The sequence below is a fragment of the Streptomyces sp. ISL-43 genome (assembly GCF_018614195.1).
In the GTDB taxonomy this organism is placed as follows: Bacteria; Actinomycetota; Actinomycetes; order Streptomycetales; family Streptomycetaceae; genus Streptomyces.
On record NZ_JAGGOT010000013.1, the window covers coordinates 57,025 to 113,832 of the forward strand.

Consider the following 56,808-nt stretch of genomic DNA (forward strand, 5'->3'; position numbering starts at 1 on the left):
GCGTCTACTAGATCCACGCGCCCCCGCCGCACCCCTGGACGTCCTCCCGCCTTCTGGGAGGATGTCCAGGGCGTACGTGCCTACGGGGGAGGCAGGTTTCCACATGAAGCGAATCGGCGTGACGGGACACCGCTCGATTCCGGACGAGGTGCTCGACCACGTCGAGGAGGGCCTGCGGGCCGTGCTGAGGGGCCACGAGGGGCCCCTGGAGGCACTCTCCAGCCTCGCCGACGGAGCCGACCAGCTGTTCGCCTCCATCGCGCTGGAATGCGGCGCGGACCTCACCGTGGTCATCCCCAGCGGGGACTACGAGGAGGGCTTCGAGGGCGCCGAGGCCCTGGACCGCTACCGCGGGCTCAAGCGCCGGGCCACCCAGGAGGTCCGGATGGACTTCGCCCGCTCCACCGACGAGGCCTACTACGCGGCCGGCACCTACATCGCCGACTCCTGCGACCGCCTCGTGGCCGTCTGGGACGGCCTGCCGGCGCGCGGACACGGCGGCACCGCCGAGATCGTCGCCTACGCCCGCGCTCTCGGGAAGCCGGTCACCGTGATCTGGCGCGAGGGTGTGGCCCGGGACTGAGCACGACCCGGGACCGGGCGCACGACCCGGGACCGGGCGCACGACCCGGGACCGGGCGCGCGGCCCGGCACCCGGGCCGCGCCCCGCGCGGCCCGGCAAGAGCTCAACTGCTGTGCCGGGCCAGCCAGTCCGTGTGCTGCGGGGAGACGTAGCGCTCGGTCTCGTAGACCGAGGACGGCCACTGGGACTCGGTGATGGTGGTCTGCATCACGACCATCATCGCGGACAGGTCCTGCTCGATCAGGGTGTGCGCCTCGATCAGCGGGTGGTGGCGCCGCACCTCGTTCCAGGCGATCCCGGCCGCCGCCGCGGCGCTCAGCAGCCCGGTCAGCTTCGGCCCCGGACCCGATCCGAACGCCCCGATCAGCGCGAACAGCAGCGCCAGACACGTCAGCAGCACGATCGACCACGACCACAGGGCCGTCGCCCGCCGGGACACCTCCGTCTTGCGCTGGTACCAGTTGCGCTGCTCGATCAGCCGGTCGCGGACGTAGGTCTCCCTGCGGACCTGGTAGCCCAGCCCGCGCAGCCGGTGCATCGCGCCGGTGATCTCCCCGCCCTCCGGCACCAGCCCGGCCGTCCGAGGATCCTCCCAGCCCATCTTCCGCAGCTCGTCGAGACCCGCCTCGAGCCGGGTGCGGTACGTGGCCTCGGGCCCGGCGACGTCGCTGCCGAAGGGCGCTCCGTGGACGGCGTACCGCCAGGCCAGCGACTTGATGAACTCGGCGGCGCTGCGGTTGAGCTGCCACTGCGGGCGGGCCCGGCGCCGGGTCGCCCGTACGCCCACGGCCAGCACCCCCGCGTAGGACAAGGCGCTCAGCAGCCCGAAGAGGTACAGCGACCCGAGCCGCGGCCCGTCGGACAGGGCGGCCGCCACGGCCGCCGCGACGAGCAGCACCAGCTGGGCGCGGGTGGCCTGGGTCGACTCCCGCTGACGGGATATCGCCGCCTGGTCGGTGTGGTGGAAGAGGGCCGGCAGATCCTCGTTGCGAAAGGTCATGCTGTCACTCACAGCGAACCCCCCAGTCTGATATCGGTTCGGGGACGGCCCCCGCCGGGAGCCGCCCCCTCGGAATCACACCGCCAGCGGCTCCAGGTCTCGGTGGACCCGCCGCTCGTCACGCGCGTACCGGGTCAGGCCGTGGTCCTCCCCGAGCAGCCGGGTCAGCTCGGCCACCGCCTCGGCCCGCACCCGGTTCGCCTCTTCCTTGCGGCCCATCATGTCCAGGCTGACCGCCATGTTGGAGGAGCTCGCCAGGGTCTCCGGGTGGTGGACGCCCAGCGCCTCGCGCAGCCGCATCACCGAGATCCGCTCCAGCTCCAGGGCGCCCTCCGGATCGCCCAGGTCGGCCCGGGCGTTGGCCAGGTTGAGGTTGGCGAAGATGGTGTGCGGGTGGTTGTCCCCCAGCACCACGCGCATGTGCTGGATGGCCTGGCGGAGCATCGGCTCCGCCGTGTCCGCCGCCCCCGTGCCCCAGTGGAACACCGCGAGGTTGTTGACCGCGGCCAGGGTGTACGGGTGCCGCTCGCCCGGCACCTTCATGAACTCCTCCACCACGTCCTGGGCCAGGCTCCGCGCCGCGCCCGGGTCCCCGGTGGCGAACAGATCCGAGGCCAGGTTGAGTTCGCAGGCGAGCAGGTCGGGGTTGACCGAGGTGTACTTGGCCCGGTAGCGGTTGCGGGTCGCGGTCGTCAGCCGCAGCGCGTCGTCCACGTCACCCGCCCTGCGCAGCGACACCGCCAGGTTCTTCGCCGCCGACAGGGTGCCCGGGAAGGCCCGGCCCAGCGTCCGCTTGTAGATGTCGTACGTCCGGCTCAGCAGCTGCACCGAGTCGTCGTAGCGGCCGACCTCGCGCAGGTCGCGGGCCAGGTTCTGGGCCGAGGACAGGGTGTACGGGTGGTCCGCGCCCAGCACCTCGGTGCGGCGGTCGAAGACCTCCTGGTCGATCTCCCTGGCGCGCGCGTACTGGCCGACCATGCGCAGGTTCAGCGCCAGGTTGTTCGCGGCGGCCAGGGTGCGGGGGTGCGCCTCGTGGAATATCTGGCTGAAGCCCTCGTGCGCGGCCGTCGCCAGTTCCATCGCCTCGCCGTACTGGCCGAGCGCGCCCAGGTCCATCGCCAGACCGCTGGTGGTCATGTACGTGTGCGGGTGCGAGGGGCCGAGCACGCTCCGCTGCCGTTCCAGCGTGTCCTCGCCCAGCTCCTTCGCCTCCACGAACCGGCCCTGCGAGCGCAGGATGTTGGAGAGGTGGAAGCGCAGGTACAGGTACTGGAGGTCGTCGCCGCCCAGGGTCTCGCGCCAGGTCTCGCGCAGCTCCTCGCCCAGCGCGTAGGCCGCCTTGAAGTCGCCGCGCTTCCAGAGGTAGCGCACGCGGTCGATCAGCAGCCGGCGGGTCTCCGGCTCCTTGCAGAAGCGGGCCTCCGAGGGGGTCAGGTGCGGCCAGATGGTGTTGAACCGAGGCCAGGTCTCGGGGTTGTCTATCGGCTCGTCGTCGTCGGGCCGGGCACCCGCCAGGATCTGGTGCACCGCGTGCCGGGCCTCGCGCTGCTCCTCCTCGGTCAGCTGCGCCCGGATCACGGCCTGGACCAGGCGGTGGACCTGGATGCTGTTGCCGACCTGGTCGACCTTGGCCATGGCGAACCGGCCGATCTCCCGGATCACCCGGCCCAGCATCAGCTTCTCCTGGAGCGAGGAGTCGTACGGCTTCAGCGCGTTGATCATCGCCTTGCTGTACAGCAGGTTCGCCGATATCGGCTCCGGCGCGAAGAAGGCGCACAACTGCAGCAGCCGGACGGCGGCGGGAGAGCGCGACTGGAGCCGTTCGATGGACACGTTCCAGGTGGCGGCCACCGGCTCCGGATAGCCGGGGGGCTGGTTCAGCCCCAGCACGCGGGCGGCCTGCTCCGCCAGCTGCTCCAGGTACGCGGACACCGGCGTCGCGGTCTCCGCGATCCACGCGCCCGCCTGCTCGACGGCCAGCGGCAGGTCGCCGACCGCGACGGCCACCTGCTCGGCGTCGTCCTTGCTGAGCCCCGGGGCCCGGCGCTGGAGGTGCTCGATGGACTCCTCGCGCAGGAACACGTCCACCGGGAGGGCGTCCCCGTACTGGGACCAGGACTGGTTGCGGGAGGTGACCAGCACGTGCCCCGGACCGCCCGGCGGGAAGAACCGCTTGAGCGTCTCGGGGTCGTCGGCGTTGTCGAAGACCAGCAGCCAGCGCGAGGTGGGCACGCCGCGCCGCAGCAGGTCGATGGCCTCCTGGGAGGCGGCCGACATGTCCTCGCCGGTCTGCGCGCCCAGGCGTACGGCCAGTTCCGCGAGGGCCGCGACCACGTCGTCGGTCTGCTCCGCGGAGATCCACCACACCAGGTCGTAGTCGGCCATGAAGCGGTGCACGTACTCGAGCGCCACCTGGGTCTTGCCCACGCCGCCGAGCCCGAAGAGGGTCTGCGGCTGGGGCAGCACCACGGCCATGCCGCCGCCGAGCTGGTCGCGCATCCGCTCCAGCACGATGGAGCGGCCGGTGAAACCGGGGTTGCGGGGCGGCGCGTTCCAGATCTTCGGAACGGTCCCGGGGAAGCGGGGACCGGGCGCGGAGGCGCTGGCCACGCTGTCGGGCAGGGCCATCGGCCGCTCCACTGCCCGCAGCAGCGCGTTGGTCGCGTGGACCTCGTCGAGCCGGAAGAGGTCGACGGGGTTGCGGTCGATGTAGGGCGTGGCGAGCCGTACGTCGCCCACCCGCAGCGGCACCAGCTGGCGCCGGCCCCCGGTCGGGTCCTCGGAGGCGGCCCGGTTCCACACGTCCACGGCGCGCGCGGACTTGAGGTAGGCGCTGGAGAGCAGCACCACGGTCCGGGCCGCCGTGTCGACGCTGATGCCCGCCCCGCCGATGGTGTCCCCGGACGAGGAGGAGGCTCCCGGGACCCGTTCCGCGGAGACGTCCTTGGGCACGACCCGGAAGCCGGCCCGGGTGAGCACCGACTCGATCCAGTCGGCCCACATCCGGTTCTCGGCGACGTAGGAGAGGAAGAGGTCGGCGGGCAGGGCCGGGCGGCGGCGGGTGAAGGCGTCCCGGATCCGCATCCGGACCTCTTCGGCGATGGCCGGCATGGAGACGATCTCGCCCTCGGTGACCACGGCGGTGAGCCGTTCGAAGGCGGAGAGCAGGGAGTTGGTGAGCCCGGCCTCGTCCCCGAAGGTCGCCAGCGTCTCCTCGTAGGCGTAGTAGGGGCGGTACGGGATCTCCACCGCGCCCCAGTAGGAGGTGAGTTCGTCCCCGATCAGGCCGTTGGGGAAGCGGTCGAACTTGATCCGGGCCAGCGCGCGGCCGGCGTCGGCCTTCTCCTTCTCGCCCTCGTCGATGCGCATCGGGACCGGGTAGATCTTGATGCCGCGGTCGTTGAACCGCTCGTCGATCTGCCGGGCCACGGAGGCGGCGCCGTCGATGGACTGGTCGGAGAGGGTGAAGCAGTCGACCAGGACGTCGGGGAGGTGCACGGTGCAGATGTCGGCTATGTCGGAGAGGCCGGTGCGGCTGTCGATCAGGACGTAGTCGTAGTTGCGTTTCATGTCGGCCCGTAAGGCGTCGAAGAAGAGGCCGCCGCCGAGCCGGTCGTAGAAGTTGTCCCAGTCGAAGGTGGAGACGGTCGCCGAGTACTCGCGGTTCTGCCGGCCCGCCGAGACGAAGTCGAGCGTGCCGCCGTCGGGGAACTCCCAGCCGAGGGTCTCCGGGGTGAGCGAGACGGCGTGCGGCTGGATCCGCGCGTAGTCCTTGTGCCAGTCGTCGGGGCGCTGCACCGGGCTGGTGGCCGCCCACGCGTACTCGCTGATCAGGTCGATCACCCCGGTGGTGGCACCGAGGGTGGAGGGGTCCAGGAAGGGGTGGAAGAAGCGGTGCAGGCCGGGAGCCTCCAGGTCCCAGTCCACGGCGAGGACCCGCTTGCCGTTGGCGGCGAGGATCCAGGCGGTGTTGGCCAGCGCCATCGTGCGGCCCGTGCCGCCCTTGTACGAGTAGAAGGTGACGATGCGCCCCTCGCGCTGTCCGTCACGGCTGTTCCGGCTGTCACGACTCGCTGTCATCCGCGTCCCCCCGGTCGTTGTCGTCGTTGTCGTCGGGCCCCGAGGCCGCTCCGCTCACACCGGCGGTGCCTGCCGTGTCGGCCGCGCCTGCCGTGGCGCCCCCGCCGCCCGCGTTCGGCGGGAAGGGGGCGCGCGGGGTGGGCGGCGGCCCGTTCATCCCCATCGGCCCGAGCAGCCGGGGCCGTTCGGCGCCCCCGGTGGGACTGCCGGCGGGCGGATAGACCTGTGCGTGCCTGAGGAACTGCTGGGCCGCCGCCTCCACCACCTGCGGCAGGATCTGGCCGAGCGTCTCCATGTTGGCGACGCCGTTGGCGGCGGCCCGGCAGGCGGCCCGGCCCTGGCTCATCTTGACGGGCATCGTCTCTTCGAGCCGGTGGGCCAACTCGGTCTCCTTCGCGCGGCTCTGGTGGTCGTAGCGGTTCCACGGCACGACCACGTTGATCCACGGACGGGACTCCTGGTCGAAGGCGGCGAGGCGCTGCCGGCGCTGCTCGTCCTCCACCGCCCACCGGTCGACGATCAGGATCTCGGGCCGGGTCGGCGGCTGCTTGGAGTCGAAGTGTCCGGCCTCGTCGTCGAACGACCCCACGCTCGTCTGGTAGTTGAGGTTCCTGACCAGGTCCTCGGCCACGTAGGCGATGGGCCGCTGGGACACCGGGTGGTACGGGTTCCACTCCAGTGCTCTGTCCCCGTAGTACTCGGGGCTGCGGCCCTCCGGCAGATCGTGCCGGGAGGCGGCGGCCACGGTGATGTGCAGGGTGCGTGCGGTGCTGCTCGGGGAGCCGAAGGCGCTCGGCACCAGCCGGTAGTCCAGCGGGCGGATCGGATCGAGCCGGACGGTCTCGGCGACGCGGACGATCCGCTTGGCGAGCTCGTACACGGCGCTCTCGTACTGCTCGGCGTAACCGCGCAGTTTGATCAGGCCGTACAGCCCGTCGGTGACGTACCGCTCCCCGAAGGTGTTGTGGTTGAACTGCAACCGCTCGGCTGGGAGCGGTAGTTGGGTAGGAGGAACCGGCACCCATAAGGCGGGCACGATGGCCTCGGCCGGCTGGTTGCTGAGCGCCTCGTGCTGGATGGCGCGCTGCGCGAAGGCGAACCACTCCTTTCCGCACATCTCGCTGGCGAAGTAGCGCGGTGAGAACAGGGGGACGAAGACCCGGCAGGTGGCGAGTGCCGTCCCGAGCCGTTCCGACCAGCCCTCACCGCTGCGTATCTCCCGGTCCATGAAGCCGGCTTCGGCTCCCGCGGGCAGATTCGTCAGCGCCATGACGTGGCTGCAGAGGTCGCGGAAGAGCCGCTCCACCCACATGTCCGGATCGGGTCCTCCGGCCCCGAACCTCGGTGTATGCGCATAACTGAGAAAAAAATAGGGCTGCACTGATGCGGGCACACGACCCCCGTCCCGAAGATGCGAGCGAAGAAACATCATTCCGGAGCTGCTTCGCCACATCCCCTCATCGTTCAGTCAATCAGCGTCTGTTTTCGGTCATCCATTCAAGCGCGTGATCGACGGCATCCGGAAGGGAGAAGAGCATGGCCGGCGCTCTTCCCACATCCCCCCTGTGTACCCGGTCTTCCGGGAACGACCTGCCGATCTCGGCGAAATCGCTGTCATCCAGCGCGATGTCCTCGTACGCGGTCCACCCTTCCCCCTCGGGCTCCCCCTCGTGTCGACCGGGACGCCCCCCGGCAAGCCCCGGAAGGTTCACCTTCACCACACACTCGTACATGCGCAAGGGGGGCTTCGGAATTCGATACTCCGCGAGATGGAAGGCAGTGCAGACGGAAAATCCCACATTGATCATGAGTACCTTCCATCCCTCCCCGCACATCTTTCCCAGGGGTGATTCCTCGCCCAAATGGCTGGTCAGAGGGTGCCCCGCGCACAGTTCCCGGGAACCCTCGCCGACCGCGGCGAAAGAGGTCTGCGGATGCCCGCTGCGGACCGCTCCCGGCGCGGTGCGCACGGCCTCGGCGAGGACGCCCATGCCGTGGCTCGCAGTCCGCTCCGGGTCGAAGGCGGGCATCCGCTCGCGGAAAGCCCGCACCTCCTCCTCGGAGAGGCCCGCGATCCGCTCCAGGTGCGCACTGGAGGTCTTCGAGTTCTCCGGGGTGAAGGCGGGCACCGCCAGGGTGCCGCGCGGGCCGAGGAGGCCGAGCAGGGCGTCGCGCAGGGCCTCGGCGCGCAGCCCGGTGCCGCCGAGGGCGGCATGCGTCATGAGGCGCATGCCGGGGCGGACGCCGAGCCGGTGCAGCTGGGCGCCGGGCCCTGGGAGCGGGCTCACGCGTCGACCGCCTTGAGTTCCCAGCGCAGTTGCTCCACGAGCCGGATGCCGGTGCTCGTCAGCTCGGCCGCCCCCGACAGCCGGTCCAGCGCCCGGTTGATCCGGTCGGTCCCGTCGGGCTCGGCGCTCGCCGTCGCCCGGCGGTACGCCTCCACGGCCACCCGCTCGTGTACGTCGGCCAGCAGCCGGGACACCGGCACCGGACGCTCCCGCCACGGCGAGGGGTGCTGCCACTCCCCGTCCAGCGCGTACAGGTCGGCCACCTCGGTCAGCGCCTGCAGGCGGGCCCGCCGCCAGCCGGTCAGCAGTGCGAGCGCGGTCTCCGCGACCCCCGCCGCGTACGGCACGCCGAGTGCGCCGGGCCCGTGCCGCCCGGCCTCGCCCCAGCCGCCGGCCCGGGGGCCGCCCGCGAGCGGGGTCAGCGTGGTCAGTCCGGCGGCGGCCTCACGCGCGGAGTCCGGCACCGAGGCGTGCAGCAGGGCCCAGGCTCCATCGAGGCGCTCCCGCCACTCCTCGGCCTCCCCTGCGCCCAGCCGCAGCCGGGGCGGGCGGGCGAAGCAGTTGCGGTGGGGGTCGAGGTCCTCCAGGGCCACCGGGGCCGCGTCCTGCCCGGGCGACCAGGTCCGTACGGGCTGCCAGCGGGCGTCCCCCGCGGCGGGCCCGAAGCGGTGCTCGGGCCGGCCCCCCTCCCGTACGGCGTACCCCTCCTCGGTGGCGTACAGCGCGGCCCGTCCGTCGGTGCCCGGCTCGCCCAGGCGCAGCAGCCCGAGCGTCGGCAGGTACACCTCGCCGTCCCGGTAGGCGACCTCGGCGGGCAGGTCGAGCCCGCCGCGCAGGACGGCGGCGGCGGCCAGGGCGCTCAGCCGGCGAGCCGCCTCCGGCCCGTCGCCGCGGCCCTCGCGCCCGGCGTCGAGGCAGGCCATCACCCAGGTCCGGGTGAAGGGGTGGGCCAGTACGGCGTCCAGCGCGTCCGTGCCCGGGCCCCCGGACCGCTCCACCGAGCCCAGAACCCCCCACGATCGGTCCCAGTCGGGATCACCCGTCCGGCCGTCGTTCAACAGGGCGAGCAGGTCCCGGGTCAGCTGCTCCTGGGAGGCGGCGAGCGCGGCCGGGTCGGACAGCTCGGGCGCGCTCGCGCGGACGCTCGTACGGCCCGCCACGCCGTCGACGAGTTCGCGCAGGTCGGTGCAGTAGACCGAGGGGTGGTCGAAGTTCCCGCCGCCGGCCGGATCGCCCGGGTCGGCCTTGTAGCGGTGCGTGTAGAGCCCGCCGCCGCACGAACGTACGACGGGGCACCGGCGGCACGTATCGCTGACACCCGCGAGACCCAGCTGCCGGGCGCGGACGCCGGGGTGGGCCGTGACCAGGTCGAAGGCGTGGTCGCGGACGTTGAACCCGGTGGCCGCGGCGCCCTCGAAGGCGCTCTTCAGGGAGTCGACTTGCTCCAGGGTCCCGTCGGTCTCCACCACGACGAGGTCGGTGGGCGCGAGTCCCAGGGACTCGGTGAGGCTGGGCCCGCCGCCCAGGGTCGAGAACAGCGAGTCGAAGAGCCGTACGGGGACCGGCCGCTCGCGGCGCTCCCAGTGGTCGAATACCCGCAGCAGCCAGCGCGCGTAGGTGTCGGGGGCGTCGTCGGGCCGGACCGGGGGCGTCTGCCAGGTGGCGTGGGGGAGGAGGAAGTCCACGCGCGGCGGGGCCAGTTCCACGAGGGCGTCGAGCACGGCGACCGGGTCGTTGGCGATGTCGACGGTGCAGAGCAGGCCCTGGTAGAGGTGGCGGTAGGGCTCGGTGCGCAGGAGGTCCACGGCGGCAAGGACCAGGGGGTGGCTGGTGCGTCCGTCGGCGAAGCGGCGGTGGCGGTCGTTGGCCGCGCGGTCTCCGTCGAGGGAAACGCTGACCTTGACGCCGTATTCGGCGAAGAGGTCGAGATAACGGGTACTGAGCTGGAGCCCGTTGGTGTGAATGCGCAGGTCGAGGGCGGCGACGCCGTCGAGCGCGCGGGTGAATTCCTCGCAGACCAGCCTGAGTCGGCTGGTCCCCGCCAGCAGCGGTTCCCCTCCATGCAGGATCACTGTGACGGAGGGGAGTGCGTGTGCGCGCGCATGTTCGGCGAGCCGCGACGCGGTGTGGGAAATGACCTCGGGGGAGATCACTTTCGGCCGGGCTCGCCAGCTCTGATCTGCGTGTTCATAGACATAGCAATGATCACAAGCAAGATCGCATCTGCTGTGAACTTTCAGGACGATCTCGCGAAAAGCGATCAGGCCGGTCATTCCACCAGTCTAGAGCGCGTACTTCCGTGTCAGAGTGCAGAGTTGAAGATCGGCGCTTGCACCTGCCGACCGGATTCCGTGGGAAGGACGCGGCCCAGGGTCGCGGCCGCGCGCGAACCGCGGACGTCGATCCGGTCGAGCGGGACGCGACGGACCTTGACGGAGCCGGTCGGGGGGGTTGCGGAGGTGTTCATGACGCCGTCCTCGGGGAGGTCATGGGGAATGGGCAGGGTTGACATCGACGAGAAGTCGGTGCCTGGCGCGGACTTTACCTGCCTGCGGGCCCTTCGGCGTGCTAAACGCCCGCGGGTGAGCGATAACCTGAGCCGGCTTCCACCCGTGTGTGACGCCTGGTCAAGCGCCTCTGGAAAGTCTGACCGAATGGGACGCGTTCCGGTATTCGGCCGTTTGCCTGACGTCAAGATCCTTTTCTTTTTTCGGCGGCGCGCCCGCACCCGGGTGCGGGTCGCCTCCTACGCCGGCTGCTGTTCGCTGACGGGCGGCACGGGCAGGTCCCTGAGCAGCCACGTCAGTACGTCGGGCAGCGCGCGCAGCGCCGCGAAGTGCGCGGCGGCCGGGTCGATGGTGGTGGTGGCGCCGGGGATCCGGCGGGCCAGCCAGCGGGAGTGGCCCACGGGCGAGAACACGTCGAGCTCCCCGTGCCAGATCAGCACCGGGCAGCGGATGTCGGCCGGGTCGAACCCCCAGGGGGTCGAGAAGGCGATGATGTCGTCGATCCAGCCGTAGGCGGAGGTGCGGACCCCCTCGCGGTAGTTGCGCAGCAGCATCCCCCGCAGGCCCGCGTCCGCGACGATCATGCGGTCGCTGGCGGTGAGCTCGCGGCGCAGTTCGTCCAGGAGCCGTCCGGGGTCCGCGGCGATGCCGGCGGCGCGCGGGATCAGGCGGGCCGCGAGCTCCTCGGGGTCCCGGCCGGCCGTCGAGTACTCCAGCACGTTCGACTCGGCCATGCCCTCGAACCAGTCGAGGTCGGCCGCGTCCCGGGGGGCGAGGGGGACCAGGGCCGCCGTCCGGGTGACCCGGTCGGGGAGCAGGGCCGCGCAGGCCAGCGCGCCGGGGCCGCCGCCGGAGCGGCCGGCCACGGCGAAGGTGTCCAGGCCCAGGGCGTCGGCGATGGCGGCCACGTCCCCGGCCACGTCGGCGACGGTGCGGCCCGGGTGGCGGTCGGAGCCGCCGTAGCCGGGCCGGTCGTAGGCGATGAGCTGCATCCGGCGCTGGTAGAGGACCATCCCGCGGGGCGCCGGGCCCAGCCGGCTGCCGGGCATGCCATGGAGCAGGAACACGGGTTTGCCGTACGGATCGCCCCAGCGCTCCACCGTCAGACTCCGTCCGTCCGCGACGCGCACCTGACTGCGCACGCGCACCCCCCTTATGGTCGCCGCGACTCGTCACGGTGATTGTGCTCGCTGGGGGAGGAGTGCGGTAGGGCGCACTTCGCGCGAAATTCTTGTGAAAGTTTTCACAAGTGCGCAGAGGTCTTAGGTCCTGGAGTGTTTATGCAGGTCAGATATGCGATCGGGAAGGTGTGAGCGGGTGTGAACGGTCCTTCGGCCTGCCGGAAAAGGGCTTTCTCGGCGCGGCGGCTTCCGCTTTCGGGTGTCGAATTGAGTCGTCAGGAAAGCGGTTCGGGTTGAGTCGAAATGAAGGAGTTCCCGCCATGCAGGCCAACGAGATGGTGGATGGACTGGTCCGGGGGGGCGCTCACGGCGCTCGACCGGTTCTCGTCGTTCAGCCAGGAGCAGGTCGACCACATCGTCAAGAAGGCCTCGCTGGCGGCGCTGGGTCGGCACGGCGAGCTCGCCCGGCTGGCCGTCGAGGAGACCGGCCGCGGCCTCTTCGAGGACAAGGCCGTCAAGAACCTCTTCGCCTGCGAGCACGTCGTGAACTCGATGCGCGGCCTCAAGACCGCCGGCGTCATCCGCCGCGACGAGCTGAACGGCATCACGGAGATCGCCGAGCCGGTCGGTGTGGTCTGCGCGATGACCCCGGTCACCAACCCGACGTCCACCACCATCTTCAAGGCGCTGATCGCCCTGAAGACCCGCAATCCGATCATCTTCGCCTTCCACCCCTCCGCGCAGAACTGCTCCGCCGAGGCCGCCCGCATCGTCCGCGACGCCGCCGTCGCCGCCGGCGCGCCCGAGAACTGCGTCCAGTGGGTGACCGCCCCCTCCATGGAGGCCACCGGCGCCCTCATGAACCACCCGGGCGTCTCCACCATCCTCGCGACCGGCGGGAACGCCATGGTCAAGGCCGCCTACTCGTGCGGCAAGCCGGCCCTGGGCGTCGGCGCGGGCAATGTCCCGGCGTACGTCCACAAGAGCGCCAAGCTCGGCCGCGCGATCCACGACATCGTGCTCTCCAAGGCCTTCGACAACGGCATGATCTGTACCTCCGAGCAGGCCGTCATCCTCGACGCGGAGATCTACGAGAAGGGCCTCGCCGAGTTCGAGCGGCTCGGCGCCCACGTGGTCTCCGCCGCCGAGAAGGCCAAGCTGGAGCAGTTCGTCTTCGGCACCACCGCCTACGCGGCCGACGCCTCCGGCGCCAAGCTGAACCCGGCGGTCGTCGGCAAGTCCCCGCAGTGGATAGCCGAGCAGGCCGGCTTCACCGTCCCCGCCGACGCCTCGATCCTCCTCGCGGAGTGCCACGAGGTCGGCGAGAACGAGCCGCTGACCCGCGAGAAGCTCTCCCCGGTACTGGCCGCCCTGAAGGCCTCGGACACCGAGCACGGCCTCGAACTGTCCGCCGCGATGGTGGAGTTCCACGGCCTGGGCCACAGCGCCGCCATCCACGCCGAGGACGAGGAGCTCGTCGAGGAATTCGGCAAGAGGGTCAAGGCGATCCGCGTCATCGCCAACTCGCCCTCCACCTTCGGCGGCATCGGCGACGTCTACAACGCCTTCCTCCCCTCGCTCACCCTCGGCTGCGGCTCGTACGGCCACAACTCGGTGTCGAACAACGTCACCGCGGTCAACCTGGTCAACGTCAAGCGGATCGGACGGCGCAACACCAACATGCAGTGGTTCAAGGTCCCGCCGAAGATCTACTTCGAGCGCAACTCCATCCGCTACCTCGGGGAGATGGACGGCATCAGCCGCGTCTCGATCGTCACCGACAAGACGATGGTCGCCATCGGCTTCGTGCAGAAGGTCACCGACATCCTGCAGGCCCGCGAGGGCGCCGTGGCGATCCAGGTCATCGACAACGTCGAGCCCAACCCGGAGCTCGCCACGGTCCAGGCCGGCGCCGCGATGATGCGGGACTTCAAGCCCGACACGATCATCGGCCTCGGCGGCGGCTCCCCGATGGACGCCGCGAAGATCATGTGGCTGATGTACGAGCGCCCCGAGGTGGAGTTCGGGGACACCAAGGAGAAGTTCTTCGACGTCCGCAAGCGCGCCTACAAGTTCCCCTCGCTCGGCGAGAAGGCCAAGATGGTCGCCATCCCGACCACCTCGGGCACCGGCTCCGAGGTCACCCCCTTCGCCGTCATCTCCGACCCGGCCGCGGCCCAGAAGTACCCGCTCGCCGACTACGCGCTGACCCCGGACGTCGCCATCGTCGACCCCGTGCTGCCGATGGGCCTCCCGCCCAAGGTGACCGCCGACTCCGGCTTCGACGCCCTGACGCACGCCACCGAGGCCTACGTCTCCGCGTACGCGAACGACTACACCGACGGTCTGTGCCTCCAGGCCGTCAAGCTCATCTTCGAGAACCTGCAGCGCTGCGTGGTCGACGGCCCGAACGACCCCGAGGCCCGCGAGAAGATGCACAACGCCTCGACGGTGGCGGGCATGGCCTTCGCCAACGCCTTCCTGGGCATGGTGCACGCCATGGCGCACACCCTCGGCAACACCTTCCACGTCGCCCACGGCCGCACCAACGCGCTGCTCCTGCCGCATGTGATCCGCCACAACGGCACGGTCACGCACAAGGCCACCCCGTGGCCGAAGGCCGAGGTCTACCGGGCGCCGGAGCGCTTCCAGGAGATCGCGAAGATGCTGGGCCTGCCGGCCGCCACCCCGGCCGAGGGCGTCGAGTCCTACGCCGCGGCCGTCGAGGACCTCCGCGCCAAGTGCGGGATCACCGCCTCCTTCGCCGAGGAGGGCGTGGACGAGCGCGCCTTCATCGAGGCCCTGCCGACCCAGGCCATGAACGCCTACGCCGACCAGTGCGCGCCCGCCAACCCGCGGATGCCGATGATCGACGACCTGAAGCAGCTGATGCTCCAGGCGTACTACGGGAACGCCGAGGGAGCCCCGGCAAAGAAGGCCGCGAAGAGGAAGTAGCACCCGGAGGCCGCCCGCGACGCCGCGATCGTCCGAGACCGTCCGCGATCTTCCGGGATCGTCCGCGATCGTCCGACACCGTCCGCCAAGGACAGGAAAGGCCCGCCCGGGGCGCCAAGGCCCGGGCGGTCCCTTCGTGTGTCCGGGAAGTGGGCGGCTCAGGTGTGCGGGACCAGCAGGGCCGCCGCCGAGCGGGCGCGCTCCATCGACGCGGCCCGGTCGGCGCCGCGCTGGCCCAGCACCACGCGGGTGCTCAGCCCGTCCAGCAGGGCGAGCAGCTCCGAGGCGCGGGCCGGGACGTCCAGGCCGGCGGCGAAGCGGCCCTGCTCCACGCCCTTGGCGAGCAGCGCCTCCAGGTCCCGCTGCCAGCCGTCGTCGATCTCCTGCTGGGCGGCGCGCAGCGGCTCGTTCGAGGCGGTACGGGCCCACAGCTCGATCCAGAGCGTCCAGCGCGGGTCGCGGGGTCCGCGCGGCAGGTACAGGTCCAGGAAGAGCGCGAGCTTGCGGTGGGCGGTGACCCGGCGGGCCAGCAGCGCGGCCCGCTCCTCGGTCAGCTGCCGCTCGCTCCAGCGCAGGGCCGCCAGCAGCAGCCGGTCCTTGCTGCCGAAGTAGTACAGGATGTGGCCGCCGCTGGTGCCGAGCCGTTCGGCGAGCGCGGACATGGTGAGCGTCGCCAGCCCGTCCTCGGCGATCGCCGTCATGGCTTCTTCCAGCATCCGCTCCTGGGCGATCCGCCCGTCGCGCCGGCGTGCCGCTCCCGCTGCTCCCGCCACCCGTACCGCCTTCCCGATCTTCGTGGGCCGACCTTATCCCGGACCGGGTCTTGACGGGCCTCGATTCGCGACGCATCTTGAATGCCATTCAAGAACTTAGAACGCCATTCAATCTCGGCGTCGCGGTTCACCGGGTCGAAGGTCAGGGGCAGACGCATGACGCAGCAGGAGACGACGGCCGACGTCGACGAGGTCTTCAGGGTCGAGACGCACGGCATCGACCCCATCCCCGACGCCGAGCGGCACGGCGGCGCCAAGGACCTCTTCTGGCTCTGGTTCGGCTCCAACCTCACCTTCACCTACGTGATCAACGGCGCCCTCGCCGTCGCCTTCGGGCTCTCCTTCTGGCAGGCCACCGCCGTGGTCGTGATCAGCGGGCTGTCCTTCTTCGCGGTCAGCGCCGCCGGCCTCAGCGGCATCCGCACCGGCACCGCCACCCTGGTCATCTCCCGGGCGGCCTTCGGCGTACGCGGCAACTGGCCGGCGGGCGTCCTCAACTGGGTGGTGAGCATCGGCTACACCATCGTCAACACCGTCGTCGGCACCCTGGCGTTGGAGGTCTTCTTCGCCGAAGTCGGCCTGGGCGAAGGCGCTTCGATGCGAGCCCTCGCACTGGGCGTCACCCTCGCGCTCACCTTCGCCGTCGCCATGTGGGGCCACGCCACCGTGCAGTTCGCGGAGCGCTGGATGGCCTACGTGCTCGCCGTCGGCTTCGGCGCACTCCTGGTCTTCGTCCTGCCCGGCGCCGAGACCACCGCCCCGGCCGACGCCGTGGTCCCGGGGCTGTCCGGCTGGAGCCTGGCCTTCGTCGTGATGCTCGCGGGGCCGTTCTCGTACCTGCCGATGCCCTCGGACTACACCCGCTACCTGCCCCGCACCACCTCGCTGAAGTCGATCACCTGGACGGGCGCGCTGGGCGGCTTCGTCTCCTCCGTCGCCCTCGGGATCGCGGGCGTCGCCGCCGCCACCCAGACCGACATGACCGATGCCGTCGCCGGGGCCGAGAGCCTGCTGCCGGGCTGGTTCAAGCCGCTGTTCCTCGCCCTCGTCCTGGGCGGATCCGTCACGAACTCGATCATCACCCTCTACTCCTCCAGCCTGAACCTCCAGGTCCTCGGCATCCCGTGGAGCCGGGCCCGGGCCATCGTGATCAGCGCCGCCGTGACCGGCGCCGGCTCGCTCGCCGCACTCTTCCTCACCGACTTCACCACCTCGCTGCTCTCCTTCCTCTCCCTCCTGATCATCGTGTTCGCCCCCTGGGGCGGCGTGTTCCTCGCCGACATGCTGATGCGCCGCTGCCGCTACGACTCCGACGCGCTGCACGCCGGGAGCGCGGGCGCCTACTGGTACCGCGCCGGCTACCACCCGGCCGGCATGGCCGCGCTGCTCGCCGGCATGGCCTTCGCCGCCCTGACCTGCGATTCCGAGCTGTGGACCGGGCCGCTGGTGGCCCCGCTCGGCGGCGCGGACCTCACCCTGGCCGGCTCGGTCGTCTCCGGGCTCACGTACTGGGCGCTGGCCCGGCGGGTGCCCGCGTTCGTCCCGGCCGCCTGAGGCCGCCCGCACGGCTCCCGGCCGTCGGCCCCCGCACGGGGCTCCCGGCCGCCCGAGCCCTCCCACCCCGCACGGCTCGCCCGTACCCCTCTGCACAGGAGCACCACCGCATGTCACACCCCACCCCCGCCGACCTGCTGCTCACCGGAGCCCGCGTCCACACCGTCGACCCGGACCTGCCCGAGGCCGAAGCCCTCGCCGTGTGCGACGGGCGGATCGTCTGGGTCGGCCCGGACGCGGAGGCCGAGGCCTGGGCGGGGCCCCGTACCGAGCGGATCGACGCGGGCGGCCGGCTGGTGCTGCCCGGCTTCATCGACGCCCACAACCACGTCCGGCTCGGCTCCGACGACGCGTGCGTCCAGCTCGCCGGGGTGCGGACGCTGGAGGCGATCCTCGACCGGATCGGCGAGTGGCGCGAGGCCAACCCCGACGCCGAATGGATCGAGGCCGAGGCCTTCGACTACTCCGCGATCCCCGGCGGGCGCATGCCCACCGCCGCGGACCTGGACCCGGTCACCGGGGACACCCCGGCGATCGTGCTCTCGTACGACGTGCACACGGCCTGGCTGAACACGGCGGCGATGCGCCGGCTCAAAGTCGCCAAGGACCGTACCGACCTGCCCTTCGGCACGGCGGCCGTCGACCCGGAGACCGGCGAACCCACCGGATTCGTCAAGGACTTCGCGATCAAGGGCCTCTCCCGCGACGGCCACCGCGCCCTGCGCGACCTGGGCGTGCCGTGGGCCTCGCCGGAGCGGCAGTACGGCCGTCTCGCCAAGAGCCTCGACGACGCGATCGGCTTCGGCATCACCACGGTCGTGGAACCCCAGAACTCCCTGGACGACCTGGAACTGTACGAGCGGGCGCGCGCCGAGGGCCGGCTGCGCTCGCGGATCGTGGCCGCCCTGTTCCACCCGCGCGGCACCACCGACGAGGACCTCGACCTCTTCGAGGCGGCGGCCCGCATGTACCCGGGGGACCGGCTGCGGGTGGGCCCGCTCAAGCTGTACATCGACGACGTGGTGGAGCCGCGCACGGCCGCGCTGCTGGAGCCGTACACCGGCTGCGGCTCGCACCGCGGCGAGACCTTCTACCCGGCGGAGGAGTTCGCGGAGCTCCTCACCGCGCTGGACGCGCGCGGCTTCCAGTGCTTCGTGCACGCCACGGGCGACCGGGGCATCCGCACCGTCCTCGACGCCGTCGAGCACGCGCGGACGGTCAACGGACCGCGCGACGCCCGCCACCAGGTCGTGCACGTGGAATGCCTGGACCCCGAGGACGTACCGCGCTTCGCGCAGCTCGGGGTGGTGGCCTGCATGCAGCCCCGGCACTGCGCGCCGGAGATCGCCGGCCCGGGCCAGGACTGGGCGGAGAACGTGGGCGAGGAGCGCTGGCACAAGGCGTGGCCGATGCGGAGCCTCTCCGAGGCCGGGGCGGTGCTGGCGTTCTCCAGCGACTGGAACGTCGCCGAGATGGACCCGATGATCGGCATCTACACGGCGCTGACCCGGCGCCCCCTCGGCGGCGGCGAGCCGTGGCAGCCCGCGGAGACCGTGGACGCGGCGACGGCGGTGTACGGCTACACGATGGGCTCGGCGTACGCCAACTTCCTGGACGCGGACCGGGGTTCCCTGACGGTGGGCAAGGCGGCGGACTTCGTGGTCCTGTCCCGGGACATCCTCGCCGTGGCCCCGGAGCGGATCCCGGGCACGGTCGCCGAAACCGTGGTGGTGGCGGGCGAAGTGGTCCACCGGGCGGGCTGAGCCGGGGCTGTGCCTAGCGCTGCGGCCAGTACCAGAGGGGCTCGTCGAGCGGGCCCTCGCGGCCCGCGACCTCGCTCTGGCCGAAGTCCTTGACCAGGGTGATCGTCCGCAGGTCCACCCGGTGCCGGCGGGTGCCCTCCGCCAGGGCGTCGGCCAGCGGGGTGGCATGCGTGACCACCACCGTCTGGGTGTCCCGGCCCACGGTCAGGATCAGGTCGGAGAGGGGGCCCAGCAGATCCGGGTGGAGGCTGGTCTCCGGCTCGTTGAGCACCATCAGGGCGGGCGGTCGCGGAGTCAGCAGGGCCGCCACCCACAGCAGGTAGCGCAGTGTCCCGTCGGAGAGTTCCGCGGCACCCAGCGGGCGCAGCAGCCCGTGCTGGTGGAGCTCCGGCTCGAAGCGGCCGTCCCGCTCGGCGATCGCGACGCGGCTGCCCGGGAAGGCCGCTTCGACGGCCTCGTCCAGCGCCGCGTGGTCGCCGATCTCCCGGATCGTCTGGAGCACGGCGGGCAGGTCCGAGCCGTCGGCGGCGAGCACGGGCGTACGGGTGCCGATGCGCGGGCTGCGGGCCGGCGCGTCGGCGTCGGTACGGACGTGGTCGTAGAACCGCCAGGAGCGGATCAGCTCGCGCAGGTGCAGGAGGTCGGGGGCCAGCTGCGGGTCCGCGAGCTCGCTGAGCATGGAGTCGTACGGGCGCAGGGCCCCCTGCGTACGGTGCCAGCCGCCGTCGGCCGTCCTCGTCCGCACGGCGGGGCCCGCGCGGTCCGAGAGCAGCGCGGCGGGGCGCAGGACCGGCCCGGCCCAGGTGCACTCGCGCTTGATCTCGGGGTTCGTTCTCGACCGCCAGGGTCGTGATCACGCGGTCGTGGTCATGTCGGCCCGATCATGTGGCGGTCATGTCTCCGGGTGCTCCTCGGGAGGGAGGTCACCTGCGTGCTGGTGGAGGACGGGATGGTTCACCGAACGCCTTCCTCCTCGGGCAGCACGTCACCGTCCGGGCTCTCGGGGAGCCCGCTGCCGACCGCCGCTCCCGCCTTGCCCCGGCGGAAGACCGCGCAGGCCATGGTGACCGCCGAGCCCAGGACCGCCCATCCGGCCAGGACCAGCATCGGCCCGGCCGCGTCGTTGCCCTTGAAGTACGCGATCGAGCGCGCGGCGTAGGTGCCCGCACCCGGCGGCAGGGCCGGACCGATGGCCTTCCAGAACGGCGGCAGCAGCGGGTACGGGTAGGCACCGCCCGCGCTCGGATTGCCGAAGACGACCACCAGCAGGATCGCGAGGCCGATGCCGACGACGCCCGCGAGGCCCTGGAAGGCCAGGGTGATCGCACCGACCGCGAAGACGACGAGGGTTCCGAGCCCCCACAGGGCCATGATGCTGCCGGGGAGCGCGCCCAGGACCGGACCGGCGATCACCGTGCCGAGCAGTCCGGCGGCCACGGCGTATACGAACAGCGCCCCGAGCCGGATGACGGCGCGGTGGATGTTCGCGGGCCGGGCTCCGGCGCTGATCGCGAGGATCGCGGCGCACAGGTAGCCGCCCACGCACCAGCCGACGACCAGGTAGAAGGAGCTCAGGCCGCGCGCGTCGCCCGCGTCCGTCGGCGCCACGTCCACCACCAGGACGCTCCGGCCCTGGGCCTTCTCCGCGAGGCCGACGATCTCGTCGAGGGCCTGTGACAGGGAGGCCCCGCCGCCGCTCGCGACCAGCAGCCTGTCCGTCTTGCCGGCCGGGTCGATGACCAGCGCGCCGTCCACGTCCCGGTTGTGGATCTGCCGGAGCGCGGTCGCCTCGTCCTTGACCGCGCGCGCGTCGAGCGGCTTGCCGGGCAGCTGCGAGAGCTGCTGCGCGGAGCGCTCGGCGACCGGCTCGGCGGGCGCGGCCACGGCGAAGGGGATCTCGCTGGGCTTCGGGTGGTGGAAGGCCCCGACGTACGAGGTGATGAAGGCGAGCTGGAGTGCGAGCACGCCCAGGACCAGCAAGGCGGCCCGGGTGGTCACGGCGTCCTTGATCTCGGCGAGGAACCCGCCGGACTGCCCTGAGTCCGCGGTTGTGGGCTGGTTCATGTCTCACACGCTCGGCGTACCGGCGGCGCCGCGCAGCAGGGGTGGGCCGAATGGATGACGCCTGCCCGCCGGCCCTCGCCGGACGGGTCTTCACCGAACCCGCCTCATCTTTTACCGACGCGTAACTTCCCTGTCCTGCTACTCGCCCGTAATTTAGCGGCTGCAGCACCCCTTGTGATCCGGATCACGGGATGAACCCCCACGTAATTCCCGCGCCATCCCCTCGTTACTCCCCTTGACCCGCAAGGAGATCACACGATGCTGCCCTGGAGACGCCTGCTCCGCCCGCTGGCCGTCCTCACCCTGACCACCGCCGCTCTCGTCGCCCCCACCGGCGGAGCCCAGGCCGCCTCGGCGCCGAGCAGCGGCTGGAACAACTGGTCCTGCAAACCGTCCGCCGCCCACCCCCGGCCCGTCGTCCTCGTCCACGGAACCTTCGGGAACTCCGTGGACAACTGGCTGGGCTTCGCCCCGTACCTCGTCCACCGGGGCTACTGCGTCTACTCCCTCGACTACGGGCAGCTGCCCGGAGTGCCGTTCTTCAACGGGCTCGGCCCCATCGACAAGTCGGCCGGCCAGCTCGACGCCTTCGTGGACAAGGTGCTCGCCTCCACCGGGGCGGCCGAGACCGACATCGTCGGCCACTCCCAGGGCGGCATGATGCCGCGCTACTACCTGAAGTTCCTCGGCGGCGCCGCCAAGGTCAACGCCCTGGTCGGGCTCGCCCCCGACAACCACGGGACCACCCTCTCCGGGCTGACCCGGCTCCTCCCGTACTTCCCCGGTGCCGAGGACCTGATCAGCTCCGCCACCCCGGGACTCGCCGACCAGATCGCCGGATCTACCTTCCAGAACACGCTGAACGCCGGCGGGGACACCGTCCCCGGTGTCAAGTACACGGTGATCGCCACCAGGTACGACGAGGTGGTCACCCCCTACCGGAGCCAGTTCCTCGACGGACCGGACGTCCGCAACGTGCTGCTCCAGGACCTGTGCGTGCTGGACCTGTCGGAGCACGTGGCCATCGGGCTCACCGACCGGATCGCCTGGCACGAGGCGGTCAACGCCCTCGACCCGGCCCACGCGGAACGGACCACCTGCGCGTCGGTCTTCGCCTGACGGCGCCGGCGGGCCCGGCCGGACGGTTCCCCGCCCGGCCGGGCCCTGCGTCCGATTCCCGCCCGGCCGCTGGTCAGCGGCCGTGGCGGCCCGGCGTCACCCGGCGGCGGGCCAGCCCGAACAGCACGGCCGCGCCGACGGCCAGTACGCCGGCCCCGCCGATCGCGATCGCCGGGGTGGCGCTGCTGGAGCCGGTCTCCGCGAGGTCGGTCCCGCTCTGCGAGGGGATCGGGGACGCGGCGGCCCGGCCGTTCGTCTTCGCGTCGTTGTCCCCGTGCCCGTTGTGCTCCACGGTGGACTTGGCGGTGCCGTCGGCGATCTGTTCTTCGGTGGGGGCCGAGGGCCGCACCACGGGCTGCTCGGCGGGGCGCTCCGCCGGCTGCGCCGAAGCAGCGGAACTCGGCTTCGCACTGGGCTTGGCGCCCGTACCGCCGGTGGCGGTGCCGGCGCCCGCACCGCTTGTGCCGTTGTCCTTGCCGAAGACCACGTCCGAGCAGGTGTAGAAGGCCTCCGGGCTGTCCGAGCGCTGCCAGATGCTGTAGATCAGGTGCCGGCCGGTCTTGTTCGGGACGGTGCCGGAGAAGACGTAGTCGCCGTTCTGCATGCCCGGGTCGGAGACCTTCGCGAAGGGCGCCGGCTCCAGGTCGGACCACTTCAGCGGCTTCGTCGCGTCGTAGCCGTCCTTCGTCACGTACAGCTCGAAGGAGCCCTTGTGCGGGGCGGTCCCCTTGTAGCGGAAGGTGTGCGCGCCCGAGGTCATCGGGCTCGCCGGCCAGTCGCCGCGCGCCAGGTCCAGCCCCTGGTACTTGTCGTTGCCGGCGGAGCACAGCTGGCCGTTCGGGATCAACGCCCGGTGGTTCCCCGCCGCGTTGGCGATGTTCACCGCGTTCCAGTCGTAGAACGCCTGCGTCCCGCTCGCCGCGACCGCCGCCTTGCAGGCCGCCGACTTCGGGGACTCCGGGCCCTCCGCGTAGCACGCCGCCACCCGGCTGACCGGGTCCGTCATCGAACCGTGGGCGGCCGCCGGCGCGGCGGCGTACGCGGCCACCGCGAGCGGGGCCAGACCGGCGGCGGTGATACGGGCGGCGGTACGTCGTGCGGACATGGCGGATCTCCTCTGGTGCACGGCACGGGGCAGCGCGAGTCGTGGGTGCGCCGGTGGGCCGAGGCTGGGCGGCGCCGCCCCTTACGGGTCGCGGCGCCGCCTCGGGCCCTCCCTGGCCCAGCCAAACTAACCGCCCGCAGCCGCCGTTCCACCGGCTCGGGGTCCCAGGAGCCGATCCTTAGGGTCCACTTAAGGCAGGGGTAAGAAGGGCCTCAGGAAGCGGCGCCGCGGAGCCCTCGCAGCCGGCGGGCCCTCACGCGGTTGTCCATTTCCGCAGCAGGGCTTCGCGCTCGGATGGTTTCGGTGAGCCGCCGAGGTGGTCCCGGCTCCACGCCGTGAGGATCCGGGGGTCCGACGTCCCCTCCCGGCAGCGCGCCAGGAGGCGCTGGGACAGGGCGATCTCCTGGGAGGTGTAACCACCGGTCGCGGCAGGTACCCGTACCTCCTCCGCACCGTCCTGCGTCTCGAGGACCAAGAACATCTGCGGCGGTTCCTCGCCGCCGTAGCTCGATCCCAGCGTGACCACCGCTTCGAGCACCGCCGCCAGGAAGCGGCCTGCGCCCCTTGCGGCGCCCTCCACGGGCACGGCCTCCACGACCGCGGAGCGCAGGCTCGACCACGGCCACTCCCGGACGCCGTCCGGGCCCCGCGCCCCGATCCCTTCGGAGGTCAGGCGGACGCAGTGCCCCTCCGCGTTCGGAGGGGAACCCACGTACACCGAGTCCTCGGTGATCCAGAACAGTCCGACCATGGCCACGGCTGACTCCTGTCGTGCGTGCGTGCGTGCTCGTTCGTCCCGAGCTGCTTGGAATCGTTCTCCCGCGCCCTGCGGCGCCTGATCCCAGTAAGCCGACCCCTGCCGGGCGGCGCACCTCCCCGGATTTCGGGGCTTGACAGTCCGCGGTGGCGGTCCCAGGACCGGCCGCCGCGCCCGCGCGAGCGCGGCGGTTCGACCTCTCGGATCCGGCTCAGGCGTGCAGTGCGGCCAGTCCGGCGGCCGACCTGGCCTGCGCCTCCAGGGCGTCCAGAGCCCGTACGGCCTCGGCGGCCGCCCCGGGGTCGGTGGCGGCGAGCCCGCTCTCGGCGAACTCGTCCTCGTCGAGGCGCAGCACGGAGGCGCCGTCGGCCGACACCCACAGGTCGAGGTCCAGGTCCTCGATCAGGATCGTGCCGTCCCCGACCACCGCCGGGCGCGTGACGTCGCAGTACCAGCCCTTGAGCACGCCCTCGCCGGTCCGCACCTCCTTGACCGCGTACCAGCGGTCGCGCCAGAAGTGCTCGGTGAACACGTCGCCCGGCTCGAAGCGCACGAACCCGAAGTCCCGTGTGCTCTTCGCCGCCCAGGGCGCCCGTACGGTGATCCGGGTGCCGGTGTCGGCGACCAGCTCCGCCGGGTAGCTGATCTTGGTGCGGCCCGCCTTGGTGAGCGTGACGGTGAGGGCGGAGGCGGAGTCGGAGTCGGGGGTGGGGGTCGGTCGGTCGGTCAACGCGGGTTCTCTCCTTGGGCCAGTCGCTTGGTGAAACGGGTCTCGGTCGCGCAGATCTCATAGCCGAACCGGGTGTTGACGGCCAGCATCGGGCCGTTGCCGGTGTCGTTCCCGGTGAAGGCCTGCGTGTAGCCGGCCGCGCGGGCCCGGAGCAGCGAGTCGGTCTTGGCGAGTGTGGCCAGCCCCCGGCCGCGGAAGTCGCGCACGGTCCCGGTCATGGCGGAGGAGTAGCGGGTGGCTCCGTCGCAGTGGGCGGCGGTGAAGGCGGCCACCTCGCCGTCCACCAGCACGACGGTGGTCAGTTCCAGGTCGAGGTAGGGGTGGTTCCAGGTGTGCCGCAGCCAGTCCTCGTAGTCGTCGAACTCCGTGGGCACGTCGCCCGGTTCGTCGAGGCTCGCCGCGGCGTCGGCCTCGAAGAGCGGGCGCGGGTCGGCGGCGAAGGCCGAGCCGGGGCGCAGCTCGACGCCGGCCGGCAGGACGGCGGGGAGCGCGGGCAGCGCGGCCGAGGCGAGGTCGAGGCGCAGGAAGTGCGCGGAGCGGGAGGCGCGGTAGCCGTGCCGCTCGGCGAAGGCGCGGTGGGGCGGCTCGTCCAGGACCCAGGCGTACGAGTCCTTCGCGTCCTCGGCCGTGAGGTGCTCCTCGGCCGCGCGCAGCAGGGCGCTGCCGGCGCCGAGCCCGCGCCGCGCGGGGTCGACGTAGGCGTTGACGAATCCCTGGCCGGGCTCGGTGCTGTCGTAGGCGATGCCGACCTGCGCGGTGCCCACCACCTGCCCGTCACCGGCTTCGGCGACGAGGATGCGGTAGCGCTTGGCGGGGTGTGCGGAGGCGAGCTCGAAGGCCACTCCGCGAGCGGTGCCGATCATGAAGGGCAGCGCCGCGCGGCGCACGCGCACGACGGACTCGGCGTCGTGCGGGTCGTTCGGGCGCAGGTCCCGGATCGTTGTGATCATGGCCTTGACGGTACGACGCGCCGAGGTGTGCGCGCCCGCGAATTTCGGGCCCCCGTCCAGGCCGGCCGCGGGTCGCGTCCGGGCCGCGTCCCGGCGCGTCCGGGCCGTTTCCGGGCCGGACCCGGGGTCGGCGCCCCGGTCCGATGGGGGACAATCGGCCGCGTGACATCGACTTCCACGCACCTGAAGATCCGCATCGACGCCGCTCCCGGCGCGGCCGCCCCGTACGAGCAGCTGCGCGCCCAGATCGCGGAGGGCGCGCGTTCGGGACGGCTGCCGGCCGGCTTCAAACTGCCCACCGTGCGCGGCCTCGCGGAGGAGCTGGGCCTGGCGGCGAACACGGTCGCCAAGGCCTACCGGGCGCTGGAGGGGGACGGCGTGATCGAGACACGGGGCCGGGCCGGCAGCTTCGTCGCGGCGGCCGGCGACGTGTCCTTCCGGGAAGCGGCCGCCGCGGCGCAGGCTTACGCGGAGCGGGCGCGGCGGCTGGGCCTGACCTTCGAGGAGGCGACCGCGGCGGCGCTGGACGCGCTGCGCGCCCGGTACGCCGACTGACACTCGGCCGACTGACACCCGGCCGACTGGCACTCGCCCGACCGGCACTCCGCCGGCTGACATGCCGCCGGCCGACACTCCGCCGGGGTCAGCCCTTGCGCGGCCGCAGTCGCGCCTGGAGGTGGTGCTGCATGGGCTGTCCCACCGCGGCCATTTCCTGCACGATCGTCAACTCCCCGTCCTGGAGGGCGTACCGGCGCCGCATGCCGGTCACCTGCTTGGCCCGGGGGGTCAGCGCCACGGTCTCGGTCGCCATCTCGATCTCCGTACCGGACGCGTGGCCGACGTACGTCTCGACGATTCCCGTCGGGTGGGCGAGCGTGACCTCGATGGAGGCGTCCGGAAGGATCCGCCACCACCCGGCCTCACGCCCCGCGGGGCGCAGGGCCACCCCGGACTCGTCGATCAGCCATGCGCGCGACTCGTAGCACAGGAAGGGCCTGCCGTCGTGGCTGAAAGTGATCTCCTGCTCGTAGCGGAAGCCGTGCTCCAGGGTCGGGTACTCGCCGCTGCCCTGGCCGTGCCAGCGTCCGATGAGGCCCAGCACCGGCTGGAGTTGGGGATGCGGCTCGGGGCCCTCGCCGAGGACGTGGCTGTCGGGGAAGGGGTTCTCCTGCGCCGGTTCGAGCACGGTGCGTTCTCCTGTTCGTGGGTCCCCCAGGGGTGTGCACGCCAGGGGTGTGCGCGGTCGACGGGGGCCTTCGGCCGCGCCCCCATTGTCGTCGCCGTGCGCGCCGGACCCCCGCGCGCCCCGCACGTCGGGCCCTGCCCGTAGCGGCGGCACGTAGCGTCCTGCTTCCGGCGCCTACGGGTACGGCGTCCTACAGGTAGAGCCCCGCCTCGGTGTCGTGCCCCTGCGGCGGCAGCAGGGCCGAGGGGCCGGTCGTGCCGCGGCGCAGGGCGTAGAGCTCCGCCAGGGTCGCCCCCTCGCGGGAGACGCCCTCGTCGGTGCCGAGCCACTCCACCGCCTCGCGGTGGGTGAGCCGGCCGACCTCGATCCGGGCCAGGCAGCGGCCGGGCCGGACCACGGCCGGGTGGAGCCGCTCCAGGTCCTCGTTGGTCGTGACGCCCACGAGTACGTTGCGCCCCTGGCCGAGCAGCCCGTCCGTGAGGTTGAGCAGCCGTGACAGCGCCTGCCCGGCGGTGTGCCGGGCCTCGCCGCGGATCAGCTCGTCGCAGTCCTCCAGCAGGAGCAGCCGCCAGCGCCCCTTCGCCGTGCCCTCGTCCTCGCCGATCGCGATGTCCATCAGGTAGCCGACGTCGTTGAACAGCCGCTCCGGGTCCAGGACGCAGTCCACCTGGCACCAGTCGCGCCAGGACCGGGCGAGCGTGCGCAGCGCCGAGGTCTTGCCGGTGCCGGGCGGACCGTGCAGCAGGAGCAGCCGGCCCGCGATGTCGTCCGGGGTGAGCTTCATCAGCCGGTCCATCGCCCCGGCCACCGGAGCCGTGTAGTTGGGCCGGACGTCCGCCCAGGTGCCGGCCGCGATCTGCCGGGTCGTCCGGTACGGGCCGCGGCGCGGGGAGACGTACCAGAACCCCATCGCGACGTTCTCCGGCTGCGGTTCGGGCTCGTCCTGCGCGTCCTGCGTGGCCTCGCCGAGCACCCCGGCGGCGAGTTCGTCGCTGACCGCCGTCACCGTGACGTCCGCGCCCCGGCTCCAGCGGGACACCAGCATGGTCCACCCCTCGCCCTCGGCGAGCGTCGCACTGCGGTCGCTGTCGCGCGCCGAGCGCAACACGGTGGCCCGGGGCGGCAGCAGGGTCGCACCCGCCTTCACCCGGTCGATCGACACGCTGTGCGAGAAGGGCTGCTCGCCGGACGCGAAACGGCCGAGGAACAGCGCGTCGACGACATCCGACGGGGAGTCGCTGTCGTCGACGTTGAGCCGGATCGGCAGCGCGTCTTGCGGGTTGGCTGGCATGGCGCCCATGATCCGGCACGAAGTGCCCTCATGCACCCGTGTTTCGCCGGATCGGGTGGCGGGATTCCCTCTTCAAACGTCGTGCGGGTGAAGATTCCGACCGCATGTCTGCCCCGAACATTCTTGGCATGAACACTTCCAGCGGGCCTCGGCTCCTTGTACCACGGACTCAGGAGTAACCCCCCACAAGGAGCCGCACACATGAGCATGAGAATGCCTCGTCTCGCCGCCTTGGCCTCCGCCGCGTTACTCGCCGCGGGAGCAGCCCTGTTCGGCGCCGGTCCGGCCGGTGCAGCCGCCGACTTCGGCTACGTCGCCCTCGGCGACTCGTACTCCTCCGGAGTCGGCGCCGGCAACTACGACAGCGCCAGCGGGAACTGCAAGCGCACCACCCGTGCCTACCCGGCCCTCTGGGCCGCCGCCCACGCTCCGCAGACCTTCTCCTTCGTCGCCTGCTCGGGCGCCCGTACCGGCGATGTGATGAGCGGCCAGCTCGCACCGCTGAACGCCGGCACCGACCTGGTCAGCATCACCATCGGGGGCAACGACGCGGGCTTCTCCGACGTCATGACGACCTGTGTGCTCCAGTCCGAGTCCACCTGCGTCAGCCGGGTCAACCAGGCCAAGGCCTACGTCGACTCCACCCTCCCGGGCCAGCTCGACACGGTCTACAACGCCATCCACAGCCGGTCCCCGGGCGCCCGCGTGGTCGTCCTCGGCTATCCCCGCTTCTACAAGCTGAACGGCAACTGCGTCGCCGGACTGACCGAGGGCGAGCGCACCGCCATCAACGGGGCGGCCGACTACCTCAACGCCGCCATCGCCAAACGCGCCGCCAACCACGGCTTCGCCTTCGCCTCGGTCGCGAGCGCCTTCACCGGCCACGAGATCTGCTCCGGCAGCGAGTGGCTGCACAGCCTCAACTGGCTGAACATCGGCGAGTCGTACCACCCCACCGCCGCCGGACAGTCCGGCGGCTACCTGCCGGTCTTCACCGGCGCGGCCTGACGGCACGGCGCGGATCGACGGCGTCACGGATCGACGGCCTCACGGACTGACGGCGCCGTGGATCGACGGCGTCACGGACTGACGGTCGGACCCGGCTTCGGTGACGGGGAACCGGTCGGTCCGGAGGTGCCGGGGGAGGAGGCTCCGCCCGTCGGGGTCTCCTCCCCGCACGTCACCGAGAACTCCAGCCAGGCCGAAGCCGCCTCCGCGGGCGCCCGGACCTCGAGCCGCACCGCGTCCTCGAAGGTCGCGTCCGCGTAGTGGGTCAGCTCCGTGTGGTCCAGCCGTACGCTTCCCGGCCCACCCGCCGGGTACGTGACGCTCTGCCAGCCGGGGCCGGAGGTCACCCCGCTGCGCGTGACCCACCGGTACTCCACCACCGCCGGGGTGCGGTCCACCGCGACGGTGGCGGTGAAGGCGGGCGCCTCGGCGGCGGCCGGCGGGCAGGTGCCTCGATAGGTGTCCCGGACGGCCTGGACGGCGGACACGGTGATGATCGGCGGGGGCGTGGCCGAGGGGGAGGGCGACGGCGAGGGGGAAGGGGAGGCGCTGGGCGACGGGGCCGGGGAAGGCGAATCGCTCTGCGTCACGCTCGGGGTGACCGTCGGACCGTCCTCGGGGCCGTCGCCGGTCCCGCGCTCCTTCAGGAGCAGCCAGCCCAGCACGGCCAGCACCGCGAGCAGCACCACGATTCCGCCGGTCAGCACCAGCCCGGCCCGGTTCTGCCGGGATCCGGCCGGCGGCGGCGAACCGTACGGGGCCGCGGGCGAGGAAGCCGGCGTCTGCGCCGGCATCGGCATCGGCGGGGTCGGCCGGCCGTACCCGTGCTGCGCGGTGGAGCCCGGCGAGCCGGACCCCGACCCGAGCGCCGGTCCCGCCGCCGGACCCGACACCGGCCCGCCGGAGGCCCGTACGGTGCCGCCCGCGCCGATGATGCGCAGCATGCGGGTCGCCTCCGCCGCGGGCAGCCGCTCCTCGGGGGCCTTGACCAGCAGCCCCTCCAGTACGGGCGCCAGCGGCCCGGCCCGCAGCGGCGGCGGGAACCCCTCGTCCACCACCGCCCGCAGCGTGGCCACCGGGGTGTCCTTGCGGAACGGCGAGACCCCCTCGACGGCCGCGTACAGCGTCACTCCGAGCGACCAGAGGTCCGACTCGGGACCCGGCTCGCGGCCGAGCGCGCGCTCCGGCGCGAGGAACTCGGGGGAGCCGACCACCTCGCCCGTCATGGTGATGGCGCTCGCGCCCTCCAGGCTCGCGATCCCGAAGTCGCCGAGCACCACCCGCCCGTCGTTGGCGATCAGCACGTTGCCGGGCTTGACGTCCCGGTGCAGCACCCCCGCCTCGTGGGCGGAGCGCAGCGCGGCCAGCACCTGCTCGCCGATGTGCGCGGTCCGCTGCGGGGTGAGCGGCCCGTCGCCCTCCATGACCTCCGCGAGCGAGAGCCCCCGTACGATCTCCATCACGATCCAGGGCCGGCCGTCCTCGGTGGCCACGTCGTAGACGGTGACGACGCCCCGGTGCGAGACGCGGGCCGCGGCCCAGGCCTCCCGTTCCAGGCGCCGGTACATCCGGTCCACCTCGGCGGCGTCCATCCCGGCCGGCGCCCGTACCTCCTTGACGGCGACCTCGCGGCCCAGGACCTCGTCCCGGGCCCGCCACACCATGCCCATGCCGCCCCGGCCGAGGGGGCCCAGCAGGCGGTACCGTCCGGCGATGACGCGCTCGCCGCCGCCGCCCTCGTTCGACGCAGACTCAGTCACCCAAAGCCTCACAAGCCTCTGTTCCCGCGCGACCCGCACGGGTCACCGGACGATCACTCCAAGTTAGCGCAGCGTGCCCCGTACGGCTCCTGTCGCGGCGGGAGTCGGGCGAGTACTTCCGGATCGCTCCCATCTCGCCCCCGGGCCCGTCGATTTGTGCGGAGAGTGACGGTCGACTCCGCTGAGTAATCGTCAACTCCCGCTCGGTACAGGGGCAATTCACACGACCGGGATACCCGAGCGCGACGTGGGGACGATAGGGTTACCCTGCCCGGTGGGCCGGGTGCCCTCGTACGGGTGGGGAGAGACATGGAACAGATAGCAATGCGCAGCAGGCCGCCTCGCGTGCCTGCCATCACCTGCGGCAGCAGCGCGGCCAGCTCGCGCCTCGACCGCCACCTTGCCGTGCTCGGCGGTCCCGCCGTCCCGCACCGCGAGTCGGCCGAGGCGACGCTGCTGATGCGCGAGCTCACCTCGCGCGACCACACGCACCGCCTGCGGAGCCGGAGCGCGCGCGTCTCGCTCTTCGCGCCGCTGCGGCGGCTGCGTCGCACGCTCTTCGGCAGCCGCCGTTCGTAACGTTCCCTTCTCCGACCCCCGCAGTGCCGCCGTTTCGTCCCCGGCCTGATCAACCCTGCCCAGTCAGCGAACGACACCGTCCCGGCGCAACGCCGTGATCTGTTCGCCCGTCATCCCCAGGGCGAGCAGCAGGAGTTCGGTGTGCTGGCCGAGCGCGGGCACCGCACCCATGTGCGGTGCCGCGCCGCCCGGCAGTCCGATCGGCGGCAGCAGGGCCCGCAGCGGGCCCGCAGGCGAGCCCACCTCCCGCCAGCGGTCCCGGGCTTCCAGCTGCGGGTGCGCGGCCAGCTGCGCCACCGAGTTGAGCCGCGCGCAGGCGATGCCCGCCGCCTCCAGGCGCTCGATCGCCTCGTCGGCGCCGAGCCGGCCCAGCGCGCCGGCCACCACCGCGTCGGTCTTCTCCCGGTTCGCGGTGCGCGCGGCGTTCGTCGCGTAGCCCGGATCATCGGCCAACTCCGGCCGCTCCAGCAGTTGTTCGGCGAGCCGGCGCCACTCCCGGTCGTTCTGCACCGACAGCAGCACCCGGTCCCCGTCCGAGGTCGGGTAGGCGTCGTAGGGCGCGATCACGGCGTGCGCCAGGCCGGTCCGCACCGGCTGCTCGCCACCGTGCATCGTGTGGTGCAGCGGATGCCCCATCCACTCGGCGAGCGCGTCCAGCATCGACACCTCCACCCTGCCCCCGCGCCCGGTGATCCCGCGCCGCAGCAGGGCCGCGAGCACCCCCGAGAAGGCGTACATGGCGGCGGCGATGTCCGCCGCCGGGATCCCGGCCTTCACGGGCCGCTCCGGCGTCCCGGTCACCGAGACGAGGCCGGCCTCGCACTGCACGAGCATGTCGTAGGCGCGCTTGTGGGCGTACGGGCCCTCGGCCCCGTAGCCGGAGACGTCCACGGCGACCAGCCGGGGGTAACGCGCGCACAGTGCAGCCGAGTCGAGCCCGAGCCGGGCGGCCGCGCCCTGCGCGAGGTTCTGCACGAACACGTCGGCGCCTTCGAGCAGTCCGTGCAGGACCTCGCGGCCGCGCGGGTCCTTCAGGTCGAGCGCGATCGACTCCTTGCCCCGGTTGGCCCACACGAAATGCGAGGCGAGACCGTGCGCGGCGGTGTCGTAGCCGCGCGCGAAGTCCCCGCCGTCGGGCCGCTCGACCTTGATCACCCGAGCGCCCAGGTCGGCGAGCTGGCGGGTGGCGAAGGGGGCCGAGACGGCCTGCTCCACGGCGACGACGGTGATTCCGGCGAGCGGGAGCGGGTCGATGGCGTGCGTGTCGGGTTCCATGACGCTCTGCCTACCGGCCCGGAGGGGGATCTGTCATCACACGGGGTGTCGATATCCCCCAATTCCGATGGTTTATCTGCGCATGGTATGGCGCGTCGTTCATCGACTCGCACGAAAGGTCGCCCACGAGACGCCCGACCGCACTCGATCCGCGCTCCCCGATCCGGCGGATGGCGGTCCTGGTGGTAGCTCTGGTCGCCGGTCTCGCACTGGGGGCAGGCCCGGCGCCCGCCGCGGGCCGGACGCCTTCGGCGTGGTCCTGAACGACGCGAACACGAGCTCCCCCGGGGTGACCCGGCTCGGCCCGGGGCCGCAGTCGGTGGGCGCGGTGCCCGCGGGCGCCGAGCGCGGCGTCGTGGTCCGCGTTCAGCCGAGGCCACGCGCGAACCTGCGCGTGGCCGCCGGCACGAACAGGACCAGCAGGGCCAGCGACCAGAGCAGCGCCCCGGCGACCGGGTGCGCGACCGGCCAGGCGGCGCCGGCCGCGTCCTCGCCTCCGACGTTTCCGCACAGCGAGCGCACGGCGGTGGCGACCGCGCTGATCGGGTTCCACTCGGCGACCGTTCGCAGCCACCCGGGCAGCCCGGCGGTCGGCAGGTACGCGCTGGAGAGCATCGGCAGGACGAAGGTCGCGCCCCCTATCTGCCCCGCCGCCTCCTCGCTCTTGCTCAGCAGGCCGAGGTAGGTCCCGACCCACGCGGTGGCGAAGCGGAAGAGCAGCAGGACGCCGAAGGCCCCGGCCGCCCCGGCGAGGCCGTTCTCGGCCCGCCAGCCCATCGCCAGCCCCACCAGCATCAGCGGCACCATCGAGACGGCGGTGGTCACCAGGTCCGCCGCCGTCTGCCCCAGTGGCACCGCGGTCCGGCTCATCGGCAGGGTCCGGAAGCGGTCCATCACCCCGCGGTGCGCGTCCTGCGCGGCCGTGAACATGCCGGTCATCAGGCCGTTCGCGGCGGTGGCGGCGAGCAGCCCCGGGACCAGGAACTGCCGGTACTCGGAGCCCGGCATGGCGAGCGCGCTGCCGAAGACGTAGCCGAAGAACAGCAGCATGGTGACCGGCATGGTCTGGGTGAGGATCAGCAGGGCCGGGGCGTGCCGGGCCTTTTGCAGCTGGCGGGTCAGGACGGCGCCGCCGTCGGACAGCAGGGTGCTCATGCGGCGTGCTCCTCGAACCCGGTGGCGGGACGGGCTCCGGTGAGGCGCAGGAACACCTCGTCGAGGGTGGGCGGGCGCAGGCTCGCGTCGGTGACGTCGATGCCGGCCGCGTCGAGCGCTCGGACGATCCGCGGCAGCGTGAGCCCGGCGTCGAGGACGGTCGCGCCGACGGTGAGGCGCTCCGGGTCCAGGGCGGGCAGGCCCCCCGTCAGCTGATCGAGCACGGCGGCCGCGCCCTCGAGGCCCTCGGCCCCGGCGACGCAGACCTCGGCGTAGGCGCCGATCCGGGCCTTGAGCTCGGCCGGGGTGCCGGTGGCGGCGGCCCGGCCGTGGTCCACGACCACGATGTCGTCGGCGAGCCGGTCGGCCTCCTCCAGGTACTGGGTGGTGAGCAGCACGGTCGTGCCCTCGCGCGCCAGATCCCGTACGGCCGTCCAGATCTGCCGGCGGGCCGCCGGGTCGAGGCCGGTCGTGGGCTCGTCGAGGAACAGCACCCGGGGGCGGGTGACCAGTCCGGCGGCCAGGTCGAGCCGCCGGCGCATGCCGCCCGACCAGGTGCCCGCCACCCGGTCGGCGGCCTCGGCGAGGCCGAAGCGCTCCAGCAGCTCGCCGGCGCGGTCCCGGGCGGCCCGGCCGCGCAGTCCGGCGAGACGGGCGAACAGCCGGAGGTTCTCGGTTCCGGTCAAGTCCCCGTCGACCGAGGCGTATTGGCCGGTGGCCCCGATGGCGCGGCGGACGGCGGCCGGGTCCCGGGTGACGTCGTGGCCGGCGACGAGGGCGCGGCCGCCGGTGGGCGCGGTGAGGGTGGTGAGGATCCGGACGGCGGTTGTCTTGCCCGCGCCGTTGGGGCCGAGGAGGCCGCAGACCGTGCCCTCCGGGACGGCGAGGTCGAGGCCGCGCAGGGCGTGGACCTCGCCGTAGCTCTTCTCCAGACCCTCACTAAGTACGGCGTACGTAGTAGTCATGGAGTGCACCCTACCCGACTACGTACGGCGTACGTAACTACGATGGAGGGCGATGGACGAGGTGATGAGCGATGACACCCAGCGGCCGCTCCGCTGAACCCGAAGTGATCTGGGCCCGCCCGCCGCGGGCCGGTCGCGGCCCCCGGCCCGCGCACAGCCGCGAGTCGATCGCCGCCGAGGCGGCGCGGATCGCCGACGAGGAGGGGATCGAAGCCGTCTCCATGCGGCGCGTGGCGGCCGGGATCGGCGCCGGGACCATGTCCCTCTACAACTACGTGCCGCGCAAGGAGGACCTGTACGAGCTCATGGTCGACGCGGTCAGCGGGGAGTACGACCTCGAGCCGCCGGCCGGCGACTGGCGGGCCGACCAGCTCGCGCTGGCCCGCCAGACCCGGGCCCTCATGCACCGGCACCCCTGGCTGCCCCGGCTGCTGAGCCCGGTCCACGGATTCGGCCCGAACGCCCTGCGGTACCTGGAGCACAGCCTTGCCTGCCTGGCGCCGCTCGACGCCCCGGGCGGGGAGAAGCTGGAGCTGATCGCCGCGGTCAACGGCACGGTCGCGACCTTCGTGGCGGGCGAGCTGGCCCTGGCCGAGCGGGCCCGCCAACTCCCCTGGAGCGAGGCGGCCGAACAGGGCGTACGGGCGGCCTGGCTCGGCTCCCGGCTGGCGACGGGGGAGTACCCGCTACTGGCGGGCGTCCTCGCGACCGCGCCGGGGGTGCCGGGCGAACTGACCGACCCCGCCGAGGTGTTCGACCGGTCGGTGTCGCGGCTGCTGGGGGCTTGGGGGACTGACTAGGGGCTGGGCTGGGGGGCTGGGGCGGCTGTGTCGGGGCTTGTGGCCTTGCGGGGGAGCGGGGCGCGCGGTGCCGGGCGAGGCCCGGCCCGTGCGGCCCGGCGCGGGTCAGAGGAGTGCGAACTGCCCGCCAGGGCCCTCCTCTTGGTGGTCCAGCACCGAGGCCGGCCGCCGGGCCCAGCGCGGTGGCGGCAGCACCCCGGCCGCGCGCAGCCCCGCCGTGTCCAGCCCCGCCGCGTCCGGCTGTGCCGTGTCCAGGGGTGGTCCGGCCTCGAACGCCGCCCGCTCCGGGGCCAGTTCGGCCAGCAGCGCCAGGGTCGTCACCAGGGTCAGCAGCTCCGTGGTCCAGCCCTGGGGCCACTCGGCCGGGCCCAGCGCCTCCAGTCCGTCGGCCTCCGGGTCCCGGTGGGCGAGCCGGGCGGCGAACCACGCCTCCAGGACCCGGACGCCCTGGACCTCGTACTCCCACGCCGCGGCGGGGACGGGGGAGACGGTCCCGGTCCCGATGCTCAGCGTCTCGCTCTCAGGGTCGTACGAGAGCTCGCGCGGCCAGGCCGGCAGCGCCGAGCGGACGTAGGGCCGGCGCCCGCCCGGCAGCCGGGGCGGTTCGCCGCCGCGCGCCCCGCGCAGCCGGACGGAGAGCAGCCGGTGGCCCAGCTCCAGCCCGGCCCGCCAGCGCGTGGCGTCGGCGGTGAGCGGGACCTCGTAGCCCCGCGGTCCGGGGCGGCCCGCCGCGAGGATCCAGCAGAGCACGTCCTCGGGGGTGACCCAGGTGCCGTAGTGCTCGCCGAGCAGCGGCAGCAGGCCGGGGGCGAGATTGGGCTCGGCGCCGCCCGGGCGGCGGTGCAGGGGGCGGATCCGGCCGAGCCGGCCGGCCGGCAGGTGCGCGGTGACCAGCGGTTCCGGGTGGGGCAGGCCCTTCGAGTTCTGCGCGTTCTGCCGGTTCGGCCGGTTCTGCGAGGCCCGGGGGCTCTCCACGAGGAACAGCTGGTGCTCGTCCAGGACCCGCCACAGCTCCGGGCGGGCCAGGTCGATGAGCCGCTGGTCGGGCAGCAGCCACTGCTCGTCGAAGGGCTCGTGCAGCACCCGTACGGGTTCGGGACAGGGGCCCGGCGTGTCCGCGAAGCGGGCCGTCGAACCCGCCCGCCGGCCCGGCAGCGCCGCCGCCCCGGCGGCGGGGGTCCGCGCCCGGGTCGGGCGGAACAGCCGCTCCCGCTCGGGGCCCCCGGCGGCCGCCAGGGCCGCCCAGCGGGCGCGCAGGGTCGCCGGGTCGGGGGCCGCCACCCAGGCCCGTCCCAGGCGCAGGGGACTCACGGACCAGGGCATCAGCTCGTCCAGCAGCGGTACGTCAGCGCTCACCCGGCCGATGGTAGCGACGCCGCCCGGTGGCCGGGCCTCGTCCAGGCCGGAGAGTTAGGCTCCTTGTGTATGGATCCGCGTGTATGGATCCGCACCGACCCAGGTGACCCGGGAGGCGGTCATGAGCCAGTACGACGAGTACTCGACCCCGTCGCAGGCCGAGGGGGAGCGGCTCGACGAGGACATGGACGACAACCAGAAGAAGCAGCGCCACGCCCAGACGACGCGGACCACTCCGTCCCAGGCGGAGGGCGAGCGCGGGACGGAGGACGAAGAGAAGAAGTAGCCCGTTCGCCGTTCGGCGTTCCCGTCCGGCGGTCGCGCGGTCGGGCGGTCGCGCGGTCGGGCGGTCAGTGGGCGTCGACCGTCACCGTGAAGGAGAAGCGGTCCCCGCGGTAGCGGATCCGCGCCACGTCGACCACCCGGCCGCTCTTGTCGTAGGTCACGCCCGTGTAGTGCAAGATCGGGCTCAGCAGCGGCACTTGGAGCAACTCGGCCGTGGCCGGGTCCGCGAGACGCGCCTCCACGGTGTCGGTGATCCGGCTGATGTCGACCTTCACGATGTCGCGCAGCACCTTCGTCATCGGCCAACGCTCCAGATCGGCAAGGTCGATCGCCTCCGCCAGCTCCGGACGCACCGCGTTCTCCGCCCAGTTGGTCGGCTCGCCGCTCTCGCTGTCGTGGCGCAGCCGGCGGTACGTGACCACCTCCGGCGTGTCCGGGAAGTGCTGCAGCAGCTCCCCGGGCACGGCCGTCCGCTCCTGGCCGAGGATCGTCGTACGGTCCCCCGACTGCTGCGCGACGATCGCGTCGACCGATCCCAGCAGCTGCACCGGGGCCCCGCGCATCGCCGCCGGCTCGATGAAGGTCCCGCGCCGCCGGTGGCGGCTGATGAGGCCCTCGGCCTCCAGCTCCTTGAGCGCCTGCCGCATGGTCAGCACGCTCACCCCGTAGTGCTCGGCGAGCCGCTCCTCGGTGGGCAGGCGCAGCGAGGCGTCCGCCGTGCGCCCCAGTATCGAGGCGCGCAGCGACTGGGAGACCTGGTACCAGAGCGGAAGCTTCCGGTTCAGTACCAGCGAGTCGGGGGCGAAGGCGGTCACGGGTGGTTCTCCGTAGGACGGGCGGCCGGCGCGAGGCGTCGTGCCGGCCGCTGGTCGCTGCTTGCTGGTGATACTAGGCGCGGAAGTGGCGCTGGAGGCCCTGCCAGACGTCGTCGTATCCGCTCTGCAGGTGCTCCGCGCCGGCCGCCTGGGCGGTGGCGGTGATCGGCCAGCGGGTCTCGAACATGAAGGCCAGCCCGTCATCGATCTTCTGCGGCTTCAGCTCGGCGGCGCTCGCCCGGTCGAAGGTCTCCCGGTCGGGTCCGTGCGCGGACATCATGTTGTGGAGCGAGCCGCCGCCGGGCACGAAGCCCTCGGCCTTGGCGTCGTAGGCGCCCTCGATGAGGCCCATGTACTCGCTCATCACGTTCCGGTGGAAGTACGGCGGGCGGAAGGTGTCCTCGCCGACCAGCCAGCGCGGGGCGAAGACCACGAAGTCCACGCCCGCGAGGCCCGGGGTATCGGAGGGCGAGGTCAGCACGGTGAAGATCGACGGGTCGGGGTGGTCGTAGCTGATGGAGCCCAGGACGTTGAAGCGGCGCATGTCGTAGACGTACGGGACGTGCGTGCCGTGCCAGGCGACCACGTCGAGCGGCGAGTGGTCGTAGGTCGCGGTCCAGAGGTTGCCGCAGAACTTGTTGACCACCTCGGTCGGGCGCTCGCTGTCCTCGTACGAGGCCACGGGCACCTGGAAATCGCGCGCGGCGGCCAGGCCGTTGGCGCCGATCGGGCCCAGGTCGGGCAGCTCGAAGGGGCGGCCGTAGTTCTCGCAGACGTAACCGCGGGCGGTCTCGTCCTGCAGCTCGACGCGGAAGCGGACCCCGCGCGGGATCAGCGCCATCTCGCCGGGGCGGGCGCTCAGCAGGCCGAACTCCGTGCGCAGCAGCAGGCCTCCGCGCTCGGGGACGATCAGCAGCTCGCCGTCGGAGTCGCTGAACACCCGGTCTGTCATGGGGGAGTTGGCGGAGTAGAGGTGGATGGCCATGCCGGCGCGCTGGGCGGCGTCGCCGTTGCCGCCGAGGGTCCACAGCCCGGCCAGGAAGTCGGTGCCGGGGGCCGGGTCGGGCAGCGGGTTCCAGCGGAGCCGGTTGGGGTCCGCGGGGGCCTCGGTGAAGGGCGCGGTGCGCAGGGCACCGTTGTCGGTCCGGGTGAAGGGCGGGTGCGCGGCCGAGGGGCGGATCCGGTAGAGCCAGGAGCGGCGGTTGTGGGAGCGCGGCTCGGTGAACGCGCTGCCGCTGAGCTGCTCCGCGTAGAGCCCGAGGGGCGAGCGCTGGGGAGAGTTGCGGCCGATCGGGAGCGCGCCGGGCACCGCCTCCGAGCTGTGCTCGTTGCCGAAGCCGGTGAGGTAGTCCAGCGCCTCCGCCGTCTTCCTGGCCTGCTCGCTGCTGCCGCCACTCATTGCACGCTCCCGCTCTGCCGATGGAATCCTATGCCTGACAGTAGGATTCCATCCCGTCGACGTCAACGCCACCTTTCCGGCCACGGTCCCCCGCCCACACCGGGCCGTCCGCCCACCGGCCCGGCGGCGCGGGCCCGCAGCGGGAGCGGCCTGCCGGCGCGGGGCCGGGCCCAGTCGCACGGGGGGTTCGCTGCCGCCGCATGCGCGGACCGCTGATGGATGCGGCTCACGGCCGTGTCGTCGAACGCGGGATCGCCGAGACGGCGCGGGGGATCCGATCTCCCCGTAGAGACGTCCCCCGCTCCGGCTCGACCCAGGAGCGGAGCACGGGTGCGTCTTCGAGTGGCCCGCCCTGAGAGAGTCCTACTCCCCGGCATGCATGGGGAGAGCGGGTGGAGCAAGATGGACGTATCCGGCGCCACCGAGCTGGAGAAGGCAGTGGTCCTGATGCCCGAGAAGGACGCAACGCCCCGCAGCAGGAGGCAACTGGCGCAGGCGGCTGCCGCTGTCACGCTGGCCACCTGCACGCTGTTGCCGGCCAACGGGTTCGCGTGGGCCGCGATGCAGGCCCACGCCACCACGACGGTCGCGGGCCCAGCCGCGGCGTCACCGGCGCAGACGCGATACGACCGGATCGCCATTCAGACGCTCAACGACATCGTGAACGGCGACATCACCGCGGCCACAGCCCGCTTTGACGCGACGACACGCGAGCTGCTGCCCCCAGACGCCCTGGCGGGGGCCTGGGCGACCTACCAGGACACGTTCGGACGCTATCGGTCACACGGGGATCCCAAGGCCGTCACATTCGGCGAGTTCACCGTTGTCAACGTGCCGCTGCGCATGGAACGCGGGCCCGGGGAGTTCCGCGTGACCTTCCACGAGGACGGAAGCATCGCTGGTCTGTGGTTCCTTGAGCCGGGAGTGCCGATCTCGTAGATCAACCTCAGTGCGGGGCTTCCTGTACGAGGGTGTCCACGCGATGCGAGGTGACGTTCGCGCTGCCGGCGATCACGGGCCACTGGTCCGAATGGGGCGGCCCCGTCGTGGGCCTCAAGCCACCCGGCCGCCCGGCCCGGCTCGGCCCGGCTCGGCCCGGCCCTGCCCAGCACCGCCCCCAGCCGTCCCGTCCCGGCCGGACGGCGCGGCCGATGCCGCAGGAGCCCCGGCGCGGCCGATGCAGCCAGAGCCCGGGCCGGCCGCCCGGCCCGGCCCCCGCCCAGCCCTGCCCAGCACCGCCCCCAGCCGTTCCGTCCCGGCCGGACGGCGCGGCCGATGCCGCAGGAGCCCCGGCGCGGCCGATGCAGCCAGAGCCCCGGCGCGGCCGGTCCGGCCCGCCGATCCGCATGCCCGCACGCTGTGGGGGCGCATACTCGCCCGGCGTGGCGGCACCCGCCCGCCCGTAGACCGCCGACAGGGCGACCAGGTGCACCATCCTCGCGGCCGAGCGTGCCGTGTCGCCGCCCGGCCGGCACAACGGCACCGGCCCGCCCGGCCGGCACAACGGCACCGGCCCGCTCGGCCGGCACAACGGCACCGGCCCGCCCGGCCGGCACAACGGCACCGGCCCGCCCGGCCGGCACCGGCCCGCCCGGCCGGCCGGTGCGCCCGCCCGGCCGGTGTGCCCGGCTCGGCGCCACAGGCTCGTCGGGCCCAGGGGATCGCCCCCGGGCCCGCCCGGCCGGCGTGCCTGCCCGGCCCTTCGCCGCAAGCTGGTCGGGCCCGGGGGATCGCCCCCCCGGCGCGGCCCGCCGGCCCAGCCGGTGCCCCAGGTCCGGCCCATCGGCCCAGCCGGTGCCCCAGGTCCGGCCCATCGGCCCTGGACCCCGGTCCGGCCCACCGGCCGACGAGTCCTACGGGAGCCCAGCCGCCCTACCGGGCCGTACGGCGAGGCCGACGCCGGAGCCCCTGCCTCGACCCTCCGGTCCGCAGGCTCGCCCGGCGGCGGCGGCGTCGTCGTTGGCCGGCCCTCCCGAGATCCACCGTCAGCGCGACCAGGTGCACCGGCCGTGCGGCCGGGCGCGCGCCGGGTCGCGGGCCCGGCAGCACCAGGCCGTCTCTTTCGGATCTTGCCGGGCCCGCGGTGCCCGGCACCGCACCTGGCCGCGTTGTCGGGGTGCCCGGGTACGTTCCAGTGCGCGGGAGCCTCTCCGCCTTGCCGTGAACGGCACCAGACTCCGCGGGCTCGGCTGACAAGATCCGAAAGAGACGGCCTGGGGCGCATGCCCGCCCGACACGCGGATCGCGACCCGCGCGGTCCTGCCCGTCGGTCCGGCCCGCCGGTCCGGCCCGGTCACGTCGGGGCGTGCGGCATCCGGGCCCGTCGGGCCCCGGTGCGGGCAGCCGGCCTGCCGGTCGGGCCCCCGTGTGGGCAGCCGGCCTGCCGGTCGGCGTCCGGGTCACGAGCCCCTCGCGTCGGCCCCCGTGTGGGCAGCCGGCCTGCCGGTCGGCGTCCGGGTCACGAGCCCCTCGCGTCGGCCCCCGAGCTCCTGAGCCGCCCGCCCCCGAGCCGTCCGCCCCCGAGCCGTCCGCCCCCGAGCCGGCCCCCCGGAGCCTCCCGCCCCGGAGCCTCCCGCTCCCGAGCCGGCCGCGCTGGCCGGTCACGGGGCCGGCGCCGCATCCGGGCCGCCGGGGTCGGCCGGGCCCGCTGCGCCGCCAGGTCGCCGGTGCGCCGTCTCCCCGCCCGCCTGTCCGGGGGATACCCGGCCGTGGGCCACTGCCCCGGGGCGTCCGGGCCTCCTGCGCCCTCGGTCGTCGACTCCGCTCGGCTTCCCGCCCGGTTGCAGGGGGCGCCGGCCAGGGGGTCGCCGGCGGAGGGCGCCCAAGCCGTGCAGGGCCGCCGCCCGCCTGCCCGGGCCGGTGCGGTTCGGCGGGCCGGCCCTCCTGACCCCGCGTGGCTGCCCGCGCGGGAGGGGCGGCGGGGGCCCTCCGGTTCGTTCCGGCCGGGCGGGATCGGGTTACGACTTGGGCTGCCGGCGGGCTATTCGCGCAAGCGGGGATCCGAAAAGGTGAACAATGCTCTACTCTCACGCGCATGTCGTGGACCCGCAGGTTCCCTGCCGTATCGTCGGCGCTCCTCGCCGCCCTCCTAGCCCTCCTGTCCCTCTTCGTCGCCGCGCCCCTCGCGAGCGCGCACGAGGAGCGCCCCGTCGAACTCCCCGACGGCACCGGCTCCGTACCCCAGTACCGCGCCGGTGAGCCGGACCTGATCGTCTGCAAGGCGGACCGGCCGGCCTTCGAACGCCGGATAGCCGCCTTCCCCGACGCCCTCAAGCAGCGCAACCTCGCCCTCTACGAGCGCTGCGAGAAGAACGGCTTCCGGCACCTCCAGGAAGCCGTCGACGCCGTGGACCGCCCGGGCGTGAACATCGCGATCCTCCCCGGCCTCTACGAGGAGGAGCCCTCGCTTCCCAAGCCGGTGGGGGAGTGCGCCGCGCTGACGGCGCCCAACTCCTCGCTCGGCTACCAGATCCTGACCTACGAGCAGCAGGTGGCCTGCCGCCACAACCAGAACCTCGTCGCCATCCTCGGCAAGACCGGCCTCCAGATCGAAGGCACCGGAGCGTCCCGGCAGGACGTCGTCATCGACGCCAAGTACCAGAAGCTGAACGCGATCCGCGCCGACAAGTCCGACGGCGTCTACTTCCGCAACTTCACCGCGCAGCGCACGACCTTCAACTCGCTGTACGTGCTGGCCGCCGACGGCTTCGTCATCGACGACGTCCTGACCCGCTGGAACGACGAGTACGGCTTCCTGACCTTCGCCAGCGACCACGGGCTGTACAAGAACTGCGAGTCCTACGGCAACGGCGACTCCGGCGTCTACCCCGGCAGCGCCTCCAACATCAACGACGGCCGCGGCTACGACGTCCCCCGCTACTCCATCGAGATCACCGGCTGCCGCAGCCACCACAACATGGTCGGCTACTCCGGCACCGCGGGCGACTCGGTGTGGGTGCACGACAACGAGTTCGACCAGAACATGGGCGGCGCCTCGATGGACAGCGCCTTCCCCGGCCACCCCGGACTCCCGCAGAACCACGCCCGCTTCGAGCGCAACCTCATCCACGACAACAACACCGACTACTACCGCTACGTGGCCGACGGCACCTGCGCCAAGCCCCCGGCCGAGCGCGGCTACGAGCAGGGCGTCGTCTGCCCGCAGATCTCCATGCCCCCGGGCACCGGCATCATCACCGCGGGCGGCAACTGGAACCTCTACGAGAACAACTGGGTGTACGGACACCAGCGCGCGGGCTTCTTCCTCTCGGCCGTGCCCGCCTTCATCCGGGGCGAGGAGAAGCTGTCCAAGCAGGCGGACACCTCGCACCACAACCGCTACGCCGCCAACATCCTCGGCAAGGACAAGTCCGGCGCCTCCCGCCCCAACGGCATGGACGTGTGGTGGGACGGCCAGGGCCGCGGCAACTGCTGGCAGTCCGGACCGGACGGCTCCACCCCGGGCACGCTCCCGCAGTGCGGTGAGCGCCGTGGGGCGGTCTCCGGCGGCTCGGCCCGCCTGGCCGGAGAACCGGTGAAGCTGGCCCAGCTCCTCGTCTGCGCCGACTACAGCGTCCAGGCGCGCAAACTCCCGGCCGGCTGCGACTGGTACGGGGCCCGTGGCCTCCAGCGGGTGGAAACCCAGATCGCCCTGGCCGTCGCGGCGGTCCTGCTCCTGGTCGGCGGCCTCTTGTGGTGGCGCCGGCTGCGCGCCTCCCGGCTGGGCACGGCGGCCACCCTGCTCGGCCTCGCGGGTCTCGCCCTGGACGTGGCGGGCTCCACCATGGGGCTGGTCGCCGGCTTCGTCCCCGCTTTGGCGCTGCTCTGCCTCGGCCTGTGGTGGACCGGCATCGGCGTCGCCCTGCGCCCCGCCCGCCCGTGGCTGGCCCGCCTGACCCTGCTCCTGGGCGCGCTCACCCTCCTCGACGCCTTCGACAAGGCCGTCCTGATGATTCCCTGGATCCCGCTCAGCCCCGCCTGGATACGGGCCCTCGTCGCGGTGGTGTGGACCCTGTGGGCCGTCATCGCCGCGGCCCGCCCCGGCGGGGCACCGGCCGCCCCGGCGGGCCCCGGCGGCGACCCGGATGGCGACCGCGTCCCCGTCCCGGCGGGCCCGGCCCCGGCTCTGAGCGCCGAGGCGGGGCCCGGTCCCGGTCCCGGTCCCGGTCCCGAGACCGAGACCGAGGCGGAGCCCCGCGCGGCCGAGGGGGACGCGCGGTGAGCGACCGCTCCGAGAGCCGGGTCCGGTGCGACGTCTGCGATACGCCGCCGCGCCGGACCCGGCGGGCGGGCCGCACCGCCGCGCTCCTCGCCCTCGTGCTGCTCCTGGCCGGCGGCGCGGCGACGGGCTGCGGCGGTCGGGCCACCACCCACCACAAGCCCGGCACCAGCCACGAGCAGGCCTCCGGCGACGTCGGCACCCTGCTCACCGCCGACGACGGCGCCGGCCACCGGCTCCGCGAGGTCCCGGCCGAGGGCGCGCCGGAGGTCCAGCTCACCGCCCGGCCGGACTCCGAGGACGGCTGGAACCTCCAACTGGCGGTGAAGAACTTCCACTTCACCCCCGACAGCGCCGGCGGCGCCGCCCTCCCGGGCGCCGGCCACGCGCACCTGGAGCTGGACGGCCGCAAACTGGCCCGCCTGTACGGCCCTTGGTTCCACCTGCCCGCCGCGCAGGTGCCCGAGGGCGTACACACCCTGACCGTCCGCCTCTACGCGGACGACCACACGGCCTGGGCCGTCGCGGGCAAGCCGGTCGAGGGCACGCTCCAGCTCACCGCGGCCGCCGGCCAGGCCGGCCACGGCCACACCCCGCCCGCACCCTCGGCCTCCGCCCCGCCTCCGTCCCCGGAGGCGGCGCGGGCCGACCGTACGGTCACCATCACCGTCCGGGGCGGCAAGGTCACCCCGGCCCCGGGCCGCGTCGAGGTCGCTCGCGGCGAACGCGTGGCCCTGCGCGTCACCAGCGACCGCGCGGACACCCTGCACGTCCACGGCTTCGACAAGGAACTCGCCCTGCCGGCAGGCCAGGAGGCCACCCTGATCCTTACGGCTGACCGAACGGGCCTCTTCGAGGTCGAGACCCACGAGTCCCACCTCGTCCTGACCCAGCTCCTCGTCCGGTGAAGCACCCGACGCGGCGACCGCCGAACCCCACCCGCTCCGGTCCGCTCATGGCCCCACGCCCCCCTGCGGACCCGGTCCCGCGCCCGCAGGAGGCCCCGGCCCCGAGGGCCCGGCGATGACCCCGGCCGTCACGGCGCCGCCGCCGGCCTGGCCGGCCGTGCCACCGCTCGCGCCGGGCACGGCCCCGTACGCGGCGCCCGGTGGCGGATACGGCCAGGGCGTGGTCCAACACCCGGCCGATCCCCTCACCCTGCTCGCGCACGGCATCGGATCCCAGCACGATCTGCCCATCTCTCCCTTCTACGCGTTCGCCGGGGCCTTCACCGCGCTCTTCGTCTCCTTCCTCGCACTCGGCCTCCTGTGGTCCGCCTCCCGCTTCCGCGGCGACCGCTCCGGCATCGCCCTGCCCGCCGGGCTCCAGCGGGTGGCCGACGCGCCGGCCACCCGTACCGCCCTGCGCGGGCTCGGCCTGGCCGCCGCGCTCGCCGTACTCCTGCACCTCCTCCTCGGTCCCGACGACCCCGCCCGCAACCCCGCTCCCGGCGCCGTCTACGTACTCCTCTGGGTGGGCCTCGTGCCCGCCTCCCTCCTCCTCGGTCCCGTCTGGCGCCTCCTCAATCCGCTCCGTGCCCTGCACCGCGCGCTCTCCCGGCTGTGGCACCCGGAGGTTCGCCCGCTCCCCGCCCGAGTCGGGCAATGGCCCGCCGCCGCCGGTCTGTTCGCCTTCACCTGGCTCGAGCTCGTCTCTCCCGATCCCGCCTCCACCACCACCCTCCTGTCGGTTCTGGCCGGTTACGCCACCGTCCAGCTGCTGCTCGCCGCCCGCTTCGGCGAGCGCTGGTTCGCCGACGGAGACGCCTTCGAGGCCTACTCCGCGCTTCTGGCCCGGCTCTCCCCCCTCGGCCGCCGCAGCGACGGCCGCCTTGTCCTCCGTAACCCCTTCCACGGACTCGACGCGACGCCCGAGCGGCCCGGACTCGTCGCCACCGTCTGCGTCCTGCTCGGATCCACCGCCTACGACGGCTTCTCCGACAACCCCTCGTGGATCAACGCGATCCAGACCTCCCCCCTCGGCCGCACCGCCGCGGCCACCCTCGGACTCCTCGGCTCCGTCGCCCTCGTCGCCGCCCTCTACTGCCTCTGCGCGGCGGCCACCCGCCTCGTCTGCGGCCCGCACCCCGGCCCGCTGACCGCCTTCGCGCACTCACTCGTACCGATCGCGCTCGGCTATCTCGTCGCCCACTACTTCTCCCTCCTGGTAACCGAAGGACCACGCACAGTAAGCATGGCATTCGGCACTGACAACGCCCCGGAACCCTTGTCACCACTGGGTCCCGGCGGCCTCGCCGCCCTCCAGGTCGTCGCCGTCGTCACCGGCCACGTGCTCGGAGTGATCGCCGCGCACGACCGCTCCGTACGCCTCTTCCCGCCCGCGAAGGCCGTCGCCGGACAGCTGCCGCTGTTCGCGCTGATGATCACTTACACGGTCGGCGGCCTCAGCCTGCTGCTGAACTGACGCCACGGAAGAGGTACCGCCGCCCACCCGTGAACCGAGGAGCGGCATGATGGACCCCGTGTCCCCAGCCCATCCCCTGCGCCGCACACCGATCCAGCAGCGCAGCGCCGACCGGCTCGCCCGGATCCTCGACGCCTGCGCCGAACTCCTGGACGAGACCGGGTACGAGAACCTCAGCACCCGGGCCGTCGCCCTGCGCGCCGGCGTGCCCATCGGCTCGGTCTACCGGTTCTTCGGCAACAAGCGGGCCATGGCCATCGCCCTCGCCCACCGCAATCTCGACAGCTACGCCGATGCCATCGAGGAACGTCTCGCCGGCCTTCCGGCCACCCACTGGCGGCCGGTCGTGGACGTGGTGCTCGACGAGTACCTCGTCATGAAGCGCAACGTACCCGGCTTCGCCCTCGTCGACTTCGGGGTGCCCGCGCCGCCTCCCGACGGGCCGGCTTCCGACCCCAACCACCTCGTTGCCGTCCGCCTCACCGAACTCCTCGGCGGCCACCTCGACCTCACCCCGGACGCCGCTCTGGAACGGGCCGTCCTGGTCGCCGTCGAGGCCACCGACGCCCTGATCCAGCTGGCCTTCCGCAACGATCCGGCCGGCGACCCCGACATCGTCGCCGAGACCCGCGCGATGATGCACGCATACCTCGCCCGCGTCCTGGACTGACGCACCCCTCACTCCTCACCCCTCCGCCTTCCGCCCTTCTGACTTCCCCCTCGGCCTTCCGCTTTCCGGGCGCACCCTTCGCATCCGGCCGGGCATCCTTTCGTGCGGTCCGGTGCCGCCGACCCCTCCCCTCCCTCCCTACCGGTCGGTATGCTCGGTGCCGCCCGGGCGCCCGTACGGCCCGCGCGCCCGTGCCGCAGCCTGCAGCCCCTGGAGGGCCCATGCCCCGCACCGCCCTGCGCATCTGCCCCCTCTGCGAAGCCACTTGCGGCCTCACCCTCACCATCGAAGGCACCACGGTCACCGGCGCCCGAGGCGACCGTGACGACGTCTTCAGCCGCGGCTTCATCTGCCCCAAGGGCGCCGCCTTCGGAGCCCTCGACGCCGACCCCGACCGGCTGCGCACCCCCCTCGTGCGGCGTGGCGGACGGCTCGAGGAGGCCACCTGGGAGGAGGCCTTCGAAGCCATCGCCGCCGCCGTGCCCGCTCTCGTAGGGGAGTACGGAGTCCAGTCGGTCGGCGTCGTCCTCGGCAACCCGAACGCCCACACCATGGCCGGCCACCTCTACCCGACGCTGCTCCTCAAGTCCCTCGGCACCCGCAACCTCTTCACCGCCAGCACCCTCGACCAGATGCCCAAACACGTCTCCAGCGGGCTGCTCTTCGGCGACCCCCTCGCCATCCCGGTCCCGGACCTGGACCGCACCGACTTCTTGCTGCTCCTCGGGGCCAACCCCGTCGAGTCCAACGGCTCCCTGTGCACCGCCCCCGACTTCCCCGGCCGGCTCAAGGCGCTGCGCGCCCGGGGCGGGACCCTCGTCGTCGTCGACCCGCGCCGCACCCGCACCGCCAAACTCGCCGACCGCCACCTCGCTCCGCGCCCCGGCAGCGACGCGCTGCTGCTCGCGGCCCTCGCCCACACGCTGCTCACCGAGAAGCAGACAGCCCTCGGAGCGCTCACGGAACTCACCGAAGGGATCGGGGAACTCACCGAAGCGCTCGGTAGTTTCACTCCTGAGGCCGTAGCCCCCGCCTGCGACCTCCCGGCCGAAGGGATCCGCGACCTCGCCCGCGCTCTCGCGGCCGCGCCGACAGCCGCCGTCTACGGGCGGATCGGCAGCAGCACGACGGAGTACGGCACGCTCGCCAACTGGCTGGTCGACGTGCTGAACATCCTGACCGGCAATCTCGACCGGCCGGGCGGGGCACTGTTCCCGCTGTCCGCGACCGACCGCGCACCCCGGGCGGCCGGGCCCGGCAAGGGCTTCAGCCTCGGCCGCTGGCACAGCCGGGTCAGCGGCCACCCCGAGGTCAAGGCCGAACTCCCCATGGCCGCCCTGGCGGAGGAGATCGAGACCCCGGGGGAAGGGCGGATCCGCGCCCTCGTCTCCATCGCGGCGAACCCGGTGCTGTCCGCCCCCGACGGCCGGCGCCTCGACGCGGCTCTGGCCGGGCTCGACTTCATGGTCAGCGTCGACCCGTACCTGAACGAGACCTCACGCCACGCGCACGTCGTCCTGCCCCCGCCGCCGCCCTCGCAGAGCGCCCACTTCGATTTCTCCTTCAACACCTTCGCCATCCACAACCAGGTCCGGTACTCGCCACCCGCCGTCCCGCTCGAAGAGGGCCGCATGGACGAGTGCGAGATCCACGCGCGCCTCGTCCTGGCCGTCTCCGGCATGCACGGAGCCGACCCGGAGGCTGTGGACGACCTGGCGATCCAGGCCACCCTCGCCAGGGAGAGCACCGATCCGCGCTCCCCGCTGCACGGGCAGGACCCGGCGCGCCTCGCCGGACTCCTCGCCGGAGCCCGCGGCCCCGAGCGCCGCCTCGACCTGATGCTCCGGCTCGGCCCGTACGGGGACCGCTTCGGCGCGGAACCCGCCATGCCCGCGGACGCCCAGCCGGGCGCCGCCGACGCCGCGTCCGCCGACGCCGCTACGGAACCCCGCGCGGGCGCGGCCGACGGCACGCCCGGCCTCGCTCCCCGCCTGGGCCCCGGCCTCGGCCTGGAGCGGCTGCGCGCGTACCCGCACGGCATCGACCTGGGTCCGCTGCGGCCCCGGCTCCCGGGCCTGCTGAAGACGCGCAGCGGCAGGATCGAGCTGCTGCCGGAGCCGATCGCGGCCGAGCTGCCCAGGCTGCGCGCGGCGCTCACCGCCCGCCCCGCCGCCCTGGTGCTCGTGGGCCGCCGCCACCTGAGGTCCAACAACAGCTGGTTGCACAACGTCCCGGCCCTCGTGGGAGGTTCCAACCGCTGCACCCTCCAGGTCCACCCGGACGACGCCGCCCGGATCGGCCTCGCCGACGGTGCTCTGGCCAAGATCACCTCGGACGGCGGCAGTCTGGAGGTCCCCGTCGAGGTCACCGACGCGGTCCGCGCCGGCGTCGTCAGCCTTCCGCACGGCTGGGGCCACGACCGCGCCGGCACCCGCCTCTCGGTGGCCGCGGCCGTGCCCGGGGTCAACGTCAACCAGCTCCTCGACGGCACCAGGCTCGATCCGCTCTCCGGTACCGCGGTGCTCAACGGTTTCCCCGTCGAACTGACACCCATCCCCTGAGCTGGGGTTTTGCTCGTATTGCTCACGCGTGGACGTCTTGTTGGCCCCAGGAGGAGGCGCCTAGGTTCCCCCCATGCTGACCTTCCTCGGCTTCGCCATGATCGCGACCTTCCTGGTCCTGATCATGCTGAAGAAAATGTCGCCCATCGCGGCGCTCGTCCTCATCCCCGCGCTGTTCTGCGTGTTCGCCGGACAGGGCGCGCAGCTCGGCGGCTACGTCATCGACGGGGTCGGCAAGCTCGCGCCGACCGCCGCCATGCTGATGTTCGCCATCGTCTACTTCGGGGTGATGATCGACGTCGGCCTCTTCGACCCGGTCGTGCGCGGCATCCTGCGCTTCTGCAAGGCCGACCCGATGCGCGTCGTGGTCGGTACGGCCGTCCTCGCCGCGATCGTCTCGCTCGACGGGGACGGCTCGACCACCTTCATGATCACCGTCTCGGCCATGTACCCGCTCTACAAGCGGCTCGGCATGAGCCTGGTGGTGATGACCGGAGTCGCGGCCACCGCCAACGGCGTCATGAACACCCTGCCCTGGGGCGGCCCCACGGCCCGCGCCGCCACCGCCCTCAAGCTGGACGCCGCCGACATCTTCGTCCCGATGATCCCCGCGCTCGCGGCAGGCCTCCTCTTCGTCTTCGTCCTCTCCTACGCCCTCGGCCTCAAGGAGCGCCGCCGCATCGGGCTGCTGACGCTCCCCGGCGACGCGGAGCCGGCCGGGGAACTCGTGGTCGCCGCCGGTTCGGGCGCGGCCGACGGGGGCAGGCGTACACCGGCCGCCGCGCCCGCCGGATCCACGGGCTCCGCCCCGCCCACCCCGTCTGCCGGGGCCGGCGCGGATTCCGGCGCGGACGCCCACGGCGCGGACGCCCACGGCGCGGACGCCCACGGCGCGGACGCCGGCAGCGCCCCCGACGAGGACGGCTTCCAGGGCCTCGACCCGCGGCGCGCGACCTTGCGCCCCCGCCTCTACTGGTTCAACGCGGGCCTCACCGTCGCGCTCCTCACCGCCATGATCATGGAGCTGCTCCCCATCCCGGTGCTCTTCCTCCTCGGCGCCGCCCTCGCCCTGACCGTGAACTTCCCCCACATGCCGGACCAGAAGGCCCGGATCGCCGCCCACGCCGACAACGTCCTGAACGTCGCCGGCATGGTCTTCGCCGCCGCCGTCTTCACCGGCGTCCTCACCGGCACCGGCATGGTCAAGCACATGGCCGACTGGCTCGTCGGCGCCATCCCCGAGGGCATGGGTCCGCACATGGCCCTGGTCACCGGCCTGCTGAGCCTGTCCCTCACCTACTTCATGTCCAACGACGGCTTCTACTTCGGCGTCCTGCCGGTCCTCGCCGAGGCCGGCGCCGCCCACGGGGTGTCTCCGCTCGAGATCGCCCGCGCCTCCCTGGTCGGCCAGGCCCTGCACATGTCGAGCCCGCTGGTTCCGGCCGTCTACGTCCTCGTCGGCATGGCGAAGGTCGAGTTCGGTGACCACACCCGTTTCACCGTGAAATGGGCGGCTCTGACCTCCCTGGTGGTCTTGGCGGCAGGGATGCTTTTCGGCATCATCTGACCCTCTCCGCCCCTGGCGCCCGCAAAACTACCGGCGCTAGTTTGTAGGGTGTTGGCGACGTCAGGTCTACGCGCTCGTGCGTACTCGGGAGGAATGCCATGAAGGCCCATGACGGTATGTACATCGGCGGCGAGTGGCGGGCCGCCCTCGGCAGCGACCGCATCGAGGTCCTCAACCCGGCCGACGAGCGGCCCATCGCCTCGGTCCCGGCCGGTACGGCGCAGGACGTGGACGCGGCCGTACGCGCGGCCCGCGAGGCCTTCCCGGCCTGGGCGGCCACGCCTCCGGCCGAGCGGGCCGCCCTGATCGGGGCGCTGCGCGACGTGCTGATAGCCCGCAAGGGCGAGCTGGCCGAGACCATCACGGCCGAGCTGGGTTCCCCGCTGGGCTTCTCGGAGATGGTCCACGTCGGGGCGCCGGTCGCGGTGGCCTCGTCCTTCGCCGAGCTCGGGGCCTCGTATGCCTTCGAGGAGCGGATCGGGAACTCGACCGTGCTGCTGGAGCCGGTCGGCGTGGTCGGGGCGATCACGCCCTGGAACTACCCGCTGCACCAGATCGTTGCCAAGGTGGCACCCGCTCTCGCCGCAGGCTGCACCATCGTCCTCAAGCCCGCCGAGGACACCCCGCTGACCGCACAGCTCTTCGCCGAAGCCGTGCACGAGGCGGGGATCCCGGCCGGGGTCTTCAATCTGGTGACCGGCACCGGCCCGGTCGCCGGCCAGGCCCTGGCCGCGCACGAGGGAGTCGACCTCGTCTCCTTCACCGGATCCACCGCCGTCGGCAAGCAGATCGGCGCCACGGCCGGCGCTGCCGTCAAGCGGGTCGCCCTCGAACTGGGTGGCAAATCGGCCAATGTCATCCTGCCCGGCGCCGACCTGGCCAAGGCCGTCGCGGCAGGCGTGGGCCACGTCATGAACAACGCCGGCCAGAGCTGCAACGCGCTCACCCGCATGCTCGTCCACCGGGACCAGTACGAGGAGGCGGTCTCCCTCGCCGCCGCGGCCGCCGCCAAGTACTCCTCCGGCGACCCCCTCGACCCGGGCACCCGCCTCGGCCCGGTCGTCAGCGAGAAGCAGCGCGACCGCGTGCGCGGCTTCATCACCAAGGGTGTGGAGGAGGGCGCGCGCCTCGTCGCGGGCGGGCCCGAGGCGCCGCACGAGCAGGGGTACTTCATCGCCCCGACCGTGTTCGCCGACGTCACGCCCGAGATGTCCATCGCCCAGGAGGAGATCTTCGGCCCGGTGCTGTCGATCCTTGCCTACGAGGACCAGGACGAGGCCCTGGCCATCGCCAACGGCACGGACTACGGGCTGGGCGGGGCGGTCTGGGCGGGGGACGAGGAGACGGCCGTGGCCTTCGCCCGCCGGATGGACACCGGCCAGGTGGACATCAACGGCGGCCGCTTCAACCCGCTCGCGCCCTTCGGCGGGTACAAGAAGTCGGGCGTGGGCCGCGAGCTGGGCCCGCACGGCCTCGCCGAGTACCTCCAGACCAAGTCCCTGCAGTTCTAGCCGGCTCCCTCCCGCCAACCCCGCCCCTCCCGCCAACCCCGCACACACGGAGACGACGACCATGGTCCGCGCCGCCATCCTGCCCGCCGTCGGAGCCCCGCTGGAGATACGGGACATCGTGTTGCCCGAGCCCGGCCCCGGGCAGGTCCGGGTGCGGCTCGCCGCGGCCGGGGTCTGCCACTCCGACCTCTCCCTCACCAACGGCACCATGCGGGTCCCCGTACCCGCCGTCCTCGGCCACGAGGGCGCGGGTACGGTCCTGGCCGTCGGGGAAGGGGTCACCCATGTCGCGCCCGGCGACGGGGTGGTGCTCAACTGGGCCCCGTCCTGCGGGCAGTGCCACCACTGCTCGATCGGCGAGGTCTGGCTCTGCGCCAAGGCGCTCGCCGGGGTCGGGGACGTCTACGCCCATGACGCCCGGGGAACCGAGCTGCACCCCGGGCTCAACGTGGCCGCCTTCGCCGAGGAGACGGTCGTCGCGGCCGACTGCGTACTGCCCGCCCCCGCCGGGATCCCGCTCACCGAGGCCGCGCTGCTCGGCTGCGCGGTCCTCACCGGCTACGGAGCCGTCCACCACAGCGCCCAGGTACGCCCGGGCGAATCGGTGGCCGTCTTCGGAGTCGGCGGCGTGGGTCTCGCCGCCCTCCAGGCGGCGCGCATCGCGACGGCGGGCCCGATCGTGGCCGTGGACGTCTCGCCGGCCAAGGAGGAGCTGGCCCGGGCGGCAGGGGCCACGGAGTTCGTGCTCGCCTCCGAGACCACGGCCAAGGACATCCGCGCGCTCACAGGCGGGCACGGCGCGGATGTCGCGATCGAGTGCGTCGGGCGGGCCGAGAGCATCCGCGGCGCCTGGGAGTCCACCCGCCGGGGCGGCCGTACGACGGTCGTGGGCATCGGCGGCAAGGAGCAGCAGGTCACCTTCCACGCGCTGGAGATCTTCCACTTCGCCCGCACCCTCACCGGCTGCGTCTACGGCAACAGCGACCCCGCCCGCGACCTCCCGGTGATCGCCGCCCACGTCCGCGCGGGCCGCCTCGACCTCGGCGCCCTCGTCACCGACCGCATCACCCTCGACGGCATCCCGGCCGCCTTCGACGCGATGCTGGCGGGCAAGGGCGGCCGCTCGTTGGTGGTCTTCTAGGAGCTGGTGGTCTCCCAGGACTCGCCCGCGAGGGCCCGGTCGGCGGAGCGTTCCCTCGGCGCGCCCAGGCCGGAGGAGGCATGGGCGCGTACCACCGCGTCGGAGTCCCGTACGTACGCCGGCAGGATCGGCCACACCCTCGCGGCCTCGGCCTCGGAGAGGTGCGCCGGAGCCATGCGCGCGGCGACCACGCGCCGCACCCCCGCGAAGGGATGCGCGTGGTGGGGCAGCAGGACCTCGAAGACCGCCCGGTGCCCTCGGTGGCGACGACGTCCAGGAGGGACAGGCCGTCCGCGCCGATGGTGTTCGGGTCCCGCTCCCGAGTCCAGCGGCGCCGGTACGCGTTCGGCGTTGCCCGCTCGGGCCGCCGTGACCATCTCGGTGTCGCCGTCCGTCACACGGTCTCCTCCGCTTCCTCCGGTTCCACTTGTGCCCTCGTCTCAGACGGCTCCGTCGGCTCAGCCGATTCCGACAGTTCCGTGAGTTCCGTCGGCTCGATCGGGTTCCCCAGCGCCTCGTACTGGATGGCCAGGCCGTCGAGGAGCGCCGTCAGGCCCGTCTCGAAGGCCCCTTCGTCCACCTCGCGCTGCCGCTGGGCCAGCCGGTGGGCCTGGCCCAGGTGCGGATAGTCCGACGGGTCGTATGCCGTTTCGTCGTCCACGAAACCCCGGGCGAAGGACGCCACCGCCGAGCCGAGGATGAAGTACCGCATCAGCGCGCCGATCCGGGTCGCCTGCGCCGGCGGCCAGCCGGCGGCGGTCATCGCGCCGTAGACGGCATCCGCCACCCGCAGTCCGGCCGGCCTGCGGCCCGGCCCGCGCGCCAGCACCGGCACGATGTTCGGATGGTCGGACAGGGCGGCCCGGTACGAGTGCGCCCAGGCGAGCAGCGGGCCCCGCCACTCCCGGCTCTCACCCTTACCACCCTCGCCGTCACCGACGCCGCCGGTCCCGCTCCCGCGCCCGCCCCCTGCCTCGAACATCGACAGGTCGACCCGCGCGCTCACCGCGTCCGCGACCGCGTCGAGGATCTCGTCCTTCGTGCGGAAGTGGTTGTACAGCGAGGGCCCGCTGACCCCCAGCGCAGCAGCCAGCCGCCGCGTGGAGACGGCCTCCAGCCCCTCCGCGTCCACCAGCGCGCTGGCCGCCTCGATGATGCGGTCTCTGCTGAGGAGGGGCTTGCGCGGTCTGGCCATGCGCCACATAGTAGGGCCTGCCCCACTTAAACTAGCAGTGCTAATTAATCCCCCTCGGAGCCCGTCGGGGCCCGTCGGACCCCGCCCGCCGGTCCGGCGCCGCCCGACCCGTCCGACCCGATCCCGCCCGGAGGTGCCCGGTGAATCTGGAGCTCAGCGAGGAGCAGTCCGCCGTCCGCGATCTCGCCCGCGCGTTCACCGAGCGCGAGATCGCCCCGTACGCCGCCCAGTGGGACCGCGCCGAGAGCGTGGACCGGGCCATCGTGAAGAAGCTCGGCGCCGTCGGCTTCCTCGGCCTGACGGTCCCCGAGGAGTACGGCGGCTCCGGCGGCGACCACCTCTCCTACGTCCTGGTCACGGAAGAGCTCGGCCGCGGCGACTCCGCCGTGCGCGGCATCGTCTCGGTCTCCCTCGGTCTGGTCGCCAAGACCATCGCCGCCTGGGGGACCGAGGAGCAGAAGCGGTCCTGGCTGCCCCGCCTGTGCTCCGGCGACGCGCTCGGCTGCTTCGGGCTCACCGAGCCCGGCACCGGCTCCGACGCCGCCGGCCTCACCACCCGCGCCACGCGCGAGGGGGACTCGTACGTCGTCAGCGGCAGCAAGATGTTCATCACCAACGGCACCTGGGCCGATGTGGTCCTCCTCTTCGCCCGCACGAACGACGAGCCCGGCCACCGCGGAATCTCCGCCTTCCTCGTCCCGGCCGACTCCCCGGGCCTGACCCGCCGTGAGATCCACGGCAAGCTCGGCCTGCGCGGCCAGGCCACCGCCGAACTCGCCCTGGACGGCGTGCGCGTGCCCGCCTCCGCGATGATCGGGCCCGAGGGAAAGGGCTTCTCGGTCGCCATGTCGGCCCTCGCGAAGGGCCGGATGTCGGTCGCCGCGGGCTGTGTCGGCATCGCGCAGGCGGCGCTCGACGCGGCCGTCTCCTACGCCGCCCAGCGCGAGCAGTTCGGCAAGCCCATCGCCCACCACCAGCTGGTCCAGGAGCTGATCGCCGACATCTCCGTGGACGTGGACGCGGCCCGGCTGCTGACCTGGCGGGTCGCCGATCTCATCGACCGCGGGCTGCCCTTCGCCACGGAGTCCTCGACGGCCAAGCTCTTCGCCTCCGAGGCCGCCGTCCGCGCCGCGAGCAACGCCCTCCAGGTGCACGGTGGTTACGGGTATATCGACGAGTACCCGGCCGGCAAGCTGCTGCGCGACGCCCGCGTGATGACCCTGTACGAGGGCACCAGCCAGATCCAGAAACTGCTGATCGGCCGCGCCCGTACGGGAGTTTCCGCCTTCTGAGGGCGC

46 protein-coding genes (1 of these 46 only partly in view) are annotated in these 56,808 nt (G+C 73.0%); 21 read left to right on the plus strand and 25 right to left on the minus strand.

From position 1 onward, the window contains the following. On the plus strand, positions 1-11 hold the end of the coding sequence (locus tag J7F03_RS08250; protein WP_214948317.1) for a S1 family peptidase. The gene continues 814 nt to the left of window position 1, outside the view; 11 of the gene's 825 nt are visible here — the last part of the coding sequence; its start codon lies beyond the left edge, outside the window; it ends in the stop codon at positions 9-11. Positions 12-103: 92 nt separating this feature from the next. Further along, positions 104-583 (plus strand): hypothetical protein, encoded by a 480-nt coding sequence (locus J7F03_RS08255; protein ID WP_214947999.1) that lies wholly within the window; start codon positions 104-106, stop codon positions 581-583. Between the two features lie 103 nt (positions 584-686). Here J7F03_RS08255 and J7F03_RS08260 read toward each other — a convergent pair whose 3' ends face one another. The 7 genes from J7F03_RS08260 to J7F03_RS08290 all read right to left on the minus strand — a co-directional run bounded on the left by J7F03_RS08260 (position 687) and on the right by J7F03_RS08290 (position 11,600). Further along, a complete protein-coding gene (locus J7F03_RS08260) occupies positions 687-1,583 on the minus strand; it encodes a DUF4231 domain-containing protein (RefSeq protein ID WP_214948000.1) in 897 nt (298 codons plus the stop codon). A gap of 75 nt (positions 1,584-1,658) precedes the next feature. Then, positions 1,659-5,663, minus strand: a complete 4,005-nt coding sequence (gene fxsT, locus J7F03_RS08265; RefSeq protein ID WP_214948001.1) for an FxSxx-COOH system tetratricopeptide repeat protein — start codon at positions 5,661-5,663, stop codon at positions 1,659-1,661. Then, complete coding sequence (locus J7F03_RS08270) at positions 5,647-7,092, minus strand: TIR-like protein FxsC (protein ID WP_214948318.1); 1,446 nt, start codon at positions 7,090-7,092, stop codon at positions 5,647-5,649. Before J7F03_RS08270 ends, fxsT begins: the two co-directional genes overlap by 17 nt. Positions 7,093-7,135: 43 nt before the next feature. Next, entirely contained in the window at positions 7,136-7,885 is a 750-nt protein-coding gene (locus tag J7F03_RS08275; protein ID WP_308379232.1) for an AAC(3) family N-acetyltransferase, read from the minus strand. Between the two features lie 62 nt (positions 7,886-7,947). Beyond that, on the minus strand, positions 7,948-10,224 hold the full coding sequence (fxsB, locus tag J7F03_RS08280; protein WP_214948003.1) for a radical SAM/SPASM protein FxsB, inactivated metallohydrolase extension form: 2,277 nt from the start codon (positions 10,222-10,224) through the stop codon (positions 7,948-7,950). Positions 10,225-10,253: 29 nt separating this feature from the next. Beyond that, positions 10,254-10,418 carry an FxSxx-COOH cyclophane-containing RiPP peptide gene (fxsA, locus tag J7F03_RS08285; RefSeq protein ID WP_214948004.1) on the minus strand — a complete coding sequence of 55 codons (165 nt, stop codon included), beginning with the start codon at positions 10,416-10,418 and terminating at the stop codon, positions 10,254-10,256. Positions 10,419-10,697: 279 nt separating this feature from the next. Then, positions 10,698-11,600 (minus strand): alpha/beta fold hydrolase, encoded by a 903-nt coding sequence (locus J7F03_RS08290; RefSeq protein ID WP_214948005.1) that lies wholly within the window; start codon positions 11,598-11,600, stop codon positions 10,698-10,700. A gap of 321 nt (positions 11,601-11,921) precedes the next feature. Between J7F03_RS08290 and adhE the strand changes: the two genes are divergently transcribed. Continuing rightward, positions 11,922-14,534, plus strand: a complete 2,613-nt coding sequence (gene adhE / locus J7F03_RS08295; protein ID WP_308379233.1) for a bifunctional acetaldehyde-CoA/alcohol dehydrogenase — start codon at positions 11,922-11,924, stop codon at positions 14,532-14,534. Between the two features lie 158 nt (positions 14,535-14,692). On the opposite strand, the gene J7F03_RS08300 is transcribed toward adhE, so the two are convergent. Next, positions 14,693-15,250 (minus strand): TetR/AcrR family transcriptional regulator, encoded by a 558-nt coding sequence (locus J7F03_RS08300; protein ID WP_214948319.1) that lies wholly within the window; start codon positions 15,248-15,250, stop codon positions 14,693-14,695. 213 nt (positions 15,251-15,463) lie between these two features. On the opposite strand from J7F03_RS08300, the gene J7F03_RS08305 reads away from it, so the two are divergent. After that, positions 15,464-16,861: a cytosine permease gene (locus tag J7F03_RS08305; RefSeq protein WP_214948007.1), complete on the plus strand. Its 1,398-nt coding sequence runs from the start codon at positions 15,464-15,466 to the stop codon at positions 16,859-16,861. A 110-nt stretch (positions 16,862-16,971) separates the two neighbouring features. Beyond that, positions 16,972-18,624 carry an amidohydrolase gene (locus J7F03_RS08310; RefSeq protein WP_214948008.1) on the plus strand — a complete coding sequence of 551 codons (1,653 nt, stop codon included), beginning with the start codon at positions 16,972-16,974 and terminating at the stop codon, positions 18,622-18,624. A gap of 13 nt (positions 18,625-18,637) precedes the next feature. Here J7F03_RS08310 and J7F03_RS08315 read toward each other — a convergent pair whose 3' ends face one another. Together J7F03_RS08315 and J7F03_RS08320 are read right to left on the minus strand one after the other, a co-directional pair. Continuing rightward, positions 18,638-19,369, minus strand: a complete 732-nt coding sequence (locus tag J7F03_RS08315) for an AAA family ATPase (protein WP_308379235.1) — start codon at positions 19,367-19,369, stop codon at positions 18,638-18,640. A 209-nt stretch (positions 19,370-19,578) separates the two neighbouring features. Beyond that, positions 19,579-20,688, minus strand: a complete 1,110-nt coding sequence (locus J7F03_RS08320) for a DUF3533 domain-containing protein (RefSeq protein WP_214948009.1) — start codon at positions 20,686-20,688, stop codon at positions 19,579-19,581. Between the two features lie 258 nt (positions 20,689-20,946). Here J7F03_RS08320 and J7F03_RS08325 point away from each other — a divergent pair, with 258 nt between their 5' ends. Beyond that, a complete protein-coding gene (locus J7F03_RS08325; RefSeq protein ID WP_214948010.1) occupies positions 20,947-21,807 on the plus strand; it encodes a triacylglycerol lipase in 861 nt (286 codons plus the stop codon). Positions 21,808-21,880: 73 nt separating this feature from the next. Here J7F03_RS08325 and J7F03_RS08330 read toward each other — a convergent pair whose 3' ends face one another. From J7F03_RS08330 to J7F03_RS08345, 4 genes are all read right to left on the minus strand, one after another. Next, positions 21,881-22,912: a lytic polysaccharide monooxygenase gene (locus J7F03_RS08330; protein WP_214948011.1), complete on the minus strand. Its 1,032-nt coding sequence runs from the start codon at positions 22,910-22,912 to the stop codon at positions 21,881-21,883. 253 nt (positions 22,913-23,165) lie between these two features. After that, on the minus strand, positions 23,166-23,669 hold the full coding sequence (locus tag J7F03_RS08335) for a hypothetical protein (RefSeq protein WP_214948012.1): 504 nt from the start codon (positions 23,667-23,669) through the stop codon (positions 23,166-23,168). Between the two features lie 211 nt (positions 23,670-23,880). Further along, complete coding sequence (locus tag J7F03_RS08340; RefSeq protein WP_214948013.1) at positions 23,881-24,399, minus strand: DUF402 domain-containing protein; 519 nt, start codon at positions 24,397-24,399, stop codon at positions 23,881-23,883. Further along, positions 24,396-25,349 (minus strand): GNAT family N-acetyltransferase, encoded by a 954-nt coding sequence (locus J7F03_RS08345; RefSeq protein WP_214948014.1) that lies wholly within the window; start codon positions 25,347-25,349, stop codon positions 24,396-24,398. Before J7F03_RS08345 ends, J7F03_RS08340 begins: the two co-directional genes overlap by 4 nt. Before the next feature lie 162 nt (positions 25,350-25,511). On the opposite strand from J7F03_RS08345, the gene J7F03_RS08350 reads away from it, so the two are divergent. Further along, positions 25,512-25,904, plus strand: coding sequence for a GntR family transcriptional regulator (locus J7F03_RS08350; protein WP_308379236.1), 393 nt, complete (start codon positions 25,512-25,514; stop codon positions 25,902-25,904). A gap of 88 nt (positions 25,905-25,992) precedes the next feature. On the opposite strand, the gene J7F03_RS08355 is transcribed toward J7F03_RS08350, so the two are convergent. Both J7F03_RS08355 and J7F03_RS08360 read right to left on the minus strand, forming a co-directional pair. After that, entirely contained in the window at positions 25,993-26,535 is a 543-nt protein-coding gene (locus J7F03_RS08355) for an FABP family protein (RefSeq protein WP_214948015.1), read from the minus strand. Positions 26,536-26,725: 190 nt separating this feature from the next. After that, positions 26,726-27,826 carry a DUF5925 domain-containing protein gene (locus tag J7F03_RS08360; RefSeq protein WP_214948016.1) on the minus strand — a complete coding sequence of 367 codons (1,101 nt, stop codon included), beginning with the start codon at positions 27,824-27,826 and terminating at the stop codon, positions 26,726-26,728. A gap of 207 nt (positions 27,827-28,033) precedes the next feature. Here J7F03_RS08360 and J7F03_RS08365 point away from each other — a divergent pair, with 207 nt between their 5' ends. Beyond that, on the plus strand, positions 28,034-28,834 hold the full coding sequence (locus J7F03_RS08365) for an SGNH/GDSL hydrolase family protein (protein ID WP_214948322.1): 801 nt from the start codon (positions 28,034-28,036) through the stop codon (positions 28,832-28,834). 71 nt (positions 28,835-28,905) lie between these two features. On the opposite strand, the gene J7F03_RS08370 is transcribed toward J7F03_RS08365, so the two are convergent. Continuing rightward, positions 28,906-30,594: a serine/threonine-protein kinase gene (locus tag J7F03_RS08370; protein WP_308379238.1), complete on the minus strand. Its 1,689-nt coding sequence runs from the start codon at positions 30,592-30,594 to the stop codon at positions 28,906-28,908. Between the two features lie 309 nt (positions 30,595-30,903). Between J7F03_RS08370 and J7F03_RS08375 the strand changes: the two genes are divergently transcribed. Continuing rightward, the gene (locus J7F03_RS08375; RefSeq protein WP_214948017.1) at positions 30,904-31,173 is read left to right on the plus strand and encodes a hypothetical protein; all 270 of its coding nucleotides are present in this window, start codon (positions 30,904-30,906) and stop codon (positions 31,171-31,173) included. A 63-nt stretch (positions 31,174-31,236) separates the two neighbouring features. Here J7F03_RS08375 and J7F03_RS08380 read toward each other — a convergent pair whose 3' ends face one another. The 3 genes from J7F03_RS08380 to J7F03_RS08390 form a co-directional block, all read right to left on the minus strand. Beyond that, the gene (locus J7F03_RS08380; protein WP_214948018.1) at positions 31,237-32,448 is read right to left on the minus strand and encodes a CaiB/BaiF CoA-transferase family protein; all 1,212 of its coding nucleotides are present in this window, start codon (positions 32,446-32,448) and stop codon (positions 31,237-31,239) included. Positions 32,449-32,814: 366 nt separating this feature from the next. Then, complete coding sequence (locus J7F03_RS08385) at positions 32,815-33,603, minus strand: ABC transporter permease (protein ID WP_214948019.1); 789 nt, start codon at positions 33,601-33,603, stop codon at positions 32,815-32,817. After that, complete coding sequence (locus J7F03_RS08390; protein ID WP_214948020.1) at positions 33,600-34,568, minus strand: ATP-binding cassette domain-containing protein; 969 nt, start codon at positions 34,566-34,568, stop codon at positions 33,600-33,602. Before J7F03_RS08390 ends, J7F03_RS08385 begins: the two co-directional genes overlap by 4 nt. Before the next feature lie 71 nt (positions 34,569-34,639). On the opposite strand from J7F03_RS08390, the gene J7F03_RS08395 reads away from it, so the two are divergent. Further along, the gene (locus tag J7F03_RS08395) at positions 34,640-35,368 is read left to right on the plus strand and encodes a TetR/AcrR family transcriptional regulator (protein WP_214948021.1); all 729 of its coding nucleotides are present in this window, start codon (positions 34,640-34,642) and stop codon (positions 35,366-35,368) included. 105 nt (positions 35,369-35,473) lie between these two features. On the opposite strand, the gene J7F03_RS08400 is transcribed toward J7F03_RS08395, so the two are convergent. Beyond that, on the minus strand, positions 35,474-36,691 hold the full coding sequence (locus J7F03_RS08400) for a type ISP restriction/modification enzyme (protein ID WP_214948324.1): 1,218 nt from the start codon (positions 36,689-36,691) through the stop codon (positions 35,474-35,476). A gap of 154 nt (positions 36,692-36,845) precedes the next feature. Here J7F03_RS08400 and J7F03_RS08405 point away from each other — a divergent pair, with 154 nt between their 5' ends. Next, entirely contained in the window at positions 36,846-37,010 is a 165-nt protein-coding gene (locus J7F03_RS08405; RefSeq protein ID WP_214948022.1) for a hypothetical protein, read from the plus strand. A 64-nt stretch (positions 37,011-37,074) separates the two neighbouring features. Here J7F03_RS08405 and J7F03_RS08410 read toward each other — a convergent pair whose 3' ends face one another. Continuing rightward, complete coding sequence (locus J7F03_RS08410) at positions 37,075-37,824, minus strand: GntR family transcriptional regulator (RefSeq protein WP_214948023.1); 750 nt, start codon at positions 37,822-37,824, stop codon at positions 37,075-37,077. Positions 37,825-37,897: 73 nt separating this feature from the next. Next, entirely contained in the window at positions 37,898-39,223 is a 1,326-nt protein-coding gene (gene hmgA / locus J7F03_RS08415; RefSeq protein WP_214948024.1) for a homogentisate 1,2-dioxygenase, read from the minus strand. Positions 39,224-39,625: 402 nt separating this feature from the next. Between hmgA and J7F03_RS08420 the strand changes: the two genes are divergently transcribed. From J7F03_RS08420 to J7F03_RS08460, 9 genes are all read left to right on the plus strand, one after another. Further along, entirely contained in the window at positions 39,626-40,162 is a 537-nt protein-coding gene (locus J7F03_RS08420) for a DUF3887 domain-containing protein (RefSeq protein WP_214948025.1), read from the plus strand. A 2,095-nt stretch (positions 40,163-42,257) separates the two neighbouring features. Further along, positions 42,258-44,444: a right-handed parallel beta-helix repeat-containing protein gene (locus J7F03_RS08425; RefSeq protein WP_214948026.1), complete on the plus strand. Its 2,187-nt coding sequence runs from the start codon at positions 42,258-42,260 to the stop codon at positions 44,442-44,444. Next, positions 44,441-45,349, plus strand: coding sequence for a hypothetical protein (locus tag J7F03_RS08430; RefSeq protein ID WP_374104287.1), 909 nt, complete (start codon positions 44,441-44,443; stop codon positions 45,347-45,349). The genes J7F03_RS08425 and J7F03_RS08430 overlap by 4 nt, the downstream gene beginning before the upstream one ends. A 115-nt stretch (positions 45,350-45,464) precedes the next feature. Continuing rightward, positions 45,465-46,865 (plus strand): hypothetical protein, encoded by a 1,401-nt coding sequence (locus tag J7F03_RS08435; protein ID WP_251071599.1) that lies wholly within the window; start codon positions 45,465-45,467, stop codon positions 46,863-46,865. 49 nt (positions 46,866-46,914) lie between these two features. Beyond that, positions 46,915-47,535: a TetR/AcrR family transcriptional regulator gene (locus tag J7F03_RS08440; protein WP_214948327.1), complete on the plus strand. Its 621-nt coding sequence runs from the start codon at positions 46,915-46,917 to the stop codon at positions 47,533-47,535. A gap of 221 nt (positions 47,536-47,756) precedes the next feature. Continuing rightward, on the plus strand, positions 47,757-50,096 hold the full coding sequence (locus J7F03_RS08445; protein ID WP_214948027.1) for a molybdopterin oxidoreductase family protein: 2,340 nt from the start codon (positions 47,757-47,759) through the stop codon (positions 50,094-50,096). 73 nt (positions 50,097-50,169) lie between these two features. Then, on the plus strand, positions 50,170-51,663 hold the full coding sequence (locus tag J7F03_RS08450) for a CitMHS family transporter (RefSeq protein WP_214948028.1): 1,494 nt from the start codon (positions 50,170-50,172) through the stop codon (positions 51,661-51,663). 98 nt (positions 51,664-51,761) lie between these two features. After that, complete coding sequence (locus J7F03_RS08455) at positions 51,762-53,174, plus strand: aldehyde dehydrogenase family protein (protein WP_214948029.1); 1,413 nt, start codon at positions 51,762-51,764, stop codon at positions 53,172-53,174. Positions 53,175-53,235: 61 nt separating this feature from the next. Further along, on the plus strand, positions 53,236-54,315 hold the full coding sequence (locus tag J7F03_RS08460; RefSeq protein ID WP_214948030.1) for a Zn-dependent alcohol dehydrogenase: 1,080 nt from the start codon (positions 53,236-53,238) through the stop codon (positions 54,313-54,315). On the opposite strand, the gene J7F03_RS08465 is transcribed toward J7F03_RS08460, so the two are convergent. Together J7F03_RS08465 and J7F03_RS08470 are read right to left on the minus strand one after the other, a co-directional pair. Further along, complete coding sequence (locus J7F03_RS08465) at positions 54,312-54,713, minus strand: hypothetical protein (RefSeq protein WP_214948031.1); 402 nt, start codon at positions 54,711-54,713, stop codon at positions 54,312-54,314. The genes J7F03_RS08460 and J7F03_RS08465 overlap by 4 nt on opposite strands. Beyond that, entirely contained in the window at positions 54,710-55,510 is an 801-nt protein-coding gene (locus J7F03_RS08470; RefSeq protein ID WP_214948032.1) for a TetR/AcrR family transcriptional regulator, read from the minus strand. The genes J7F03_RS08465 and J7F03_RS08470 overlap by 4 nt, the downstream gene beginning before the upstream one ends. Before the next feature lie 140 nt (positions 55,511-55,650). Between J7F03_RS08470 and J7F03_RS08475 the strand changes: the two genes are divergently transcribed. Then, entirely contained in the window at positions 55,651-56,802 is a 1,152-nt protein-coding gene (locus J7F03_RS08475) for an acyl-CoA dehydrogenase family protein (protein WP_214948033.1), read from the plus strand. The last annotated feature ends 6 nt before the right edge of the window (positions 56,803-56,808 follow it).

What these genes read in the sequence shown, in the direction of transcription:
- J7F03_RS08390 (WP_214948020.1), bottom strand. Translation starts at nt 34,568, where the DNA reads ATGACTACTACGTACGCCGTACTTAGTGAGGGTCTGGAGAAGAGCTAC.
- J7F03_RS08440 (WP_214948327.1), top strand. Translation starts at nt 46,915, where the DNA reads ATGGACCCCGTGTCCCCAGCCCATCCCCTGCGCCGCACACCGATCCAG.
- J7F03_RS08260 (WP_214948000.1), bottom strand. Translation starts at nt 1,583, where the DNA reads ATGACCTTTCGCAACGAGGATCTGCCGGCCCTCTTCCACCACACCGAC.
- J7F03_RS08455 (WP_214948029.1), top strand. Translation starts at nt 51,762, where the DNA reads ATGAAGGCCCATGACGGTATGTACATCGGCGGCGAGTGGCGGGCCGCC.
- J7F03_RS08320 (WP_214948009.1), bottom strand. Translation starts at nt 20,688, where the DNA reads ATGAACCAGCCCACAACCGCGGACTCAGGGCAGTCCGGCGGGTTCCTC.
- J7F03_RS08305 (WP_214948007.1), top strand. Translation starts at nt 15,464, where the DNA reads ATGACGCAGCAGGAGACGACGGCCGACGTCGACGAGGTCTTCAGGGTC.
- J7F03_RS08360 (WP_214948016.1), bottom strand. Translation starts at nt 27,826, where the DNA reads ATGCCAGCCAACCCGCAAGACGCGCTGCCGATCCGGCTCAACGTCGAC.
- J7F03_RS08275 (WP_308379232.1), bottom strand. Translation starts at nt 7,885, where the DNA reads ATGACGCATGCCGCCCTCGGCGGCACCGGGCTGCGCGCCGAGGCCCTG.
- J7F03_RS08255 (WP_214947999.1), top strand. Translation starts at nt 104, where the DNA reads ATGAAGCGAATCGGCGTGACGGGACACCGCTCGATTCCGGACGAGGTG.
- J7F03_RS08375 (WP_214948017.1), top strand. Translation starts at nt 30,904, where the DNA reads ATGGAACAGATAGCAATGCGCAGCAGGCCGCCTCGCGTGCCTGCCATC.
- adhE (WP_308379233.1), top strand. Translation starts at nt 11,922, where the DNA reads ATGGACTGGTCCGGGGGGGCGCTCACGGCGCTCGACCGGTTCTCGTCG.
- J7F03_RS08460 (WP_214948030.1), top strand. Translation starts at nt 53,236, where the DNA reads ATGGTCCGCGCCGCCATCCTGCCCGCCGTCGGAGCCCCGCTGGAGATA.
- J7F03_RS08400 (WP_214948324.1), bottom strand. Translation starts at nt 36,691, where the DNA reads ATGCCCTGGTCCGTGAGTCCCCTGCGCCTGGGACGGGCCTGGGTGGCG.
- J7F03_RS08300 (WP_214948319.1), bottom strand. Translation starts at nt 15,250, where the DNA reads ATGCTGGAAGAAGCCATGACGGCGATCGCCGAGGACGGGCTGGCGACG.
- J7F03_RS08380 (WP_214948018.1), bottom strand. Translation starts at nt 32,448, where the DNA reads ATGGAACCCGACACGCACGCCATCGACCCGCTCCCGCTCGCCGGAATC.
- J7F03_RS08330 (WP_214948011.1), bottom strand. Translation starts at nt 22,912, where the DNA reads ATGTCCGCACGACGTACCGCCGCCCGTATCACCGCCGCCGGTCTGGCC.
- J7F03_RS08385 (WP_214948019.1), bottom strand. Translation starts at nt 33,603, where the DNA reads ATGAGCACCCTGCTGTCCGACGGCGGCGCCGTCCTGACCCGCCAGCTG.
- J7F03_RS08270 (WP_214948318.1), bottom strand. Translation starts at nt 7,092, where the DNA reads ATGTTTCTTCGCTCGCATCTTCGGGACGGGGGTCGTGTGCCCGCATCA.
- J7F03_RS08435 (WP_251071599.1), top strand. Translation starts at nt 45,465, where the DNA reads ATGACCCCGGCCGTCACGGCGCCGCCGCCGGCCTGGCCGGCCGTGCCA.
- J7F03_RS08450 (WP_214948028.1), top strand. Translation starts at nt 50,170, where the DNA reads ATGCTGACCTTCCTCGGCTTCGCCATGATCGCGACCTTCCTGGTCCTG.
- J7F03_RS08470 (WP_214948032.1), bottom strand. Translation starts at nt 55,510, where the DNA reads ATGGCCAGACCGCGCAAGCCCCTCCTCAGCAGAGACCGCATCATCGAG.
- J7F03_RS08425 (WP_214948026.1), top strand. Translation starts at nt 42,258, where the DNA reads ATGTCGTGGACCCGCAGGTTCCCTGCCGTATCGTCGGCGCTCCTCGCC.
- fxsA (WP_214948004.1), bottom strand. Translation starts at nt 10,418, where the DNA reads ATGAACACCTCCGCAACCCCCCCGACCGGCTCCGTCAAGGTCCGTCGC.
- J7F03_RS08445 (WP_214948027.1), top strand. Translation starts at nt 47,757, where the DNA reads ATGCCCCGCACCGCCCTGCGCATCTGCCCCCTCTGCGAAGCCACTTGC.
- J7F03_RS08365 (WP_214948322.1), top strand. Translation starts at nt 28,034, where the DNA reads ATGAGAATGCCTCGTCTCGCCGCCTTGGCCTCCGCCGCGTTACTCGCC.
- hmgA (WP_214948024.1), bottom strand. Translation starts at nt 39,223, where the DNA reads ATGAGTGGCGGCAGCAGCGAGCAGGCCAGGAAGACGGCGGAGGCGCTG.
- fxsT (WP_214948001.1), bottom strand. Translation starts at nt 5,663, where the DNA reads ATGACAGCGAGTCGTGACAGCCGGAACAGCCGTGACGGACAGCGCGAG.
- J7F03_RS08325 (WP_214948010.1), top strand. Translation starts at nt 20,947, where the DNA reads ATGCTGCCCTGGAGACGCCTGCTCCGCCCGCTGGCCGTCCTCACCCTG.
- J7F03_RS08405 (WP_214948022.1), top strand. Translation starts at nt 36,846, where the DNA reads ATGAGCCAGTACGACGAGTACTCGACCCCGTCGCAGGCCGAGGGGGAG.
- J7F03_RS08345 (WP_214948014.1), bottom strand. Translation starts at nt 25,349, where the DNA reads ATGATCACAACGATCCGGGACCTGCGCCCGAACGACCCGCACGACGCC.
- fxsB (WP_214948003.1), bottom strand. Translation starts at nt 10,224, where the DNA reads ATGACCGGCCTGATCGCTTTTCGCGAGATCGTCCTGAAAGTTCACAGC.
- J7F03_RS08310 (WP_214948008.1), top strand. Translation starts at nt 16,972, where the DNA reads ATGTCACACCCCACCCCCGCCGACCTGCTGCTCACCGGAGCCCGCGTC.
- J7F03_RS08420 (WP_214948025.1), top strand. Translation starts at nt 39,626, where the DNA reads ATGGACGTATCCGGCGCCACCGAGCTGGAGAAGGCAGTGGTCCTGATG.
- J7F03_RS08395 (WP_214948021.1), top strand. Translation starts at nt 34,640, where the DNA reads ATGACACCCAGCGGCCGCTCCGCTGAACCCGAAGTGATCTGGGCCCGC.